The 57,003-nt window shown below is 60.3% G+C and carries 51 protein-coding genes and 1 pseudogene (1 of these 52 only partly in view); 21 read left to right on the top strand and 31 right to left on the bottom strand.

Going from position 1 to position 57,003, the window contains the following annotated elements; translation table 11 throughout:
- Window positions 1-271: the 5' portion of a glucosamine kinase nucleotide-binding domain-containing protein gene (locus AC0L3A_RS26905; protein ID WP_007601187.1), read on the bottom strand. 668 nt of this gene lie to the left of the window's left edge; the window shows 271 of its 939 coding nt (coding positions 1-271); the start codon lies at window positions 269-271; the stop codon falls past the left edge of the window.
- Between the two features lie 118 nt (window positions 272-389).
- Between AC0L3A_RS26905 and nagA the strand changes: the two genes are divergently transcribed.
- Window positions 390-1,565 (top strand): N-acetylglucosamine-6-phosphate deacetylase, encoded by a 1,176-nt coding sequence (gene nagA / locus AC0L3A_RS26900; protein WP_007601189.1) that lies wholly within the window; start codon window positions 390-392, stop codon window positions 1,563-1,565.
- Window positions 1,566-2,333: 768 nt separating this feature from the next.
- On the opposite strand, the gene AC0L3A_RS26895 is transcribed toward nagA, so the two are convergent.
- Window positions 2,334-2,633: a hypothetical protein gene (locus AC0L3A_RS26895; protein ID WP_473255456.1), complete on the bottom strand. Its 300-nt coding sequence runs from the start codon at window positions 2,631-2,633 to the stop codon at window positions 2,334-2,336.
- A 516-nt stretch (window positions 2,634-3,149) separates the two neighbouring features.
- On the opposite strand from AC0L3A_RS26895, the gene AC0L3A_RS26890 reads away from it, so the two are divergent.
- Window positions 3,150-3,356: a hypothetical protein gene (locus tag AC0L3A_RS26890; RefSeq protein ID WP_473255455.1), complete on the top strand. Its 207-nt coding sequence runs from the start codon at window positions 3,150-3,152 to the stop codon at window positions 3,354-3,356.
- A gap of 181 nt (window positions 3,357-3,537) precedes the next feature.
- Window positions 3,538-3,765: a hypothetical protein gene (locus AC0L3A_RS26885; protein ID WP_007601192.1), complete on the top strand. Its 228-nt coding sequence runs from the start codon at window positions 3,538-3,540 to the stop codon at window positions 3,763-3,765.
- 1,610 nt (window positions 3,766-5,375) lie between these two features.
- Here AC0L3A_RS26885 and AC0L3A_RS26880 read toward each other — a convergent pair.
- From AC0L3A_RS26880 to AC0L3A_RS26835, 10 genes are all read right to left on the bottom strand, one after another.
- Window positions 5,376-8,495 (bottom strand): efflux RND transporter permease subunit, encoded by a 3,120-nt coding sequence (locus AC0L3A_RS26880; RefSeq protein WP_473255454.1) that lies wholly within the window; start codon window positions 8,493-8,495, stop codon window positions 5,376-5,378.
- Window positions 8,492-9,736: an efflux RND transporter periplasmic adaptor subunit gene (locus AC0L3A_RS26875; protein ID WP_007601198.1), complete on the bottom strand. Its 1,245-nt coding sequence runs from the start codon at window positions 9,734-9,736 to the stop codon at window positions 8,492-8,494. Before AC0L3A_RS26875 ends, AC0L3A_RS26880 begins: the two co-directional genes overlap by 4 nt.
- Before the next feature lie 54 nt (window positions 9,737-9,790).
- A complete protein-coding gene (locus AC0L3A_RS26870; protein ID WP_007601199.1) occupies window positions 9,791-10,033 on the bottom strand; it encodes a hypothetical protein in 243 nt (80 codons plus the stop codon).
- Window positions 10,034-10,113: 80 nt separating this feature from the next.
- Window positions 10,114-10,386, bottom strand: coding sequence for a twin-arginine translocation signal domain-containing protein (locus tag AC0L3A_RS26865; RefSeq protein WP_354128989.1), 273 nt, complete (start codon window positions 10,384-10,386; stop codon window positions 10,114-10,116).
- Between the two features lie 18 nt (window positions 10,387-10,404).
- On the bottom strand, window positions 10,405-10,962 hold the full coding sequence (locus tag AC0L3A_RS26860) for an HdeD family acid-resistance protein (RefSeq protein WP_007601201.1): 558 nt from the start codon (window positions 10,960-10,962) through the stop codon (window positions 10,405-10,407).
- Between the two features lie 151 nt (window positions 10,963-11,113).
- Entirely contained in the window at window positions 11,114-11,599 is a 486-nt protein-coding gene (locus AC0L3A_RS26855; RefSeq protein WP_007601203.1) for a DUF992 domain-containing protein, read from the bottom strand.
- Window positions 11,600-12,199, bottom strand: a complete 600-nt coding sequence (locus tag AC0L3A_RS26850; protein WP_219683143.1) for a hypothetical protein — start codon at window positions 12,197-12,199, stop codon at window positions 11,600-11,602.
- A gap of 11 nt (window positions 12,200-12,210) precedes the next feature.
- On the bottom strand, window positions 12,211-13,335 hold the full coding sequence (locus AC0L3A_RS26845; RefSeq protein ID WP_007601206.1) for an AI-2E family transporter: 1,125 nt from the start codon (window positions 13,333-13,335) through the stop codon (window positions 12,211-12,213).
- 302 nt (window positions 13,336-13,637) lie between these two features.
- Window positions 13,638-15,077 (bottom strand): basic amino acid/polyamine antiporter, encoded by a 1,440-nt coding sequence (locus AC0L3A_RS26840; protein WP_007601209.1) that lies wholly within the window; start codon window positions 15,075-15,077, stop codon window positions 13,638-13,640.
- A 152-nt stretch (window positions 15,078-15,229) separates the two neighbouring features.
- The gene (locus tag AC0L3A_RS26835; protein WP_083869979.1) at window positions 15,230-15,454 is read right to left on the bottom strand and encodes a DUF6894 family protein; all 225 of its coding nucleotides are present in this window, start codon (window positions 15,452-15,454) and stop codon (window positions 15,230-15,232) included.
- Between the two features lie 240 nt (window positions 15,455-15,694).
- Here AC0L3A_RS26835 and AC0L3A_RS26830 point away from each other — a divergent pair, with 240 nt between their 5' ends.
- A complete protein-coding gene (locus tag AC0L3A_RS26830; protein ID WP_007601210.1) occupies window positions 15,695-16,408 on the top strand; it encodes a Bax inhibitor-1/YccA family protein in 714 nt (237 codons plus the stop codon).
- A 6-nt stretch (window positions 16,409-16,414) separates the two neighbouring features.
- Here the strand turns inward: AC0L3A_RS26830 and AC0L3A_RS26825 are convergent, their stop codons facing one another.
- The 5 genes and pseudogenes from AC0L3A_RS26825 to AC0L3A_RS26805 all read right to left on the bottom strand — a co-directional run bounded on the left by AC0L3A_RS26825 (window position 16,415) and on the right by AC0L3A_RS26805 (window position 18,856).
- Window positions 16,415-16,918: a DUF1269 domain-containing protein gene (locus tag AC0L3A_RS26825; protein ID WP_007601211.1), complete on the bottom strand. Its 504-nt coding sequence runs from the start codon at window positions 16,916-16,918 to the stop codon at window positions 16,415-16,417.
- 188 nt (window positions 16,919-17,106) lie between these two features.
- Window positions 17,107-17,829, bottom strand: a pseudogene (locus AC0L3A_RS26820) (proton-conducting transporter transmembrane domain-containing protein); the annotation flags it as partial.
- Between the two features lie 54 nt (window positions 17,830-17,883).
- On the bottom strand, window positions 17,884-18,144 hold the full coding sequence (locus tag AC0L3A_RS26815; protein WP_245286008.1) for a Na+/H+ antiporter subunit E: 261 nt from the start codon (window positions 18,142-18,144) through the stop codon (window positions 17,884-17,886).
- Entirely contained in the window at window positions 18,041-18,571 is a 531-nt protein-coding gene (locus AC0L3A_RS26810) for a Na+/H+ antiporter subunit E (RefSeq protein WP_245286009.1), read from the bottom strand. Before AC0L3A_RS26810 ends, AC0L3A_RS26815 begins: the two co-directional genes overlap by 104 nt.
- An 81-nt stretch (window positions 18,572-18,652) precedes the next feature.
- Window positions 18,653-18,856 (bottom strand): DUF3551 domain-containing protein, encoded by a 204-nt coding sequence (locus tag AC0L3A_RS26805; protein WP_007601212.1) that lies wholly within the window; start codon window positions 18,854-18,856, stop codon window positions 18,653-18,655.
- 333 nt (window positions 18,857-19,189) lie between these two features.
- Here AC0L3A_RS26805 and AC0L3A_RS26800 point away from each other — a divergent pair, with 333 nt between their 5' ends.
- The 8 genes from AC0L3A_RS26800 to AC0L3A_RS26765 all read left to right on the top strand — a co-directional run bounded on the left by AC0L3A_RS26800 (window position 19,190) and on the right by AC0L3A_RS26765 (window position 30,586).
- Window positions 19,190-20,293 carry an efflux RND transporter periplasmic adaptor subunit gene (locus AC0L3A_RS26800; protein WP_007601213.1) on the top strand — a complete coding sequence of 368 codons (1,104 nt, stop codon included), beginning with the start codon at window positions 19,190-19,192 and terminating at the stop codon, window positions 20,291-20,293.
- A complete protein-coding gene (locus tag AC0L3A_RS26795; protein ID WP_354128985.1) occupies window positions 20,290-23,352 on the top strand; it encodes an efflux RND transporter permease subunit in 3,063 nt (1,020 codons plus the stop codon). The genes AC0L3A_RS26800 and AC0L3A_RS26795 overlap by 4 nt, the downstream gene beginning before the upstream one ends.
- Before the next feature lie 143 nt (window positions 23,353-23,495).
- Window positions 23,496-24,929, top strand: a complete 1,434-nt coding sequence (locus AC0L3A_RS26790; RefSeq protein WP_007601215.1) for a basic amino acid/polyamine antiporter — start codon at window positions 23,496-23,498, stop codon at window positions 24,927-24,929.
- Window positions 24,930-24,954: 25 nt separating this feature from the next.
- Complete coding sequence (gene arcA, locus AC0L3A_RS26785) at window positions 24,955-26,217, top strand: arginine deiminase (protein WP_007601216.1); 1,263 nt, start codon at window positions 24,955-24,957, stop codon at window positions 26,215-26,217.
- A 202-nt stretch (window positions 26,218-26,419) separates the two neighbouring features.
- On the top strand, window positions 26,420-27,238 hold the full coding sequence (locus AC0L3A_RS26780) for an outer membrane beta-barrel protein (RefSeq protein ID WP_007601217.1): 819 nt from the start codon (window positions 26,420-26,422) through the stop codon (window positions 27,236-27,238).
- A 727-nt stretch (window positions 27,239-27,965) separates the two neighbouring features.
- Complete coding sequence (locus tag AC0L3A_RS26775) at window positions 27,966-29,102, top strand: sensor histidine kinase (RefSeq protein WP_473255453.1); 1,137 nt, start codon at window positions 27,966-27,968, stop codon at window positions 29,100-29,102.
- A gap of 65 nt (window positions 29,103-29,167) precedes the next feature.
- The gene (locus AC0L3A_RS26770) at window positions 29,168-29,794 is read left to right on the top strand and encodes a response regulator (RefSeq protein ID WP_007601219.1); all 627 of its coding nucleotides are present in this window, start codon (window positions 29,168-29,170) and stop codon (window positions 29,792-29,794) included.
- A 156-nt stretch (window positions 29,795-29,950) separates the two neighbouring features.
- Window positions 29,951-30,586, top strand: a complete 636-nt coding sequence (locus tag AC0L3A_RS26765) for a response regulator (protein ID WP_007601223.1) — start codon at window positions 29,951-29,953, stop codon at window positions 30,584-30,586.
- Between the two features lie 401 nt (window positions 30,587-30,987).
- On the opposite strand, the gene AC0L3A_RS26760 is transcribed toward AC0L3A_RS26765, so the two are convergent.
- Entirely contained in the window at window positions 30,988-32,724 is a 1,737-nt protein-coding gene (locus AC0L3A_RS26760) for a sensor histidine kinase (protein WP_007601225.1), read from the bottom strand.
- A gap of 313 nt (window positions 32,725-33,037) precedes the next feature.
- Here AC0L3A_RS26760 and AC0L3A_RS26755 point away from each other — a divergent pair, with 313 nt between their 5' ends.
- The gene (locus AC0L3A_RS26755) at window positions 33,038-33,298 is read left to right on the top strand and encodes a hypothetical protein (protein ID WP_051058478.1); all 261 of its coding nucleotides are present in this window, start codon (window positions 33,038-33,040) and stop codon (window positions 33,296-33,298) included.
- Between the two features lie 421 nt (window positions 33,299-33,719).
- Here AC0L3A_RS26755 and AC0L3A_RS26750 read toward each other — a convergent pair whose 3' ends face one another.
- The 3 genes from AC0L3A_RS26750 to AC0L3A_RS26740 all read right to left on the bottom strand — a co-directional run bounded on the left by AC0L3A_RS26750 (window position 33,720) and on the right by AC0L3A_RS26740 (window position 35,275).
- Window positions 33,720-34,037, bottom strand: a complete 318-nt coding sequence (locus AC0L3A_RS26750; RefSeq protein WP_007601226.1) for a hypothetical protein — start codon at window positions 34,035-34,037, stop codon at window positions 33,720-33,722.
- A 131-nt stretch (window positions 34,038-34,168) separates the two neighbouring features.
- A complete protein-coding gene (locus tag AC0L3A_RS26745; RefSeq protein WP_083869981.1) occupies window positions 34,169-34,642 on the bottom strand; it encodes a phospholipase effector Tle1 domain-containing protein in 474 nt (157 codons plus the stop codon).
- Between the two features lie 363 nt (window positions 34,643-35,005).
- Window positions 35,006-35,275 carry a hypothetical protein gene (locus AC0L3A_RS26740; RefSeq protein WP_219683126.1) on the bottom strand — a complete coding sequence of 90 codons (270 nt, stop codon included), beginning with the start codon at window positions 35,273-35,275 and terminating at the stop codon, window positions 35,006-35,008.
- 493 nt (window positions 35,276-35,768) lie between these two features.
- On the opposite strand from AC0L3A_RS26740, the gene AC0L3A_RS26735 reads away from it, so the two are divergent.
- The gene (locus AC0L3A_RS26735) at window positions 35,769-36,302 is read left to right on the top strand and encodes an HdeA/HdeB family chaperone (protein ID WP_007601232.1); all 534 of its coding nucleotides are present in this window, start codon (window positions 35,769-35,771) and stop codon (window positions 36,300-36,302) included.
- 211 nt (window positions 36,303-36,513) lie between these two features.
- On the opposite strand, the gene AC0L3A_RS26730 is transcribed toward AC0L3A_RS26735, so the two are convergent.
- From AC0L3A_RS26730 to AC0L3A_RS26710, 5 genes are all read right to left on the bottom strand, one after another.
- Window positions 36,514-37,563: a SphA family protein gene (locus AC0L3A_RS26730; protein WP_219683125.1), complete on the bottom strand. Its 1,050-nt coding sequence runs from the start codon at window positions 37,561-37,563 to the stop codon at window positions 36,514-36,516.
- 279 nt (window positions 37,564-37,842) lie between these two features.
- Window positions 37,843-38,607 carry an outer membrane protein gene (locus tag AC0L3A_RS26725; RefSeq protein ID WP_473255452.1) on the bottom strand — a complete coding sequence of 255 codons (765 nt, stop codon included), beginning with the start codon at window positions 38,605-38,607 and terminating at the stop codon, window positions 37,843-37,845.
- A gap of 950 nt (window positions 38,608-39,557) precedes the next feature.
- On the bottom strand, window positions 39,558-40,610 hold the full coding sequence (locus AC0L3A_RS26720; RefSeq protein ID WP_007601235.1) for an HlyD family secretion protein: 1,053 nt from the start codon (window positions 40,608-40,610) through the stop codon (window positions 39,558-39,560).
- Window positions 40,607-41,872: a glycosyltransferase family 2 protein gene (locus AC0L3A_RS26715; protein WP_007601236.1), complete on the bottom strand. Its 1,266-nt coding sequence runs from the start codon at window positions 41,870-41,872 to the stop codon at window positions 40,607-40,609. Before AC0L3A_RS26715 ends, AC0L3A_RS26720 begins: the two co-directional genes overlap by 4 nt.
- A 1,529-nt stretch (window positions 41,873-43,401) precedes the next feature.
- The gene (locus AC0L3A_RS26710) at window positions 43,402-43,935 is read right to left on the bottom strand and encodes a GNAT family N-acetyltransferase (RefSeq protein WP_473255451.1); all 534 of its coding nucleotides are present in this window, start codon (window positions 43,933-43,935) and stop codon (window positions 43,402-43,404) included.
- 266 nt (window positions 43,936-44,201) lie between these two features.
- On the opposite strand from AC0L3A_RS26710, the gene AC0L3A_RS26705 reads away from it, so the two are divergent.
- From AC0L3A_RS26705 to fabI, 4 genes are read left to right on the top strand one after another with little or no spacing between them, the layout of a single operon-like run.
- On the top strand, window positions 44,202-46,427 hold the full coding sequence (locus tag AC0L3A_RS26705; protein WP_007601239.1) for a DUF3141 domain-containing protein: 2,226 nt from the start codon (window positions 44,202-44,204) through the stop codon (window positions 46,425-46,427).
- Window positions 46,428-46,450: 23 nt separating this feature from the next.
- Window positions 46,451-47,413 (top strand): phosphate acetyltransferase, encoded by a 963-nt coding sequence (locus AC0L3A_RS26700; RefSeq protein WP_007601240.1) that lies wholly within the window; start codon window positions 46,451-46,453, stop codon window positions 47,411-47,413.
- A gap of 5 nt (window positions 47,414-47,418) precedes the next feature.
- Window positions 47,419-48,633, top strand: coding sequence for an acetate/propionate family kinase (locus tag AC0L3A_RS26695; RefSeq protein ID WP_007601241.1), 1,215 nt, complete (start codon window positions 47,419-47,421; stop codon window positions 48,631-48,633).
- Window positions 48,630-49,418, top strand: a complete 789-nt coding sequence (gene fabI, locus AC0L3A_RS26690) for an enoyl-ACP reductase FabI (RefSeq protein ID WP_007601242.1) — start codon at window positions 48,630-48,632, stop codon at window positions 49,416-49,418. Before AC0L3A_RS26695 ends, fabI begins: the two co-directional genes overlap by 4 nt.
- Window positions 49,419-49,435: 17 nt before the next feature.
- On the opposite strand, the gene AC0L3A_RS26685 is transcribed toward fabI, so the two are convergent.
- From AC0L3A_RS26685 to AC0L3A_RS26665, 5 genes are all read right to left on the bottom strand, one after another.
- Window positions 49,436-49,894, bottom strand: coding sequence for a MaoC family dehydratase (locus tag AC0L3A_RS26685; protein ID WP_007601243.1), 459 nt, complete (start codon window positions 49,892-49,894; stop codon window positions 49,436-49,438).
- Window positions 49,895-49,905: 11 nt separating this feature from the next.
- Window positions 49,906-50,556: a 3-oxoacid CoA-transferase subunit B gene (locus tag AC0L3A_RS26680; protein WP_007601244.1), complete on the bottom strand. Its 651-nt coding sequence runs from the start codon at window positions 50,554-50,556 to the stop codon at window positions 49,906-49,908.
- Window positions 50,557-50,560: 4 nt separating this feature from the next.
- Entirely contained in the window at window positions 50,561-51,208 is a 648-nt protein-coding gene (locus AC0L3A_RS26675) for a CoA transferase subunit A (protein ID WP_007601245.1), read from the bottom strand.
- A gap of 89 nt (window positions 51,209-51,297) precedes the next feature.
- The gene (locus AC0L3A_RS26670; protein ID WP_007601246.1) at window positions 51,298-51,891 is read right to left on the bottom strand and encodes a hypothetical protein; all 594 of its coding nucleotides are present in this window, start codon (window positions 51,889-51,891) and stop codon (window positions 51,298-51,300) included.
- On the bottom strand, window positions 51,888-52,814 hold the full coding sequence (locus AC0L3A_RS26665; protein WP_007601247.1) for an alpha/beta fold hydrolase: 927 nt from the start codon (window positions 52,812-52,814) through the stop codon (window positions 51,888-51,890). The genes AC0L3A_RS26670 and AC0L3A_RS26665 overlap by 4 nt, the downstream gene beginning before the upstream one ends.
- Before the next feature lie 133 nt (window positions 52,815-52,947).
- On the opposite strand from AC0L3A_RS26665, the gene AC0L3A_RS26660 reads away from it, so the two are divergent.
- Genes AC0L3A_RS26660 through AC0L3A_RS26650 form a run of 3 tightly spaced genes read left to right on the top strand, consistent with a single transcriptional unit; the run spans window position 52,948 to window position 56,696 of the window.
- Window positions 52,948-55,455 carry an alpha/beta hydrolase gene (locus tag AC0L3A_RS26660; RefSeq protein WP_007601248.1) on the top strand — a complete coding sequence of 836 codons (2,508 nt, stop codon included), beginning with the start codon at window positions 52,948-52,950 and terminating at the stop codon, window positions 55,453-55,455.
- Window positions 55,456-55,464: 9 nt separating this feature from the next.
- The gene (locus AC0L3A_RS26655; protein ID WP_007601249.1) at window positions 55,465-56,328 is read left to right on the top strand and encodes an alpha/beta fold hydrolase; all 864 of its coding nucleotides are present in this window, start codon (window positions 55,465-55,467) and stop codon (window positions 56,326-56,328) included.
- Window positions 56,329-56,345: 17 nt separating this feature from the next.
- On the top strand, window positions 56,346-56,696 hold the full coding sequence (locus AC0L3A_RS26650) for a phasin (RefSeq protein ID WP_007601250.1): 351 nt from the start codon (window positions 56,346-56,348) through the stop codon (window positions 56,694-56,696).
- Window positions 56,697-57,003 lie beyond the last annotated feature (307 nt).

The raw sequence follows: 57,003 nt of genomic DNA, 5'->3' as shown, positions 1-57,003 counted from the left end.
TGAACGCTGCTTCCGCGCCCCGGCGGCCAAGACCGGCAAGGCCAATTCCGGCGTGCATCCGCGCGAAATCCTCGCGCGTCAGTCCGGCCTGTGCGGCGGCCGCTTCAGTGGCTTCCATGATGGACCGCCAAGCATTGTCAAAGCCAATCCGCGTCGTGGCTGGCCCCGAGCTCGCTGCACCGAGCAGCGTGCCATTTTCGTCCTCGATCCGGGCGCGGCAGCGAGTTCCACCGCCGTCAATGCCGAGATACGTGGTACCTTTTGTTCCCATGGAAAGTTAACGCCAAGGTTTCGCTCCGGGTCCCGCCGAAGCTGCCTGGTGTACATTTGAGGGCCTTCCACGGGAGTCGCCTCACGAGCCCGTGACTGCCATTCTCGGATCAATACAGATGGGCAACGCTGGTTATTCCGCTCCCACGATTTCCGCGCAGCACATCTTTGATGGTGCCGACATGCGCGGGCCAGGGTCGGTCAGAATCTCGCAGGGGCGGATTGAAAACATCACCTTCGGCGAGGCGGAGGCGCGCGCCTCAATCCATCTTCCCGCAGACGCGATCCTTGCACCCGGATTCATCGACATTCAGGTCAACGGAGGCGGCGGCGTTCTTCTCAACGACCAGCCGACGGAGGCTGGCGTCCGACGCATCGTTGAGGCGCACCGCAAGGCGGGGACCACCGGCTGCTTGCCGACCCTCATCACCGATCGCAGCGAGGTCATCGAGCGATTGGCTGCGGTCGGCCAGGCTTGCCTGAAGATTCCCGGCGTTCTCGGCTTTCATCTGGAAGGACCGGCCCTCAACAGGTCTCGCAAGGGCATTCATCCGGAAGCCGAGATACGCGTGCCCGATCGGCGCGATCTCGCGGCAATCAAAAGTTTTGGGGGGTGCGGCCGCTCCATGGTGACCTTGGCTCCGGAATGTGTGCCCGAGTCCATGATCGATGAATTGATCGGCGCTGGATTGCGTATCGCGGCCGGCCACAGCGACGCCACCGCAGCCGAAATCGGGCAGGCGGTCGATCGCGGTGTCTTGGGCGTGACTCATCTGTTCAATGCCATGTCGCAGTTGAGCGCCCGGGAGCCGGGCCTGGTGGGCGCCGCGCTTTGGGATGACCGGCTGTTTGCAGGGATCATCTGCGACGGCATCCACGTTGATCGCGCCGGTTTGCGCGTTGCGTTCCGCTGCAAGGGACGTGATCGATTGATGCTTGTCACCGATGCCATGCCATTGGCGGGCACCGACGACCGGCAATTCATGCTGCAAGGAAGGCAGGTCACATTGCACGAAAATCGCCTGACGGGCCCCGATGGCACACTCGCTGGCGCTCACCTCACCATGATCGAGGCGGTGCGCAACGCTGTTGAGCTGCTCGAAATCTCCCTTGTCGATGCTCTCATCATGGCCTCTCGGACGCCCGCGGCATTTCTGGGCCTTGAGTCCGCGCTTGGACGGATCGCGCCCGGACACCGCGCGGACCTTGTCGCCTTCAATCCGAACTTTGAAATCGTCGGCACATGGATAGGCGGTGTCGGTTCGATGGGCAGAGAACTTCACGCTGAAGATTGAAGGAGAGGACGCAAGTCGGCGGCCCGGTTCATAGCGGACCACCGACTCGCAACCGCGACACTGAGGCGGGCGGTGTTGGCCATCTCTTCCCGCTGGTGCTTGGGAAAGCCTCCAAGAGACCCGTCAAGCAACAGTGGCTGCCGTTCTCTCAGAACTCCGCAACGAAATCGCAACGAATTGGGTGAAGGGACCGTGAACAAAGCGGGACGGAAACGCCTGTCATCTCAATAAAAATCAATAACTTAGGAGATGTTCACTGCGTTCGGGACGCCGGGTTCGCAGGACGATGCCGACCTTCCGCCCATATCCACAAACAATGTCGTCGCTGGCGGTTCGGTTCTCGTATTGCCGACGGATCGGCCGACCGATCCGCCCGTTCAGGCCACCTAGCGATTTGAGATGGTTGCGGGTCCGTGGTTGTGCTGTCCGGCCCCTCGTATCGAGTGCTTGAAACCGGCCCTACCGAAGAATGTGGAGCCGAAAAGCGGTGGAGTCCAAAGAATGTGGCCCTCGATTCCATTGCCTCAGCGACGGCTCGGCATTTGGGGAAACCGTGGTAGAGCTTTTCACGTAGGGCGTGATCGCGTCCCTGATATTAGGATGACGACTACTTCTCGGTCAGCGTTTCGCTCAGGAATAGCGCGATCGCGCTTTCAAGATCCGTGGTGCTTCCATCTTCTTGCGTAACGGGCGACGTTCGGGGATAGAAATGCGTGGCGCCGGGCAAGTGCACGATCCGATGTGCAGGGACATGGCAGCATCTTGCCATTACGCTGACGGCATTTTGTTGAGCAGCGGTGGTCGCCTGGTCGATGCCGTGTCCGCGGCAGCGGAAAACTGCCCTCGCTCGACGTGGGCATCGGCGACGAGGTGCGCCGCGATCAGGTGATCGCCCGGGTCGTGCAGACCGAGACCGAGCAGCGCCTTCAGCAGGCGAGGGATGTTCTTCGCGAGCGCGAGCATGTCGAGCTCACCGGGGCGATTTCGCGCGAGATCGATGCCATGCTCCTTGTCTTTGGAGCCCCTGGCCAGCTTATCGCTGGCGGGGCAGGAGCACGGCCGGACCATCCCATTAGCGGACTTCCCTCCGTTCACCGACTCGACCGGCGGCAACAAAGTGACGGCCGACTCGCGAGAGAACAACGAAAGTTGCTTGGACTGGAAATTCCGCGATCCGAAGCACATATCATCGGCATGGTGACAATTGTGCAATGCACTTGCGGTGCTGAGTACAGACGCACCGAAGAGAAGTTCCTGGTACCGCATACAGGTGACGCGGTCTGCGCAATCTGCGGAGCTGCTCTGGAATCGTGGCAGGAAAGCACCCACGTTCCCAGTTACCAACTTATTGAACGTCCGAAGACGAAGACGGAGTGACAGAATGAAGCGGACTCCAGATGAAACCGATCTCAAGCAGCGATCGGCGTGAGGTCCCTTATTGGCCCGAATCTGAGAAACTCGACACTTACCTCTGGCTTGGCTGACAGGGATAACCGGACCTCGTCCGCGCCGGCCGCCAACTCCGTGTCTGCCCCGCCAAAAAAGGGGTAAAGTGCTCCAGGGTCACATCTGAGGAGTAACAACATGACCCTACTCCCCAAGTTAATTCGTGCGATCGACCGGCGTGCCTTCGCGATCATGGGCAACACGATGCCGCCCCAAGATCCTGATGATGACGAAGAGGAAGACGACGAAGAGGAAGAGGAAGAGGAAGAGGAAGAGGAAGAGGAAGAGGAAGAGGAAGACAAAACCGACGAACCGCCGGTCGTGCGCGAGCCGGATGAAGACTAAGCAGGGTCCTTATACGTAGCCTGAGCTTCGGAGAGCGTGATCCCCAGCCTGCGTGCCGGCGCGCTCGTGCGTCCGGCGGCTTTCAAGGTCGGTCTAATTCCGAGAGAGCAGCGGACAGGCGCTGAATGGACCACGGGTTCTCGGCGCACACTCTCGGCGTTCGCGGGTAGAGGAGGCGAGCATGACCCTCATATGGCTTGGTGTGCTCCTTGTTTTCGGCGGCGTGCTCCAAATGGCGTTTCAGCCCATTTGGCGAGGCCGACTCAGCGGTGGAAGGCGGCTTCGCTCCGGGCGTGATACGCTGGAGCCTGAAAGACCGGGTAGCGGCTTCGGCATCAAATCGAACTGGCCTGGACTTGTGATGGTCGCGCTTGGCGGCGCTTTTTTGCTGGCCGGTGCTGCCATCTGAGTTGAAACGAATGTCTCAGGCGTTGCCCGTTATCTGGCCAGGCCAATGTGCCAGAGCCATGTCTCCTCCTGGCCCGTGGCTGCCTTGATCCCACGCTGCCAAATGTCGGCTGATAGGGACAGACCGGAAATTTGCGGATGAGAATTGGCACTTTTGACGAAGCGGATATTGAAGGCGCCTAGTTCGCGCATCATCCCTCCGGCACGTCGGCTAGGCAGCTCTGCATTTGGGGTTTATCCGACGTTCCGCCGTCTTCATGAAGGATGGCTTCCCTGGTGGGCGAGGACCTACGCCGATTTGACCTACCGTTTAAGCGGAAGATCGGAGGAAATATCGCAGATTTGCGCCATGTGAGGAAAAGCGGTAGCGGTCTCCCGCTACCATGTATCCCCCACTATTGTGGTGGGCCTGAGGAAAGACCTCGCCGCCTATCAGGCCTAGGCACCGACAAAGCGCGGCGAGGCTGCCATCGCGAACGCGGTTTATCACGCGATTGGCAAACGAGTTCGCAGCCTCCCCATTCCTATCGAGAGCATTATCGACCAAGGCATGGGCAAGCCCAGGTTAGGCTAAGTCAACGGACACCAACTTCGGCAAACCAAGCTAAGGTGCAGAAAAGGGATACCACCTGATACCCGTTGAAGCCCTTCCATTCTCGAATGGCTGCTTCTGGCGCAAAGTGGTCGATGGGATATACGAACTTAGATTTCGATAGCGATCACTGGATGGACTAGCTCAAACTTCGCCATGATGGATTGGATCGAGAGTTCAAGCTTTACAAGCGGTTAGAAGGCCACGTGTGCACGATGTGTGCACCGGGAGATCAAGAAATATCTCATTAAAAGCTATGTGGGCCTCTCCTGACGAGCCTCGCACGTTGACGCAACCGCAGACATCGAAATACCGGCGCGTAGGCGAGCGCTGACGAGCAGCCTCAGAGTGCGGAGGCGGGATGCGTCACAGCCATTCTGAGCATTGGCGCAACCCCCAGTACCATCGCGAGTGCGACTTGCACGAGACTAGTCGAGGTGGGCACGTCACGTTTTGTTGGCTTTATCTTCCGGTCTCTTTTGGTGCGCACAGCCTCGTCGTGTGGCTTACACCGATCTCTGTTGCGCATCGCATGCTCCAGAGCTTGTCGGACCGGTAAACCTTACCGCGGACGATTGCATTCCAACGCCAACTACATTGGTTGCCGGCCGCGCGACGCCGCGGATACCACAATCGAGGACAGCTGCGCGGGCACCGCGTAGCCGCAGCCCCAAGTGGCAGCAGGCGGCGGTACACCGGTTTCTCTCACGAGGTCGAGCCCTTTCGGAACTCGCTTGGATCCAACGCGACCGGAATCCTTTTTGTGCCTTCAAAATCGATAACACATCCCGTCGGCAGTGCCAGCAGCACCGGCATCCTAGGAGTGCAAGGAAACCATCACGGGTTCGCACGTTCATTATCGTCTTCCTTTGCTTGCGCGATCTCCGGATGGATTTGGATGCGTGCCATGGACTGAATGATGCTGGATGCGAACAGAACCGTGCCCTTGAAGTAGCCAGGATGAGGAGCCCGGTACCAGCTGCATGGGGATCCGCGCTTCTGGAGTTTGCTGCGGCATGTCAATGGCCAAGGGCGCCCGTCTTCACGCGCTCGCGCAGGCGCTGGAACGTCACGTAGAGCATCGGCACCAGGAAGATCCCAACAGAGCTCGCTGCAAGCATGCCTGCGAACACGGCTGTGCCGACGGCCCTGCGGCTGAGCTCGGCGGCGCCGGTCGCAATCACAAGCGGCAGGAGACCAAGGATGAAGGCAACGGAAGTCATCATCACTGCGCGGAAACGCATATATGCGCCCTGGATCGCGGCTTGCTCGAGCGCCACGCCCGCCTCACGCTGCTCCTTCGCAAACTCGACGATCAGGATGCCGTTTTTGGCGGCGAGTGCGATCAGCACCACGAGTCCGATCTGACCGTACAGATCGAGATTGACGCCAGCGACCTTGATGCCGACATAGGAGCCGAGCACGCCGACCAGGACCGACAACAGGACCGGGATCGGGATAATCGTGCTCTCATAGAGCGCGACCAGGAACAAATACGCGAACAGCACGGCAAGCGTGAGCACAATGCCGGTCTGGCCAGCGGCCTGTTGCTCCTGATAGGCGGTACCGGTCCACTCAAAACTGTAGCCCGCAGGCAGTACGGCATGAGAAACGTCGGCCATCGCTGTGAGCGCGGTGCCTGATGAGACACCGGGCGCCGGGCTACCGTTCACCGTCACTGAGCGATAATTGTTGTAGCGGGTGATCACCTGAGGTCCGGTCACGATCTTGATCCCGGCGAGCGATCTGATCGGCACCATTTGGCCGTTGGCGTTGCGCACGAAGATTTGCCAGATGTCCGAAATATCGGCGCGATCGAGCGCTTCGCCCTGAACGTTGACCTGCCAGGTGCGGCCAAACCGATTGAAGTTGTTGACGTAGATGCCGCCGAGCGTCGCTTGTAGGGCCGTGAAGATGTCGCTGATTGTCACTCCGAGCGCCTGAGACTTGCGGCGGTCGATATCGAGATAGATCGACGGATTGGTTGCAGTGAAGGTCGAAAAGACGCGCGAGAGCCGTGGGTCGGCGTTGGCGGCGCCGATCAGCGCACCCGTGACACTGGAGATTTCGGCCGGGTTCTGTCCTTCCAATGCTTGGAGTTGGTATTCGAACCCGCCGCCGGTGGAGAGCCCGATGATCGGCGGCAGATTGAACGGCAGGACATTGCCTTGGCGGATCTGCGCGCCAGCGGCGAAGGTTTGGCCGATCAGCGCTCGCGCAGAATCTGTTGCTGCCTTGCGATCGGCAAACGGCTTCAGGCGCGTGACCACCAGCGCGCTGTTCGGTTCGGATGCGCCGTCGAGCAGGGAAAAGCCGATGATGGCAAGAACATGATCGACCGCGGGCATCTGCTTCAGGATGCGTTCGACCTGTTGGGTGATTTCGCTGGTTCGTGCCACCGACGCGCCGTCCGGCAGTTGTACCGAGGTGAAGAAGGCTCCCTGATCTTCCTCGGGCAAGAAACCCGTCGGCGTGATCAGCGACATGCCGAAGATGCCGGCGCCGAATAGGGCAATCAGCAGGAGCGAGAGCCCCGCCTTCCGCACCAAGCGGCGCACGCCGCTGCTGTAGCGGTCCCGCAACCAGTCGATGCCGCCAAGCACACGACCGATCAGGCCACGCCGCGGCCCGGTGTGGCGCAGGAACAGCGCGCATAGCGCCGGCGACATCGTCAGTGCATTCAGTGCCGAAATCATCATCGCGGCGCTGATTGTCACTGCAAACTGGCGAAACAGCGTGCCGGATATGCCGGGAATGAAAGCGATCGGCACGAAGACGGAGAGCAGTACCAGCGTGATCGCGATGATCGGCGCCGTGATCTGTACCATAGCCTTCTTGCTGGCCTCGGCGGGAGAAAGCGAGGGCTCCTCCTCCATGATCCGCTCAACATTCTCAACGACGACGATGGCGTCATCGACCACGATGCCGATGGCGAGCACCATGGCGAGCAGGGACACCGTGTTGGCCGAATATCCGAGCACCAGCAGCACGGCGAAGGTGCCGATCAGGCTCACCGGAACGGCAACGGCCGGGATCACGGTGGCCCGGAGATTGCCGAGGAACAGGTACACCACGATCACGACCAGCAGGAAGGCCTCGCCTAGCGTCTGTAACACTTCCGCGATGGTGGCACGCACGAAGCTCGTTGAGTCGTATTGGACGAGGTAGCTCAGCCCGGTGGGAAAATGCTGCGACAGCCGCTGCATCGTCGCTGTCACCGCCTGTGCGGTGGTCACCGCATTGGCACCTGGTGACAGATAGATCGCGATCGGCACGGCCGCACGTCCGTCGATCCGCGCTTCGCTGTCGAGATTTTGCGCGCCCATCTCGACGCGGGCAACGTCGCCCACGAGCAGCGATGAACCGTCCGGATTGGCGCGCAGCACGATTTGGGTGAATTGATCGACGGTGGCGAGCCTGCCCAGGGTCTGCACATTGAACTGGAACTGCTGGTCGTCGCTGATCGGGCGCGCGCCGATGCGGCCGACCGGGGCCTGGACGCTTTGCGTACGGATCGCGGCAATGACGTCCGACGGCGTGAGATTGAGGCTGGTGAGCCGCTGCGTGTCAAACCAGATCCGCATCGAGTAGTTCATCTTCGCGAACAGGTTCGCCTGGCCGACCCCCGGCGTGCTGGCGATCGCATCAAGCACGTTGATGATTGCATAGTTGGTGATGAAGAGCGGGTCCTGTTGGCCATTTCCGCTGTAGAGTACGAGGAACTGCAGGATCGACGAGGAGCGCTTGTGCACCGTCACGCCCTGCTGCTGTACTTCGGTGGGCAATTGCGACAGAGCACTCTGCACGCGGTTGTTGACGTTGACGGTGTTGATGTCGGGGTTGGTACCGAGCGCGAACGAAACCGTCAGTGTGTAGCTGCCGTCATTGGCGCTAGTCGACTTCATGTAGAGTGCGCGGTCGCTTCCAATGATCTGCGCCTCCAGCGGCTGGGCGACACTGCTCTCTACAACCTCGGCGGACGCGCCAGGGAAGATGCCGGCGACCGTGACCTGTGGCGGCACGATGTCTGGAAATTGTGCCACCGGGATTTGCGCCAGCGCCAGTGCGCCGGCAATCGTGATGATGAATGCGATCACCATCGAAAGCCGCGGACGATCGATGAAGAGGGCGGACATCATGGTTTGTTATCCGCCGGACCAGCCTTGCCGGAGGGGCCGTGATCCGTTTGCGGAGCCGTGCCATCTGCGGCGGCTTTCATGCTCGACAGGATCCGCGCGCTGGCTGGTCCTGGCGACACGGTCTGGCCGGGACGAACCCGCTGCAGGCCTTCGACAATCACCTTGTCGCCGGCCGCAAGTCCGGCGATCACCGCCGCGACAGTCGGGGTCGATTGCCCGAGCTGGATGCGACGCTGTTCGGCTTCGTTGTCGGCGCCGACAGCGAGAACATAGTTGCCCTGCTGATCGGAGAGCACGGCCGAGCGAGGGATCACCAGCACCTCGACCGGCTGAACGCCCTCAAGCACTACGGTCACGAACTCGCCATCGGTCAACTCGTGAACGGAGACGCCGGCCGCCGAGGGCGCCCGCAGGATCGGATTGGCGATCTCGCCACGCACGGTGATCGTATCAGTGCTCTGGGCGATGGTATTGTCGACAAAGTTCAGCTTGCCGGTTTTTCCGTACATTCGCCCGTTCGGCAGTCGCAGCCTGATGACCACGGCTTCCAGACCGCCTTGCGGCGCGTATCGTTCGCGCAGCTCCAGTCCCTGACGCACCGGCACGGGAAAGGTGACATACATCGGGTCTTGGCTGACGATGCTGGTCAGTACCCCCGAGCTTGGACTGACGACGTTGCCCACCGTCACCGCCGTTCGTCCGATCTTGCCGGCGATCGGCGCGCTGATCACTGTGTAATCGAGATTGATCTGAGAGGCCTGGACCCCGGCTTGCGCGGCTCGCACCTGGGCTTCGAGGCTGCGCTGGTTCGCGATTGCTGCGTCGTAGGTGGACTGTTGCCCGGCAGGGCCTCCGAGCAAGGTCCGCGCGCGTTCGGTCGTCAGCTTGGCATTCTCGAGTGTGGCCTCAAGCTGGGACACCTGCGCCTGTTTCGATGCGAGATCCGATTCGAAAGGGCCACGCTCGAGCCGATAGAGCTCATCGCCTTTGCTGATTTCGGCGCCTTCCTCGAACAGGCGCCGTTCCAGAAATGCAGTGACGCGAGCAACGAGGTTGACCCGATTAATCGCCTCGATCCGCCCGAGAAATTCACTGCTCTCGGTGATCGGCCGCTTGGCCGCTTCCACGATGCCGACCGCGGGTGGCGCGGCCGAAGTCGACTGGGTTTGGGCCGATCCGCCGGCGGTGACCATCAGGAGAGTGACCCCCAGCAGCCTGATCGAGACGCCAGCAAAGGTCATTGTCCGCTCCTTGCAACGGATCCGGAGCCGGGTCAGTGCTTCACCGGCGCCTCGCTACTCCCGCCGCATGCGATTGCTGCGCGCGGGTTCGTCGTAGCCCTTGCGGCGGCTGTGGAACATCAGCCCGATCAGTCCGCAGCCGGTGACCAGCATCAGGATTGCAGCGCCTCCCAGGATGACGTTGCGGTAAAGCGGCATGGACGGCGTTGCCTGCCATACCGCCACGCAATACCAGGTTGCCGCAACGAGAAGAGCTGCCAGGAAGGTCCCAACGACCCATCGTTTCGTGATGCGCAAGGCTGCCTCCTTCGTCTGATTGGGACTGGTGCCGGCTTCGCGGAGTATCTGTCGACCGCGGATTGCGCGAGGACGCGTTGTTAGCGCCACCGCCATCCGCAACGGCGACGACCGCGATGCCACCAGCACACCCAGCGACGCCGGCGCGGCCGGCCCCATCCCCGACGACGAGACGGCGGTCCCCATTGTGCTTGCGTCGGGAGGTCTGGTTGCTCGCTCGGCCGGCCGAGATCGTGAGCAATAGGCATTGCTTCCGCGGCCTCAATGAAACGAACCCCGATGGCGCCGATCGCCACGGCAGCGACGGCATTCTGAGCAAAGCCAAGGAAAGCCCGACGGCTCGGTGTGTCCATCATGTTTCTTCTCCTTTGTTAGGCGGTTCGCCGCGCCGCCTGAAGCGCGTAAAGCAGCCAGGCGAGGCCGTGCGAAATCAGGTCGACGCCAAGCAGAAATCCGAGGGCCCAGACGCTGATGGCCGGAAAGCCGAATAGAATCAGCACGCCGGCGAGCAGCCCAAAAATGCCCGAGATCAGCATCATCCATCCGTTCTGCCGCCAATGGGCGAAGCTCAGCACGCATCGAATGACGCCTGAGGCGAACAGCACCGCGCCGAGGAGGTAGGTGAGGATCAGGGCACCCGAGGCGGGCTGGGTAAGCAGCACAAGGCCGAAGGCGGCGTAGAGCGCGCCGAGCAGGATCTGCCATAGGAACCCACCCCATCCCTTGGTCCAGAATGCATGGATGATCTCGAACGCGCCGGCCGCGATGGCCATCAGCCCGATGAACTTGACGCTGATGATGGTTGCGAACGCCACGTCGCTGAGAGCTGCGAAACCGGCGGCGATCATCACGATTCCGAGAAGGGCACAGACCCACAGCGGAGGGCCGCCCAAAGCCTCGATATCGGAGCGGTCGTCATAAACTGTCATCCCATCCTCCTGGTCTGCGTGATGGTCGGCACGCTTGGGACGCTAGCGTCGAACCTCCGCTATCGACATCCGACGAAACCCTGAGCGATGGGGCGGGAATGTTCTCGTGGGCCACGAGCGGAGCGATTGTGTGCTCGATCGCCTTTGCAAGCTATCGCGGGCCGCGCGGACCCAGCGTCAGGTTAGTGACGCCGGCGGCCAGGTTGATCCCGATCGATCGCTCGATCGACAGGGGTTGCAACATCACGCTCCGTCGCGAGCCACCGATCAGGACGTTCGCGCCGAGCCCGGGGCCGAACGCAAAGCTGCCGCTCGCGCCGACATAGTTGCCGCGCAAGGTGGCGGATCCGATCCGCGAGTTTTTGGCGAGCACGGCCCAAGACAAGGTGCCTGCGCTGGTCACGCCGATATCAAGGCCGACACGCCGGATTCGTCCCTCATAGATGAACTGCCTCGGCGGATTTCTTGCAAAGAATGTGCAGCGCAACGACTGCACCGATCCGAGCACAAGCCCGACGCGCGGGTTGCTGAAGCACAGGAGCCGGCCGACCCTGAACGTTTCGGCGCGCGCCGGCAGGGCTGCGACGCATAGCAACGCGGACGTGCCGAAGACTGCCACAAACCGCATCATTCGCATTCAGGCCTCCACTTGACTGTTGGTATCGGAGAGCGCGCTCCTCGGTCGGCTGTCCTGGCGGAACCAGAATGTGATGCCGAGTCCGATCAGCAGCACTGCGCCCAGCAGGAAGAAAAAGACGGACTGCTTCAGCCAGGATATCGCCGGGACGGCAATGCCCATGGCAAGGCCGAGGAAAGAGATCTGCAGCGATAGAAGGTTGACGCCCGCGAGGAACGTGCCGAGCGCAAGCAAAGTCAGCAGGACAAGGCCGGTCGCCGGGGTCGGAAGCAATTGCTGAACGCCCGAGACCAGAATGATGTTCATCGTGACCAGCACGGCGACCCAGTGCAGCGCCTGGGTCCAGATCAAGCGGAGCCGGGCCTCCTTGCCTTGGGTTTCCGGCCATTTGGTGACGACGCACACGATGCAGATGGCAAGCGCCAGGAATTCCCAGTAGCCGACGAGAGGTTGGTGGGAAACGTTAGTATAGGCGACGCCCGCGATGGCAAGCACCAGCGCCACGACATAAGGAAGCTGCTGCCACAGGAATTGAGCCATTGTCGATTGAGGCGAGGGAGGATCGGTACCCTCCTGCCGTGGCGCCCCGCTCTGGTTCATGGGGTCCTCACTCACGATTCACCGCTGTTGAACGTCTGCTTGAACTCGTCGCCGAGGTAGTCCTCGACATAGAATCGGATGATTGCGACACGGCCGATCGCCACCAGCGGCATGGCGAGCGCGATGCCCAGGACGCCGAACAGCGCACCGAGCAGGACGATGGCGACCAACGTCCAGGCAGGAGGGATCTCGACGGCCTGGCGCTGGATCAGCGGACCGATCACATAGCCTTCGACAGACTGGATGATCGAGTAAATGAGGACGGCCCAGATCAGCAGGGAACTGCCGAGCGGCATTGCGACCAGCGCGATCGGTATTGCGGCTACGATTGGTCCGACATAGGGAATGAAATTCGACAGGCCCGCCTGCAGTCCGAGCACGAAGGGTCCAGGCAACCCAATGAGGTAGAGCGCGGCCCAGACCCACAACGTCATGAGTATGACGCGGATGAACTGCCCGACGAGCCACAGCCGCATGACATTGCCCATCTCGTCCATGACCGTTCTCGCCCGCTGGCGCTGGGAGGGCTTCACCAGCATGACCAGGCTTTCACGGTGGCTGGTTGGGTCTAGACCAAAGAGGATCCCGAGGAACAGGACCACTAGGACACCGGTCAGAAGGCTCGACGCTCCGCCAAGCAGGAACTGAGCATGGCTGAGAAACCGGCCTTGGTCCGAGAACAGCCACTGCGCAAAGTCGCGGCCCCATTCCGGACCGAGCAGATCCACGCCATATGACAGAAGATGCTCCTGCAGGATGTCGAGCTGGTTGTCCATGACCTTCAGCAAGAGGCGCGTCTGCTCCGGCAGCTTGCCCGCGCCCCAGATCAGTCCAAATCCCGACAGAGCGGAGAACAGCAACAGAACCAGCGTCAGCCGCGAGGCGCGATTGAGCGGGAGGACGGCCGCCAGGGCCCTTGCGCAAGCATCCAGAAACGCGGCGAATAACACGCCTGCAAAGATCAGCAGGAGACTCGAGACCGTCTGCCACACCAGAAACAGCAAGACGCAGGCAGCCACCAGGCCGAGCCCGGTTGCGAGAATGCCGCGTCGTGTGCCGTTCTCCGGCACGACGGCGGAGCCATCGCGTGGAGCGATCTCGCAGAGTCTCTCCGGTGCTGTCCTGGACTCGTTCATGGTATCGGTTCAATCGCCGTCGCCTGTGGTACCTAGGCCCGGACGCGCCGGCTGCCAAAGTGCGGATGCTTTCCTCCGCGATGACGCCAGTAGCGGTGCTTCGTCGGGTTCGTATTGGTGTTTGGAGCTGCTTTCTCCGGTGGCGACGCGCCGGCGCCGCTTTGGGCAGACACGCCGGTCTCAGTCGATTGGGCCAGCGACACGGTTGGAAAGGCGCAGACCGCCATCGATCCGTATATGATCAAGGCGCCACAGATGGCCCGTGTGCTCATATTCGCCTCCATGCAACTAGGGACAAAGATTCAAATCGATATGGCTCCGGTTGCGAGTGCGTAAACGCCGGCGCACGCGGCAATCGTGATCGCTGCAAAAAGCATAGCTTCGAATGGCCCGAAGATCGTTTCCTTGCGCTCGCGTTTCGCAAGCAGGAACAGCAGAGTGCCGGGTGCATAGAGGATGGACGACAGCAAGAGAAATTTCGGTCCGCCGGCGTAGATCATGCCAGCTGCATAGATCGTTGCGATAGCCGATCGGATCCAGTCGGTGGTGCGAGCGCGCTCGCCCGCGCGGTAGGTCTCGCCCGACCAGGCAAGCTTTAAGCCGTACGCCGCGACAATGAAATACGGGATCAGCGTCATCGCGCTCGTCATCTTCAACGCGAGTGTGAACGCGTACTCCGCAAACCAGGCGACCAGCAGAAAGATCTGGATGACGCAATTTGTGAGCCAGAGCGCGCCGGCAGGGACCTTGTGCGCATTCACCCTGGCAAGAAAGGAAGGCATGGTGCGGTGGATCGCCGCGGAATGCAGGATCTCGGCCGCCAGCAGTGACCAAGATAGGTAGTTGCCGAGAACCGAGATCAGGAGCGCCAGGCTGATGAATACGCCGCCCCAGCGGCCGACAATCGCTTCCATCACGCCAGCCATGGATGGCGTCGGAAGATCCGCCAGTTCAGCCCTCGGCAACACGCCGTAGGACAAGAGCGTCACGAGAACGAGCAGGCCGAGCACCGTCAGAAATCCGGCAATGGTTGCGAAGCCGATGTCGGCACGGCTCCGGGCGTAGCGGGAGTAGACGCTCGCGCCTTCAATTCCGACGAACACGAACACGGTTAGCAGCATCGTGCCGCGAACCTGAGAAGACACACTCGACGCATCCGACTGCTCCGTTCCGTGGAAATTAACGGCGAACAGATCGCCGTTAAAAGCAATGACGGCGGTGCCAATGAACAGCAAAATCGGGATGATCTTTGTGTAGGTCGCAATCGTATTGAGGGTGGCTGCGCTCTTGATGCCGCGCAGCAGCAAAATGTGCACTCCCCACAGCAGGACAGACGCCGAAGCGATCGCCACCGGAGTTGTCCCGTCGCCGAACACGGGAAAAAACTGCCCGAGCGTTGCCTTGATCAAGACGAGACAGGCGACGTCTGCAAGACAGCAACCGATCCAGTACCCGACGGCTGAAGCAAAGCCGATGTAGTCGCCAAATCCGGCTCTGGCATAGGCATAGATCCCGGCATCAAGGTCGGGCTTGCGGTGTGACAACGTCTGGAACACGAAAGCCAGCATCAGCATGCCGCTGCCCGCGATAGCCCAGGCGATCATTGCTCCAAGCGCACCCGTGGTTCGTCCGAACGCCGCAGGTAGTGCGAAAATGCCGGACCCCACCATCGAGCCGATCACGAGCGCGATGAGAGCATTCCGCGAGAGTTTCTGGTCGGCCGCATTCGGCGGGGGAGCCATGACGGGATGGCCTTCCAATCCGGGATGCGACGGGCATTGATGCCCGCCGCATTGGAGAGGACATTAGACGTGGCTTTCCCCTTCGCACATCCGGGATTCTCTGTAGGCAGCGAGGGCAGGAAATTGACGTACTGTAAGGTTGGGCATCGCCCTCAAGTTTTTGGGGGAGGGGCAGTCGCGATTTGACCGGGACCGGATGATGGCCCGGAAGCGGCCGCCAAAAGCACGACGCTGAAACGGCAGAACTCGCCGGCCTTCGCGAGCTCAGCCGCTATGCATCGGGCGTGCAGGGACGCTGCGTCCTGATTGGCGAGCTCGCATCCGGTCCCATCGGGCGAGAGACCGTATTTGTCGACGATATGAAAGTAGAAGCGCATACCGGCCGGATTAGGCCGGATCGCGGCCGTTTTCCCCAAACGCGTAATGCGTCTCCGCCCAAAGGAGGACACTTCCGGCGGTTTCGATTACCGGTTCGTAATCACCGTGCTCAGGTGCGCAGTAAAAAGCTGTGCGATAGGGTGATTGTCCTTGCCAACTCTCGGGTGATTGTCCGATGCCGTCTACTGATACCCAGAGATAGCATGACCTGATTAGCGAGCTCTGGCAGGAGACAGGCAATGTCGAACTATGATCCGAACGTGACGACGGCGGGAGCGGGCGGCGGCGAGGCAATCGCGGTCAATGCTGGACTGCGTAGCTACATGCTGCGCATCTACAACTATATGGCTGCCGGCATCGGCCTAACGGCCGTTGTTGCGTGGCTCACCTATCAGCTCACTAGTCCTGCACTGCTGCAGAGCCCGTTGATGTGGGTCTTCATACTGGCGCCGCTGGGTTTGGTCTTCTTCATCGGCTCGCGGATCAATACGCTGTCGGTGTCGACCGCGCGTCTGCTGTTCTTCATCTATGCGGCGCTGGTCGGCGTGTCGCTCTCGACGCTGCTCCACATCTACACCAGCGCCTCGATTTCGCGCGTCTTCTTCATCACCGCGGCGACGTTCGGGGCGCTCAGCGTCTTTGGCTATACCACAAGGCGCGACCTATCCGGTCTCGGCACCTTCCTGTTCATGGGCCTTATCGGGATCATCATCGCCACCCTGGTGAATCTGTTCCTGCAATCCAGCGGGCTTGACTGGCTGATCTCGATTGTGGGCGTCGGCGTGTTTGCCGGGCTGACGGCCTACGACACGCAACGGATCAAGGCGATGCATGACAGCCGGGACGACGAAACAACCAGAGACCGCAAGTCGGTGATTTCAGCGCTGTCGCTGTATCTCAACTTTATCAACCTGTTCATGATGCTGCTGCGTCTGGTCGGCAACCGCCGCTAAGTGGCTTCAGGCCGCCGGCCGCTCCGCGGCGCTTGCGAGTGCGTCGCGCAGAGCCTGTTCTTTGGCGTCGTCCAGGGACGTCTTCAGCACGGTCCCTCCGGCGTCCTTGATCTCCTTCAAGACCTTGTCCGCAGTCATATTCTTGATCAGCACGAACAAGGCGGCGTTGCCCGTGTGAAGTGATACTGATAATTCCTTCATGAAGGAGTCGTCGATGCCGAAATCGGACAGTGCGCCGCCAAGTGCGCCGGAAGCTGCTCCGACGGCGACACCGAGGATCGGATTGAGGAAGATCATGCCGATCAGAAGTCCCCAGAAACCGCCGGTCACCGCCCCCATCGACGTCGTGTTGACGAGCTGATTGAGCTTGATGCCGCCGGAATCCGTCTTCACGGCGATCACTGCGTCGCTGATTGTGATCAGATATTCCTTCTGCAGCTTGAGCAGCCGCTGACGCACTTCCTCGGCCTTCGCCTCGGATGGATACACGATCGCTACTAGATCGGACATGCAAACCTCCTGCTGGATCAAGCTCCGCCGCGACCAAGACGATGCGCCGACCGGTGCAACCGTGCCACTGGCGGAACGCGCTGTCGAACACTAGCTTTCGATCGGTCGGCTTGGGATCGGAGAAAACCCTGAGGCGTGGGGATGAATGTTCCTGATCGTTGTTGCTGGAGGGTCGCCTGAGGCTGACCTTATCCCGGCCGAGAGGTATGCGCCCCAGCCATCAGCGCGCCAAACAGCAGCGCCAGGATGAGGAGGAACATGCTGGCCGCAGGCCACTGGCAGAGAACGCGATTGGCCTTCTCTAGGCAGCCAACGGACCTATGGCAGCTGCGTTGAAAAAGACCGAGTATGCTGGCGACCATTTTCCAGCGCGTCGAATAGGCATCCGGATGCGGCCAGGGAGCGACCAGGATCGCCAGCACAACGCCACCCAGGACGGAGGAGAGTGTTTTGGTGAGAGTCTCGACCGCAAAGAAACCGGACACCGAACCGTGCGAGACGGCTAGATAGGAATCCCAAGGCAACAGGCCGAGCGATAGCGAGCACAGGGCCAGCACAAGCGCCGCGATGTTCCGGACGTGTAGTGCAGGACCGGTCGATGCAATCCGCTCGACCGTAGGCACCAGCGCGTGAGCCAGGACCAAGATAACGTAGGCCGCTGTAAGCATTCCGCCCGCCTCGAGCACGACCGCCCACCACCACTGCCCCCTTTCGGCTGCGGCACGAAGCAACAGCTCTTTTGCCAGCGACGCACCGCTCGGCTGTACGTCTACCAACGCGATGCCGGCGAGAGCAAAAGCTAAGACGCTCAATGGCATCGTTCTCACCAGACCACGCAAGTCTGTGAGGCGATCATGACCCAGCCTCGCATAGATCGATCCGGCAGCCATGAACATTGCTGCTTTGGCCGTGGCATGGGAGACGGCAGCATCGCCAGGATGAAGCCGACTGCGGCCGTCAGGAACTCAGTCATTGTACAGCGCTCGGACCAGAGCAGCCTCCTCTTCGGCAAGCTCGGCGACCGCGGGATTTTCGATATTCAGACAGTGATAGAGGATATGCGCGTCATCCTCTGCGGCCGGCACGGTGCCTGGTAGCAGGCTCGTCAGCGTTGCAAACACGTTACGACGAAAGCCGCGGGGAAGACGGGTTGAATATGCGATAAACCCCGAGTGCAGCGGCAGCCGGGGGGTCGAGTGCCCGCCTCGCGACGTCCACTCCGGCAACAATGGAGTGATATAAGAAGAGCAATGTCAGTCGCGAGATGGCGCCAGGTGAGCGCCGCGATCTGCCAGGTTCCAGCCAATGCAAGCTCGTCCACGTTGCCGCCGCGACGGCGACTGCCGCGGCAGGAACGTCATCGAGAGCGGCGCCGGAAAGTACCAACCAGAGGCAGAGGAACGAAGCCGCGCGGGACGTCGCGCTCCACCAGGACGCGCCGGCTGTGGCGCCCGTGAGCGCATCTGGCTTTCCCGCGGACCCTCTCACAGGCGATTCCTCGATTGGCGACGGATGGCGCCGTCCCGTGCGGTGCTTCGAAAATCCGGCATCGTGTATTGACTGGCGGGTGTCCGGCGGCACGACTGTCGGTGTCTGCAGCCGGGTATCCTTCGACGTGCGGATGCGTGAGTTGGCGTAGCGATACAGCAGCATCCACACCGGCTCGAATGGCGTCCACGAGCGGATCGTTCGACGCCATCGTTTTGGATGGCCCTTCGCTGCCCTGCTACGCAACTAGCGCGACGCCTGCCGGGGGAAGCAGGTGCCGCCCCTCCCGCTTCGGGACGCCTGGCACTGATCTTGGGTGGAGTACCTGCAGTTCACATGCCCCTTGAACTTGGAGCACCATTGGTTTTGCTCGGTCTGCGCTGATGCAGTCTGTGGCATGATGGCCAGCATTCCCGAGACCGCCATTGCAACTAGGATAAATCTCCGCATTCGAAAATCCTCCGGGTTCATCGGTCTGACAGGCCCGATCGCTTTAGCTGACCCTGACGATGCGCTCTTGATACGACCTGCGATATTGGGTCTTTGCCCGATTAGGCGGCAGGAATTCCCCGGAGCGCTCCATGAGGCGCCGTTTCATATATCGCCGGCGTTTCGCCTGCGACTGCGGCCCGCGGTCGCGATTGCATCCGGACGCACCAAGTAGATTTGCCGATGTGTGTGGCCCCTCCTTTGGGCAAGAATACCAGGGACGATACCGTAGATCGCGAGATGTGAAAGGGCGACCTGCCTGATCTAACGTCTGGAATCGAGGAGGGCATGGCGATGCGCGGTAGGCGAACCACATCTCGGCAAGTCTTCGCAGTGACGTTGATCGCCTCCGTGTTCGCACCGTTTCTGGTAGCCTGCGGCCGCCAAGCGGAAACGAAGGAGCTGCCCCCGCGTCCGGTTCGGACCACGACCATCGAGAAGCGCGATAGCCTGGTGCCGTTGATTTTTACAGGCCGCATCGAGGCCGAGGACGAAGTGGCCGTCGCCTTTCGGATATCCGGACGCTTGCGGGCGAGCCATGCGAAACTCGGAGACAGGGTCGAGGCCGGACAGTTGCTGGCACAACTGGAGTCCCAGAACGAGCTGAGCACATTGCGGCAGGCAAAAGCGGCTCTTTCCGCTGCGCAGGGCCAGTTGACGCAGGCACGCAACCACTACGAACGTCAGGAAACGCTGTTGGCGCAGGGGTGGACCACGCGTGCCAATTTCGAGGCGGCGACGCAGGCACGACAGGCCGCGCAGTCGCAGGTCGAGGCGGCGGAGGCGCAAGTCGACTCCGCGCACGACCTCGTCAGCTTTACGGAGCTGCGGGCCGATGCGCCCGGCAAAATCACCGCGACAGGTCCCTCTGATGGCGAGGTCGTTCAGGCCGGGCAAATGATCGCGAGGATCGCGAGGCAGGACGGCCGTGACGCAGTCTTCGACGTTCCGGCTCAAATGATCAGATCGACGCCGGCCGACGTGCAGGTCATGGTCAGCCTGACAGATGACGCGAAGATCACGGCACAGGGCCGCGTCCGCCAGGTCGCGGCGCAGGCCGACCCCGTCACCCGCACGTTCGAGGTCAAGGTCGGTCTAACGGATCCGCCACCAGCCATGCGGCTCGGCGCCACCGTAAACGGCCGCGTCGAGTTGGGTTCCGGACCGGTGATCGATGTACCCGCTACCGCCTTAACAAGAATAAATCAGCAGCCGGCCGTCTGGATCCTCGATCCCCAGACGAACATCATATCGGCGCGTAATGTCGACATCCTGCGTTTCGACCAGACCGACGTCATCGTCTCGCAGGGACTGAATGCCGGCGACATCGTTGTCACCGCGGGCGTCCAAGCGCTCCATCCGGGCCAGAAGGTGCGCGTGCTCGGATCAGAGCCATGACCGGGTTTAACCTCTCCGGATGGGCGCTCAGGCACCGCTCGCTCGTCGTCTATGTGATGATCGTTGCCGCGATCGCAGGTTATCTCGCGTTTTTCCGCCTTGGCCGGAGCGAGGATCCTTCGTTTACGATCAAGACGATGGTCGTGCAGGCTGCCTGGCCGGGGGCAACGGCCGAAGAGACGATGAAACAGGTGACCGAGCGACTCGAGCGGCGATTGCAGGAAACGCCCCATCTTGAGTTCCTGCGCAGCTTCACTCGCGCCGGTCTCGTCACTATCTTCGTCAACCTGAAGGGAAGCGCGAACAGCAGGGAGGTCGCCGATACCTGGTATGAGGTGAGGAAGAACATCGGCGACATGCGCCACACGCTTCCCGCTGGCGTTGTCGGCCCCGGCTTCAACGACGATTTTGGTGACACGTTCGGGATCGTCTACGGCTTTAGCAGCGACGGCTTCACGCAGCGAGAGTTGCGAGATTACGTCGAGAATGTCCGTGCGCGCTTGCTTCAGGTTCCTGACGTGTCGAAGATCGAGCTACTGGGTGCCCAGGACGAGGTGATCTTCGTCGAGTTCTCCAAGCAGGACCTTGCGACCTTGCAGGTCGATCGGGCGGCTCTGCTCGGTGCGCTGCAAGCTCAGAATATTGTCCGGCCGGCGGGGACAATCCAGACGGGCAAGGAAACCATTTCCGTTCGAGTGTCCGGCGGCTTTGGGTCGGAGCAGGACATCGCCGGTGTCAATTTCGTCGCAGGCGGTCGCACGATCCGGCTGAGCGACATTGCGAAAGTGCGGCGTGGCTACGTGGATCCGCCGCAGCCGATGTTCCGGGTCAACGGCCAGCCGGCAATCGGGCTTGCTATCGCAATGCGTGATGGCGGCGACATTCTTGCGCTTGGCAGAAATATCAAGGCGGCGATGGCCCAGATGACCGCCAATCTCCCGATTGGAATCGAGCCCGCGCTCGTCGCCGACCAGGCTACGGTGGTCGATAGTGCGATCAGCGAATTCATGACCTCGCTACTACAGGCCGTCGCAATCATTCTAGTGGTGAGTTTCATCAGCCTCGGAATTCGTCCAGGCCTCATCATCGCGCTTGCCATTCCGCTGACCCTAACCGTCGTGTTCCCGATCATGGAGATCGCCCGCATCGACATGCAACGAATATCGTTGGGCGCGCTGATCATCGCGCTCGCACTCTTGGTCGATGATGCGATGACGACCACGGACGCCACCCTCAACCGGCTGGCCCAAGGCGACAGCAAAATCGATGCAGCGACCTTCGCCTACCGCAGCCACGCCTTTGCTATGCTTGCAGGGACTCTGGTGACGATCGCAGGCTTCATCCCGGTTGGCTTCGCCGCGAGTTCGGCCGGCGAGTATACATTTTCGCTGTTTGCGGTAGTCGCGATCGCTCTCCTGGTGTCATGGCTCGTTGCTGTGATCTTTACGCCATTGCTGGGTGTGATCATTCTCGTTCCGCCGGGACAGGAGAGCTCGGACGCGCCAGGCAGGATATTCCGCTTCTATCGCACGTTTCTTACGCTGGCGATGCGCGCCAAGTGGCTCACGATCGCCACCTCGCTGGTGCTCTTTATCGCGTCGGTTCTTGCGCTTCCGCTGATTCCGCAGCAGTTCTTCCCATCGTCAGATCGACCTGAACTGCTGGTGGACCTCAGTTTGCCCCAGAATGCATCGATCCATGCGAGCGAGCTGGCAGCCAGGCGCTTGGATGCCGCATTGACCGGCGATCCGGACGTCGATCATTGGAGTACCAACGTGGGGCGCGGTGCCATCCGTTTCTATCTTCCGCTCAATGTCGAGCTTCCAAACGATTCGTTCACGCAGGCGGTTGTCGTGGCGAAGGACGTCGCGGCGCGCGAGCGTCTGCGCGTGAGGCTGGAACGTTTGCTCGCGGAGGAAGTTCCCGCCGCCGTCTCGTCGGTTTCGCCGCTCGGTCTTGGCCCACCTGTGGGATGGCCGCTGCAATATCGCGTCAGCGGACCGGATGTCGAACGGGTACGTGAGATTGCGCTCAAGCTTGGGCAAATCATTGCCTCCGAGCCCAGGGCCAAGGGCGTCAATTTCGATTGGATGGAGCCGGAACGCCAGCTCCGCATCCAGGTCGATCAGGACGAAGCGCGACGTCTCGGACTGAGCTCGCAAGCGATATCGAGCGTGCTGAACACGGTGATATCCGGCGCAATCGTCACGCAGGTCCGCGACGACATCTATCTGGTCAATGTGGTGGCCCGGGCGGTCGATGAGCAGCGCATCTCGCTGTCCAACCTGCGTACGCTTCAGGTGCCTTTGCCCAGCGGCAGGACGGTATCTCTCAGTCAGTTTGCGACATTCGCGTATCACCAGGAGCATCCGCTGATCTGGCGGCGCGACCGCATTCCAACGCTGACGGTGCGCGCCGATATTGGCGGCGGATCACTGCCGGCTGCGCTGGTGGACGCTCTGTCGCCCGCAATAGGCGAGTTGAGGAAGACGCTACCGGCGTCCTACGAGGTGGCCGTGGGCGGAACCGTTGAAGAGAGCCGGAACTCGCAGGCGTCGGTGCTTGCTGTGGTGCCGATGATGCTGTTCGTCATGCTCACGGTCCTGATGATCCAGTTGCAGAGCTTTCCGAGACTGCTGATGGTCATAAGCGTGGCGCCACTCGGGATGATCGGTGTTGTCGCCGCACTGTTGCTTTCCGGCAGACCGATGGGCTTTGTCACTATCCTCGGAATTCTCGCGTTGCTCGGCATGATCAGCAAGAACGCGGTGATTCTGATCAGCCAGATCGACGCCGAACGGGCACAGGGCAAGAGCCCGTGGGACGCAGCGGTCGATGCCAGCAGCTCCCGGTTTCGTCCCATCATGTTGACGGCGGTGTCGACCGTGCTCGGCATGATCCCGATCGCTCCCACCGTATTCTGGGGCCCGATGGCCGTCGCAATCATGGGCGGTCTGCTGGTTGCAACCGTTTTGACGCTGGTCTTGCTGCCGACATTGTATGTGAGCTGGTTCGGAGAGAAGGGGCGGGTAGGGACTTCCGCTCAATCGGTCGGCTAAGCCGCTGGTTTCCGGCGAGGGGAATCCTGTCTCGGGATTAGGAGTTCACCTGATATTCCGGGCGCCGCCCGAGGTGCATGGTGAAGTGCCGGCAAGTCGATCGGCCAGGATGTTGCGCACCCGCGCTATCGCGAGGTCTTCACATGACTGGGACGCCGTCAGTCCAGAAGCTCTCCCTGTTCGCGTTGACCGCGATGGTGGTCGGATCGATGGTCGGCTCGGGCATCTTCTCGCTCCCGAGAACATTCGGCATCGCCACTGGTCCGTTCGGAGCGGTCTTCGCCTGGTGTATAGCCGGCGGCGGCATGTACGCGCTCGCCCGGGTGTTCCAAACGCTGGCTGAACGAAAGCCAGAGCTCGATGCTGGTGTCTACGCCTATGCGAAGGAGGGATTTGGTGATTATCCTGGTTTTCTATCGGCGTTCGGGTACTGGATCGGCAGCTGCATCGGCAACGTATCCTATTGGGTCCTTATCAAGTCGACCTTGGGCGCCTTCTTTCCTGTCTTTGGAGACGGGAACACGGTCACAGCCATCATCGTCGCCTCGATAGGAATCTGGCTGTTTCACTTCATGATTCTTCGCGGCGTGCAGCAGGCCGCGGCGATCAACACCATCGTCACGATTGCGAAGATCGTGCCGATCCTGGTCTTCATTGCTATCCTGATTTTTGCGTTCAAAGCCGATCTTTTCCGCGCCAATTTCTGGGGCGGCGAGGGGATGCCGGACAAGAGTCTGTTCGACCAGATTCGCGCGACCATGCTGGTGACGGTGTTTGTCTTTCTCGGCATCGAGGGCGCCAGCGTCTATTCGCGCTATGCCAAGGAACGGGCGCATGTCGGCGCGGCGACCATTTTGGGGTTTGCGATCGTTACGACCCTGATGGTGCTCGTGACCATGCTGCCATATGCCGCGTTGCCCCGCGCCGAGATCGCCGGCATGCGACAGCCGTCCATGGCAACGGTATTGGAGGCGGTGGTCGGGCATTGGGGCGCGATCTTCGTCAGCATCGGACTCCTGGTTTCGGTATTGGGGGCCTATCTCGCCTGGTCGCTAATCTGCGCTGAGGTGCTCTCCGCCGCCGGACGAACGAAGGATATGCCAGCTTTGTTCGGCACCGAAAATGCGAACAAGGTGCCGGCTGCGGCGCTCTGGCTCACCAATGTGATCGTTCAGCTCTTCGTCATCAGCACCTATTGGTCGCAGGATGCATTCGCGCTGATGCTCAATCTCACGAGCGTGATGTCACTCATTCCGTTCTTCCTCGTCGCAGCCTACGGGCTCCTGCTCGTCCGTCGCGGCGAGACCTATGAGAAAAGCAGCCGTGATCGCAAGCGCGACATGATCTTTGCCGGCGTCGCCTTGGTCTATACGCTGTTCCTGATCTATGCCGCCGGGATGAAGTTCCTGCTGCTGTCCTTGATCCTCTACGCGCCAGGCACTGCACTCTATTTCTGGGCGCGCCTGGAACAGAAGGCGCGGGTCTTTACAGCCATCGAGTGGGGCCTCTTCATTGCAGCCGCCCTCGGCGCTGCTGTTGGAATACACGGACTGGCCACCGGCTACATCACCATCTAGGCAGGCAACTCCCGGGAGAACTCCCATGGCAAAGCAGACATCGGACACCTCGGCTCCCTTCGGCGTCCATTCAGAGGTCGGCCAGCTGAGGAAGGTGATGGTCTGCTCGCCAGGGCGGGCTCATCAGCGCCTTACGCCCTCCAATTGCGATACTCTGTTGTTCGATGACGTGCTGTGGGTGGACAATGCCAAGCGCGACCATTTCGACTTTGTTCAAAAAATGCGTGACCGCGGGATCGAAGTCGTCGAGATGCACAATCTGCTCGCCGAGACGGTCGCGATCCCCGAGGCCAGGAAGTGGATCCTGGACAACCAGGTTGTTGCCGATCAGGTCGGTCTCGGTCTGATCGACGAGCTGCGCGGTTATTTGGAAGGTCTCAATCCGCGCGAGTTGGCGGAAACGCTGATCGGCGGAGTATCGACTCACGACTTTCCGGATGCCCATGGCGGCGAGATGCTCAAGCTGGTGCGCGAAGCAGCCGGGATGACCGAGTATTTGCTACCGCCGCTTCCCAACACCTTGTACACGCGGGACACCACATGCTGGATCTACGGCGGCGTCACGCTGAATTCGCTCTACTGGCCAGCGCGGCACGAAGAGCCGATCCTCGCCACAGCCATCTACAAGTTCCATCCGGATTTCGCCGGCAAGGTCAACGTCTGGTGGGGCGATCCGACGCGCGATCACGGCCTCGCGACGCTGGAAGGCGGCGACGTGATGCCGATCGGCAAGGGCAACGTTCTGATCGGATTGAGTGAGCGCACCTCGCGGCAGGCGATCAGCCAGGTTGCCGCAGCCTTGTTCAAGAGAAAAGCGGCCGAACGTGTGATTGTGGCGGCTATGCCGAAGCTGCGCGCGGCGATGCATCTCGATACTGTCTTCACGTTCGCAGATCGGGATTGTGTCCTGCTCTATCCGGACATCGTCAACAACATCGCGGCCTTTTCCTACCGGCCGGCCGACAATTCCGCCGGCCTCGATCTACGCAGGGATGAAAAGCCGTTCGTGGATGTCGTGGCCGAAGCGCTCGGCCTGAAGAAGTTGCGCGTGATTGAGACCGGCGGCAACGCGTATATGCGCGAGCGGACCCAGTGGGATAGCGGCGCGAACCTGGTCTGCGCCTCTCCGGGCGTGGTGTTCGCTTATGACCGCAACACATACACCAACACCTTGCTGCGCAAGGAGGGGATCGAGGTGATCACCATTGTCGGTGCAGAGCTGGGACGCGGCCGGGGAGGCGGTCATTGCATGACCTGCCCGATCACTAGGGACGCGGTGGATTATTAGCCGACCTGCGGGCGCTCCGGCCCTGAAGGAGGGCGTTCACGGCCGCGTGGCATTCGGCCGTTGCTGGGTAGCATCCGGGGAGTTCCAGCCAGACGGCGTCTGCCGCCTCAATCACAGATTTAATTCCTGACCATTAACACGCCATAATCAGCACCCACGCTCAGCTGATTCCAGGTGTACGCAGAAGCCATCGGGGGACACCATGCGCGCGCTGACGATTCTTTGGCTGGTCGTTGGATGGTTTGGAGCAGACACCGCTTGGGCGGCGGATGTTGATCTCACCGAACTGAAGGCGAGCGGTCCTGTGCCGTATTATTCCGCTCCGTCATGGAGTGTCGTTGGCTCCGTCGCGCCAACCTTCACTGACAATGCTTTGTTCAGCCGGAACAACCGCAGGTCGGATTTTTATTATGAGCCCGACGTCAGTCTCAGGTTGGATGGGAACCTCACAAGCGACCTGTCGTACCGGCTCTATGCTCGCGCCCAATACGAGGCCTTTGCGACCGAGAAGGACGGCAACGCCGCAGTGGCGCGAATGGGAGCGCGCTTGACCGAGAATTGGGACGGCTGGCGCTTCTCCGCTATTTACGAGAACCGGTACGATTTCGACGGTGTCTATCGCGATCTTGCTTTCACGTCCCACGACGTGATGGGCTCGGTAGCGCGCGACTTCCGCGTGAACAATGTCACGCTGTCGCCACTGTTGCTCCTGACCTACCGGTTTTCCGATCTTGCGGAAGCCCGCCGCTGGCGCTTTGACGCGGTGCTGGGTATCGAAGTCAAGCTGGACCCGAAATGGTCGATTGTGAGCACGCCATTGTTAGAAGCCTTTTGGTTCACGGACGGGCTGAACAGGGGCCGACAGGATCAGATCTACTCAGCGGACGTCGGGCTGAGGTATAGTTTCGCCAGCAACGTGTCGATCACGACCAGCGTATTGTACGAGGCGCGAACATCGAACGTTCCGGAGCGGCGATACAGGGATCTCAGGGTTGGTCCCCGACTTGATTTCGCGTTTTGAAGGGCTTGGAAGATGACGAGATGCGGGTGTGTATTGGTGGGAATCATCGTTGGTCTAACGGCCGCCTCCGTGGCTTCTGCGGATCCCCGCGATTCTGCTGACCGGAGCCAGCGCCTGGATACCGATGCACTGAGGGATGATGTCGGCGTTAACCGCCTCCAGGTGCCGTCTCATCCGCTGGTGCTTTCGCCGCCTCAACAACCCGCTCCGAGCGCGAAGGCAGGAAAGAAAAAGAAATCCAGCGCGAGCGGAGTTGGAGCCCGGTAGCGCACGGACGCAGGTGCGGCCGGATTGCCGTGGCGGTACCCGAGAACGACTTCACGAGTCTCGGAAGCCGCTGATTGCGCATTGGGGAGCTGTTGTCGACACAAGCAGCTCGTGAAGGCTTTCTACGATACTTTAGCATCTGTTGCATTTCATTTGAATCCAGTGCTGCCCAGTCTGGCACAAGTTGCATACTGCACCCCTTATTGAGATCCACGCACGGATTCGCGATTTCAATCTGAGGAGAATACTACTTGTGGTGCTATCAACCAGACAGTGTATAATTGGAAGACCCTTAGGGCATCCGCACTCTGAACCAGCAATGGAACTCGCCCGAAGGGCAGGACGGCGACTCCCGATATTGATCTTCAATGTCGGAGGCCCCGCAGCAGAGTGAGCGCGTACCGTGAAGCCCCATAGTTTTCCCGCCTCCGACTCAGTTCGAACCAGCGGCACGGGGTGGTTGCAGCTAGGTTTCGAAGAAGCCAGCGACCGCCTTTACTGGATGTGCTCAGCCGAGTTTCTCTTCGTGGTGCGCGCTTCGCTTGGCGGACGCTTCGTCTATGAGACGGTTAATCCGGCTTTCGAGTCGCGTCTCGGCATCTCGGCCGACGCTATCCGGGAGCTGGATGTCTCTGATTGCTTGAGCAGCGACGACATCGAACCCGTCTGCCAAGCCCTACGCGCCTGTCTCGCCGAAGAGAAGGAGGTCAGGGTTCGCCATCGTCTGGCGTTTGGTGGCCAACGTCAGAATATGGAGACGACGATCGTTCCCGTCATGGACCCCGCGGCCGGTCGTGCGGTCCGGCTAGTCGGCAGCCATCGTATGGCCCACACTGGTCCGTTCGAGGAAGCGTCTAGACCGCTGGACGATACCCACGCCCACGTCGACTTGGCATCCATTCAGGAGGAAATCCAGCAGCGGATTGCGTCTGATCTCCATGATTCGACGTGTCAGCATTTGATTGCGGCGAGCCTCGGCCTCATGCGGATCCGACGCAGCATGAGCGACCCGCCCAGCGCCGAGCGGCTCTGCGATGAGATCGATGCGTCGATTGACGAGGCGCTTAGGGAAATTCGTGCCTTTTCCTATCTGCTGCATCCCCGCAATCTGACGCACGATAAGCTCAAAGCCGCAATTGAGAATTACGCGGATGGATTTGCGGCTCGCACTTCGTTGCACGTAGCGACGAGGATCGTGCCCGAGGTCGATCTGCTGCCTTACGAGAAGCAGCGCACCTTGCTCCGGATCGTCCAGGAAGCGCTCACGAACGTATTTCGTCATGCGCAAGCGACCAAAGTCAGCATCGTCATTGACGCGACCGACAGCCAGTTTCGGCTCACGGTCAACGACAATGGGCGGGGGCTCCGCGCTGACTATGGCAAACATCGTGCAAAGGCAACATCGATCGGCGTTGGAATTCCGGCGATGAGGGCAAGGCTCGAGCAGATTGGAGGAGCGCTGGACATCAGCTCCGATCAGGCAACATGGCCCTCGGGCACCATCCTGCGCGCAGTGCTTCCGCGTGGGCTGGCGAAGAGCGCGCGCAGCCGGCGTAAGGTGACGACCTCCGTGAGGCCCCCAGCAGGCACCCACTGAGGAAGAAGAAGAAGAGGTTACCGGTGGCGGGTGGCTGCCGCGTAACGATATTGGAGTGCTCTGCCATGAAACACATTCTTATCGCGGATGATCACGAAGCGGTGCGATCGGGCCTGCGAGCGGTCCTCGAACAGCGGGCGGATTGGGAAGTCGTTGCCGAGGCGAACGACGGCAGCAAGGCACTTACGGCGGCAATCGAAAGCCGGCCGCATGTGGCTATCATCGACTTCTCCATGCCGCGGATGACCGGCGTGGAGGTCGCGCGGCAGATCAGGGATTATCCGTTGCAGACGGAGGTGTTGATCTTCACGGTGCACAAGTCGGGTCTGCTGGCGCAGCAGGCGTTTGAGGCAGGCGCCCGCGCGTTTCTGGCGAAATCGGATGCTAACAGATTGCTGTTGGCGGCCGTCGACGCACTTCTGGCGCACAAGCGGTTCTGCAGCGAAAGCTGTCGAGACGAGCTCGATCACGGCGGCGAGGGCGCAGATGGGCGCCGGAGGCTTACGCCACGCGAGCAGCTTGTGGTCAAATTGGTGGCGGAGGGTTACAGCAACAAAGGCATTGGCGCGATCCTGAACCTCAGCGTCAAGACGACTGAAGCTCATCGAGCGGCCGCGATGCGCAAGCTGGAGGTGAACTCAACCGCAGGTTTGGTTCGGTACGCTGTTCGTTCGCATCTGGTCGAGGCATGACAGCATATGATGTTCTTGAGGACCGCCACGTCGGTACATTCGCGGTGGCAGGCTCAGGGTTTTGCAGGATGGCGCTTAGAACCATGAGTGGCATGATCGTCTGACCTTGCCGCACTGAGCGTCTCCAGGGGTGCGGCCGGAATCGAGAACGGCGCCATGAAACGCATCTTGATTGCGGATGATCATGCGGTCGTACGTTCGGGACTTCGCGCGATCGTCGAAACGCAGTCCAACTGGATCGTCGCCGGCGAAGCGATCAATGGTGAACAAGCCATCGGATTGGCTCTGGAAACGAGGTCGGACGTCGTCATCGTCGACTACTCGATGCCCCTGATGAACGGGTTGGAGGTCAGCCGTCGGCTAAAGGCACTTGATCAGCATACGGAAGTACTGATCCTGACGATGCATGAAGACGAGGAACTGCTGAGGGACGCTATTCTGGCGGGTGTCCGCGGCTTCCTGTTCAAGTCGGATGCCAAGAAGCATCTGATTTCGGCGATCGAGGCGCTGCTCGACGGCAGGCCTTATTTCACCAGCGCCTTGATAGAGAAGCTGCTGAGTGATTACCAGCTCAACAAGCAGGGCAGGTCGGAGATGCTGCTGACGTCACGCGAGCAGAGCGTCGTCCAGCTGATTGCGGAGGGGCATACCAACAGATCGATATGTAATCTCTTGAACTTGAGTGTGAAGACGGTGGAGACCCATCGGGCGTCGGCCATGCGCAAGCTCGGGATGTCATCCACCGCCGAACTGGTCCGCTATGCCATTCGGAAGAAGCTCGTGGCGCCCTGAGGGATTCCGCCGTTGTCCTGAATGCCCGAGCGGTGGGTGGCTGTCGGCTTGGGCTGCCTTGTGCTGTTCCATTCGCGGGCTAATCCAATGTGAGCCGGCCAGCGGCCGTGGCCTGAGCACGGCGCCTGCGCGGGCAACGCAACCTGCTGGATATCAACTTACTGGCAGTACACGCCCCGCCTTTGCTGGCGTGGGATTGAATGCGAGACCCGCAAGCTCCAACAGGACGCCAGTGGCAATCCCGGCAACTGTCGCTGACTTGATCCAAAGACGCTTCCTCGGATGCATGGCGAACCTCCTCGGCGCTGCCGATAACGGGAGCCGCATCAGGCGCAGCTGAACAATTGCATGAGCCTCGTGGACCGCTGACGTTGACTTCAGATCGGGGAAGATCCTGCCCATTAAACAAGAGGAAGTCTGATCGTGAACGTTGCGCCGCCGTGATCTCGATTTTTTGCGGCTATCGTCCCTTGGTGCGCTTCAACAATAGTGTGGGCGATGGACAGGCCCATGCCCATGCCTTCCGCTTTGCTAGTAAAGAAGGGTTCGAAGACTTCCTTTAATTGGTCTTTTGGAATGCCCGATCCGCAATCCGACACGGACAGCTCGGCAGAGCCCTCGGCGCGCGAGGTCTGGATGCTGATGATGCGGCTTTCGCTCGGAGTGTCCTTCATCGCCTCGATCGCGTTCACGACAAGGTTCAGAATGACTTGTTGAAGTTGGATGCGGTCGCCCAGGATCGGAAGCGCCTCCGGCATGATCTGTTCAATCAGCTCCACTTTTCGTCCAACGGCCAGCATCGAAAGAAATTCGATGGTCTCACGAACAAGATCATTGAGATCCAGTTTTTTCAGCTCGAAAGGTGCCTTCTTAAGGAGGCTCCTCATCCTCCGGATGACTTCGCTGGCGCGCCGGTCATCCCGCAAGATATCGTCAACAATCTCGGCCAGCCCCGCAATGTCAGGGTTCTGAGATTTTAAGATTAACTGCGCGGTCTCGGCATTAGTCAGAATGGACCCGAGCGGCTGGTTGATTTCATGCGCGATTGTTGCGGTCAGTTCGCCAGCTGTCGAGAAGCGATTAACATGGGCCAGTTCGGCCATGCGTTGCCGGGACTGCACTTCCGCCAAATGACGTCGATGATGCTCCCGAAGCAGGGTCGATATCAGCCCGCCTTGCAAAAGTATAACGCCGGTGATCAACGAGATCTGCCACCAATACCGTTCCCACACTGACGGCTCGCGGAAGTAGATGGTGCTGCCAGGCGGCAGACGGCTCTCGGAAATTCCCCAGCGCTGCATTTGTCGCCAGTCGAACATGGGCGCTGCCGGGACGACGAATGTCGGCTTAATGTCGCCGGCCCTTTCGCCGTCAAGAATGCGCAGGGCGACCTCCGCGGCCTTCTTGCCCTGTCCGGCAATGACCTGCATTGGACCGCCGACGATGCCTCTACCGAAAAAGGTCGCGTCGTGGAAAAAGATCGGTGCATTGGCCGCGTCAAAAAGCCGTGAGAACGCGCTGTTGCCTTCATGGGTCACTCCCGCCGCATCGACGGTCAATCCAAGCCAAAAAATGGCGCTGTGTGGCGGGAGGTTGGCCGCGTCTTTGAGCATATCCTCAAAGGAAAGCTCATCGTACCACCGAAACTGCACGCGGTCGGCAAACAGCGCGGTGGATTTGGCCAATTCGTTCCGCCAAAATGTTTCGCCCGGCGAAGCTCCCACAACAATGGCGATAGTCTTTGTTTGGGGCAGGACGCGCACGACGTTATCAAAAAAAGCGACGTCATTGTTGGCAACCGCCACCACCGTGTCGTATTCGGTCAGTTTGTCGAGGTCCACCCGGCGACGCTCTACCAACGTGAAGAGCATAGGGGTTGTTGGAAAAAGGTCCTTCCGGTGCGCCTGCACGAAATTCGCGGCGGGCGAGCCGATAGCGATGATAAGGTCGGGCTGCTGATCATGGTTGAGCGCACGAAGGTAGTCGACAAATGCTGCGTCTGATTTGTCGCTGGCCGCCCGGGCATTCAGAAGCGAATGGTCCTGAAAGGTCACGAAAGGACGTTGGCTTATTCCGGCGCGAAGGGCCTCGGAATAGTCGGTCCACGGTTGGAAGCGAAGACCGTATGAATGCAGCATCAGAATCCGTTTCGGCGTTGGACCAGCCGCTTGACTTTGACACGGGGTCGCCAGCAACCATGCAATGGCCAGCGCAGCGGTGAATATCCGCGCAAAAAAAGGTCGCCATGGTACCGCCAAGCGCATAGTGCTCCGTTCTCCGACTGAACAGGAACCGTAACGGCTCGACCAGACGATTGACAGACGAAAGAGCGCTACCAGAAAGTCGGATCTGGAAAAGCACTGGAGCGGCTTCGAAGCGCAGATCAAGGCCCATTTCGCGAGCGCCGGCAAGCAGATCCAGCAGCAGCAGGCTACGCGTAAGGACACCGCAGTGGCGCAGGGCGAGGCGTGGCGCGTGGCCGCGGATCGGATCCGTGAGGCGGCCGGCAAAGTGGCGGGAGCGCGGACCACCGATCTCGATGCCGTGCTCAAGCAACTGAAGTCGGACGGCGTCCCAAGCTGGAGCACGCCTCCAGAAGCGGAAGCTGGCGGGCAGCGAGTCCTCGTCTTGTCTGCGATTAACCAGCGATTCTCAGGTGCCGATCGGCCAGTGTGGGCCGAAGGTGCGCAGGCGTGGTTGTCGGCACTGTGAGCATGGACCGTATTAGCCGGAGCTAGCTCAAACTTGCCCATGATGGATTGGACCGATTGATCAGCCAGCATAGAAGCTCGAATGTTCAACGCGGCGAACTCTAGATTGATCATTGTGCAACCGGCAGGCCTACGCTTCTGTCGGAATCGACCGTTGATTGCGCGTGCGCATCTTTCGGCGCGGAAGCACCTCGAATTCCAAAATGCTGAACCCACCCTCGAATGACGCGAACGATAGCGGGGTGATGCGCCACCCCAAGCGCACTCGCGGTTGGGGTTTTCGCTGTAAGCCGTTGATCTGCAATGATCGGATATTGGGCCAGTTGGAAAAATTCGCTTGAGAAACCAATGGCGGTAGCGTGTCTCTTAATCAGCGGGTCCCAGGTTCGAGCCCTGGTGCGCCCACCATTTAAATCAAGACCTTAGCGAGAGAAACCGTTTGAGAAGGCCGAACTAAAACGGTTTTTCAAACGGTGTTTTTTGACGGCCGGGCGGCGACTCTCGGCATTGTGATGTGCTCTCCTCGTCTCCGCGGAGGCCAAAGGCGTCTCGAAGGCCGCCCGACAGAACTGCTCCATCAATGTTGCATCTGGGTCAGAGCCGCCCGAGACATGGGCGGCATCTTCCCACTTCCTTTCAATGTCATCGGCGGCGCATTGGGGCAGCTGCGCCGCGCTCCCATCGAAGTAGTGGTTGAAGTCGACGTGCACCCTCATGTTGTCCGGGCGGTAGGCCGCCATGCGATCGTAGAGAAGAACGGACGCTGCTCCGAACGCCGATAGACCGATTTGTGCATCGGTGATCTCGAGTCTTCCGTCTCCGGGTCGATCGGCAGGTCACGAACCCGGCCTTGAGGAAGCCTCCCGCCTGCTCATTGTGCACCCGCCGGATTGGGCGACAGCCGTAGCATACTGCCGTCGCGTTTCAGGCCGCCAGGGATGAGCGAAGCTCCGGCGAGCAACCAGTTGAGCGCGACGTCTGAGAGCCGAGCCTCGTTCTCGAGATAGCCGCCGCCGACATCGGCGTGCACGCCCGAAAACCAGACCTGTTCGAAGAAAAGGTTGTCGTGCACGTCTCGTTTGTCCTGCTTCTCGGCCGTGGGCGACCAGGTGACACGCTTGAAATCGGCGCGGCTCTCGTCGATCGAGATCGCATGTTTAGCGTAGCCCACCCTCGGATTGAGGGTCGTGTCGTAGAATTTGTGATTCGGCGGAGCGAAATGCACCGTCTGCAGGCGCTTCCAGAATCCATAACCGGGCAAGATGGCGCGATCTTCAGATAGTTCATGAAAAAAGCAATCAGCGCTGTGGCGATGCCGAGGTAGCTCAGAATCCAGGCCGACCATGGAAAGACCGGCTGAAGGAAGCCACCTAGCCAGTGCAACCCGATCAGTAGCGCAATGCCGGAGGTCACGAGCGCCGCGCCCAGATATTTGTGGCCGAGGGCGGCGGGATCAACTTGGCGCCTTCCGCGGGCGTCAAGGCGAAGCTGCTTGGCAGCAACTGGATCGGTCGCTTTGAGTACCAGCACTACGACTTCGGTAGCGCACACCTCCAGTTCACTGCCATCTCCATCAGCCCTCCTAGTTCGGCGGACAGGGGCGGAAGTCAGACACTGGATGTGGTACGCGCCCGTCTATCGTACAAATTTGGTGGGGATGCGGTCGTCGCTCGTTATTGAGGCGCAGTGCGGGCCAGCGAGGCAGCCTTCACTTGGCTTCGTCCTTGACGATGTCTGTCAGGCTCTCAAGCTGGTGGGCCAGCGCTGTCCAGCTACGGGCGACATTCATTAGTACCGAGCACCGGCGGGCAGAAATCCGCCCCTCCTTTGCTTTGGCGTTGCATTCGGCAGCATACTCTCGGCACTTTTCTGCGCTTGGCACTGCTGTTGCTCCTGTCAAGAAGCTTAGCTTACGTCCGATAGCCAGAAGAGAATTGAAGCAGATCAAGCAGGCAGCTCGCAAATCGATTTTTGCCATTACCGGCTACATTAGGCCAGTTACCGCCGGCGAATGAGAACAGATCGCAATTGTCGTCGCATCGCGAGAAAAGCCGCTCCCTGGGCGGTGGACAGAGCCACCGCGCACGGACAAACGCGGCCTAACGCGGCATGCTTATGTTTAGCAAAGCCCCTTGCAAAACCGATCGCCAAGTCAATGTCCGATCGGCAAATATCAATGAGCGACCTGCACATGCCGCGGGGACCCGCTGGCACGGAGCACACCGAAGCACAGCATTGCAACGTGTTTGGCAAGACGTTATTCCACGTGACATCAGTCACAACGGTGACACGATTTGCAGTTTATCGCGTCCCGCGCAGCGGGCTGACTCTCCTCCTTACCTGGTGGGTTGATCTAGATCAAATCGGGCACTTGCCACTATGGGTGATTACTCTTTGGAGCCGCGGGATGCAGGTCCTGTGACAGCAAATCGCGATTAGTCTGTCGGTCACTCGTTACGGGAGTCATCACAATGAGGTGCAGGTTCAGTATCGTTACGTTCGTCCTAATCGCCCCAACGTTCGCCAGTGAGGCGCTTGGCACAACGACGGACATTCGCAGCATCACCTGTAGCGAATATCTCGCCATGCCGGCTACACCGTCGGGCAAATTTTCGGCTTGGATGACCGGCTGGTTTAGTTATGAAAGTCGGAGGACGTTTGTTGATTTTGACCTGCATCGGGCAAATGTCACAAACGTAAGAGGGTGGTGCCAGTCCAACCCGAATGCCAGTGTGATGGTAGGGCTGGAAAAATCGATAGGCGTAACTGCGGTGCCTAACGCTACGCTGGATTTTAACAAGATCACCTGCGGAACTTGGTTGGCATACGGTCCAGCGGATCAAGATTTTGTAAGATACTTCATGAGCGGCTACTACAACGCAGCAGCAAGCAACAGTGTATTGGACTACGAGCGCCTGCAGAGGAACTCCAGTGCGGTCGTCGCATACTGCAAGAAGAACAAATCCCGCACTTTACCAACGGCCATTCAGAATAGAGCTAGTTAGCTGGACCAGTCTCCCGCCGCTTGCGAGCAACAGAGCGCGCCCTGTATTAGTTTGACTCCTGTTGATGGCCGTCAGCCAAGTAGCGGCGCATTTCATCGAGGTTCGCTCAGTGACGCATGTCGGACAAGATTTGCGAAGCTTGGAGTTGTTCGCAGTTTGACTCATTTGAGACCTCGGCCGACCGCAGCCGACCTTCCAGTTCGGAACCGATTTATTTCACAACCAAATGTTTCCTGGCGGCTACGGCGGCGGGAGCGGACGGGGAAATAGTGAACGTTAGCCAGGTGTTCCATCCCGACGGACGGTTCGCTGCACCAAATTCGCCGTATCCCCTCAGACCAAGGAAGCCCTGCATGTCTGCGACCGGGAAGCTGTACCCGATTTGCGGACCGACACCGAAAACGCGTGACCTGAAACTACCGAGGATCGGGTTCTGGCCGGAATCGTCGGTGACTTGCTGGTAGGCGTATCCGACAATGCCGACGAAAAGCTGCTTAGTGAGGGAGTGCGATGCGCCCCAGTCGAAGTGGAAATCGATGCCGCTCCGGTACTGGGTGTCGGGATTCCTGAAATTGTAGGTCAGGCCGGCGACGCCCGAGATTTCGTTTCCTGCCGCCGGGTCGAAATAGGTGTAGCCGCCCCCAATGTCGATCGCGCCGTGCCCGAGCCCGATATTGGGAATCCGCGTCGGATCATAGTCGCCGACGGGAACATTGCCCGTGACGTAAGCCATGTAATTGTCGACGCCAAGGTTCCATAGTAGTTGCGCGAAGGGCGCGAGGTCGCCGTAGGAGGTAAGCGAGCCTTCGAGCATTCCGGTACGCGTCACCACAATCGGTCCGGCTATCGCTGTCAGTGTTCCGGCGATACTAGTGGCGGCTCTGCCGTACTGGCCCGATATACCTACGACCAACTGACCGCCAAGCTCCGCCGTAGCGAAAGTATACGATGGCGTAAGGGCGACCAGATCGGCCCGCCCGTTCAGACGCAGATTCAAATTAACGTTGACGTTCGCGGGGATTTTGCCGGCCAGGATCTCTTTGGCCGCAGCAGCACTCCCCGCGGCGGCGACGCTGGAATGGTAATCGATGACACTGAGCGCCCAGCCCGGTGTCTGCTGCACCGCGGAGAGACTTGCAAACTGACCCGGAAACCAGAATGAGCTACCGCCCTGGTCGGCATGCGAAACATCAGCGCAAAGCACGAGAGCGGCCACCGCCAGATAGTCGATGACGCAGCTTCTCTGTTTGTTTGATCCCATTTGCAAACCTCTGGGCAGTACTTGCAGCAAGCGCTGTTACAGCAAAGCGCTCCGCGAACTGCAGGACCCAGGTTACGACGGCCTTCACTACTAGGCACAAGCAACGTCCAAATGCGTCACAGAATGGTAACAGCTCGAGACAATTGTCTTGGGCGATGACGCAGTTGCAGCCCTCAAGGTGCTTGCGCTGGAGATGCTCGGCTTCTCGAGCGCCAAGAATTCATAAGCACAAAAAAAGCCCCGGCATGCCGGGGCTTTGGTTTGTAAAAGTTGGTGCGATCAATATCTTGCCGCGACCGGTGCGCCGTATCCACCGAAGCGGTAGTTCAACCGAAGCGTGACCATATCCACATCTTGGCTGACGCCGCTGCCGGTGAGGACGAACCCTCCGGGAGTGACTACGCCTGCGAAGCCGGCATTATCACGGCCCATCCAGAGATGGTCGTATTCGATACCGAACGACCAATTGGGCGTGAAGCCGTACTCCCAGCCCACGCCAAGGGCGCCGCCCCAGCGCGTGTGGCCCGCCAATGCCAGGCCGACCCCGGTGACGTTGTTGAATATATCGAATCGGTTGCGCGTCACGGCGCCGCCGCCCTTCACGTAAAACAGCGAGGCATTCCACGCCCAGCCGAGCTGCGCCGTGAAGAGCCCGATGGCGTCAATCTTACCGGTTGTCGAAATCAGCGGGTCGATCAGACTGACGCGCGTATTCTTGATTTCTGCCCAATCTCCCTGCGCTTCCAGGCCGAGCACAAACTGATTGGTTTGCCAGCGGTACCCGATCTGTCCGCCAGCGAGGCCGCCGGAGCGATCGGCGCAACCACCTGCGACCGTCCCTGCTGGCGTCACGAAATCCACACAGCCGTGGCTTTGTCCCCAACCGCCGTTGGCGCCGATGTAGAACCCGGTCCAATCATAGATCGGCGCGATCACCGGGGGCGGGGCCTTGACATAAGGTTTAGCAGCCAGATCAGCCGCTGACGCGGGTGCCGCCATGCTCACGGCCAGCAAGGCCATGCCACTCAACCAAATCTTCTTCATTCTTTTTGCTCCATCCACGTTTCACCCTAACGATGCCGGCTCTTTTCTTGGCAGTCCCGCATTCCAGCTCGAAGCTAGCTGAGCCGCCTGGAATTCGGTGTGCTTACGTGGCAACAGTTGGGAAAATTGAGCAACTTGCGCGTTTGAGTTGTGTCAGGAATGTTGACCAGTCAACTGGCCGCCTGGAATTTTCCGCGATGGGGGGCAAGGGCGCTTGGTCTCATCCCCGCACCCTTATGCTGAGATCCTAGGCTCCGCGCCAGACGTGCAACACGCCTTCGCGGAAGCCGCCGACGAACTGATCAGATGCGTCCGCTGGCAGAATCTCGCTGAGATCATCAAACGACCCGCTCACCATGGTTCAAGCTCGTGCGCCGAAGCATGCTCTGCCCAGCGGCGACCCAACTCCAAACCTCGTTGCCGATCTGCCTCTGTGTCCATAGTCCAGGACCATCCCGGCGTCCGTGGCCCCGGCGAAGCTGATGCCGCGCCAGGGCCTGTACGATCTCGCCAATCCTGGAAGCTTGGGGGCTGGAAAGAATCGGCAAGGCGCACTCTAGACAAGCAGATGCGCAGTGCTTGGCCAGTGCACTTTGTGCCAATGGGTGAATGCCCCGGCCGGAAATAGCTTTTCGGGCTGCCGGCATACAAGACGGACCGCTGACCCTTACGCGCTAGCCGGCACACTCTGGCGCCATGACCATCTCACCCCGACATCGGGTGCAGCGCGCGCTAGTCCCCACGATCTCGCAAGCTGGGTCAGCTGGCACAATGCCCCGGCAGCACTTCGGGCACGTATATCCCGCGATGTTTGGCGTGAAGTCATACTCCGGACCAACATAGGCGCACATCATGTGGTGGAATACTGGAAACAATTCTAGCGTGGAGGAGCCGCAAGCCGGGCAACCCGTTTGGTTCGCTTCGACCTGCATGCTGCACCTCGCTCACTCTCACAGCTCGTCGAGCCCGAATAATCTCACCAGCACTGAAGCGATCCGCGCGCTCAGTTGTGTGTAGTGCATGTGAACGTCGACGGCCGAGTTCAGCGCCGGGCGATGAGCGCCTGGGTTGAACCGAATTCGCGCGATTTGCGAGGCGGTACGCTCGCGCGCCGCCGACGAACCCGCCCCGGGGTACACATCTGACACCGGGAGGATTTCCGCGATCTTGCCCAGAATTCGTCGGTTGCCGAACAGCACAAAGACTTCGTTGCCGACTTTTGGATCGGACAGGCGTTCGTTAGGAACGTACCAGTCGACAAAGACATCCGTGGGGTCGAGAATTTCTGCAATCGGAGTGCCCGCCACCAGGGATTGGCCGGCGCGCGCAGGATTGTTCGCGACTATGCCAGCTATGGGCGCGAAGACTCTCCCGTCTGCAAAGCTGCTTTCAACCTTTTCGAGGCGATCACCGAGTTGCCGGCTGAATTCGTCGAGAGCGGCCAATTGAGTGCTGGCTTCGGCGGCTTCCGCCTCCTGCGAGACCACGGCTTTGTTCGCCAAGGCGCGCTCCCGGGACATGTCTATGCGGTAATTCAGGCTCGCGGCCGATGAGTTTGCGATAAGTTCGACAGCTTCCTCAGCAAGCCGCAGATGTGAGCGCGCCGCGTCGAGAGATTCGCGCGCAACCCGGGCCTTAACACGCAGTTCCGCTTTGCGACCGGCGATGTCCGCGAGCGAGCGCATATAGGTGGCGACAATCTCATCGTGCTGCGGAGACCGAACCCTTCCGATTTCGTCGCCGGCCTTGACCGATGCACCTCTCAGCACGGTGATGCTGTTGATCTGCACGATGTAAGGCAGTGAAACCAAATATCTCGGTGAGGACACGCTGCCCGGGCCGCCGAGATAAAGAATTGGCCTCCCGAAATAGACGACAAAGAATGCGAGTATGCCGAATACGATTGTCGCATAGGCGGCGCGGACGGCCCGTCCGGCCGCACGCCGACGGCTCTCGATGGGATCGGGGATATGGGGATCGAGTCGTGTTAGGGTGACGGTCATTTGGCCACTTCCTTCGTCCGATCGCCGAATAGTGCACGGCGAACGCGCGGCGGCACGAAATCATCGTTCCGCGACGAGGCAAAGATGATTTCCGAAGAGTAGGAAAAGAAGCGCGCGCACTTCAGATAGACACCCTGGTAAAAGGGAAAGATCAGAGCCATCTTCCAGCCAAACGTTCCGACGGACCGATGGAACAGGGCGAACACAAGTGCCATATTGAAGACCGAGATCCAGAGCAACAACAGGTAGACCGCCGACAGAAACAGCACGGCATCCGAGCCGAACAACAGCACAATGTAGGCCAAGTAGAACGGTAGGCTGAGCGTCGGGACGAGATCAAAGACGATGAAGTCAAGCCGTTGGATCGTGTCCGGTAAACGCTCCAGCGGATGGCGAAAACTCAGCTCGCCATACATCATGAAGCGGATGCGCAGAGCATCGCGATCCCAGCGCGCGCGCTGTCGCAATAGACTTACGCCGCTTGCGGGGCCGGCTGTTTCCGCCCAGGCGTCGGACACGAACCGAATGACATAGCCGAGTCTGCGGAGCCGCAAGGTGTACTCCATATCCTCTCCCGGGCCGACGTCGAGCCCGCCCTGCTGCGCGAAAATATCCCGGCGATACATGGAACAGGCTCCGGACAGACACGCGATCGCATCCACCACGTCGAGGATCGACCGCCCCGCGGTGATCGACATCAGGTATTCGACGCTTTGAAGTCCTGTCCATATCGAGTCGCGCTCGTTACTGATCGCGATGTTGCAACTTGCGCCGGCGACGAGCGGATCGTCGAAGGCAGCCGCGAGTCGCTCAACCGCGTTCGGTTCGAAGACAGTGTCGGCATCTACGGTCAAAAGAAGATCGCCGCGGGCAAACCGTGCTGCAGCGTTGATGGCAGCGCTGCGGCCGCAGCGGGTCCCATGGCAGATGACCATGTCAACCAGGCCCTGCGCTTTCGCCCGCTCCGCGACCGCGCGTGTTGCGTCGGTGGAGCCGTCGTCGACGACGATGATTTCGACAGGTCGGAGGGTTTGCCGGCGCAGCGAGCTGATCGAAGGAGCAAGCCCGGAGCCGCCGTTGAATGTCGGGATAATCACGCTTACCGTCGCCTGGCAAACCGTCCCGCCGACGCTTCGCCGCTTCGAGCTGAACAGAGCAAGAGACACCAGCGACAAGGTGTAGCGGGGGATGTCGAATATCAGCAGCGAGAAGGCGAGTAGAAATAAACTCGTTCCGGCGAGCACTTCCATCATTTCGGACATGCCGGCCACCTCCGCTACGACAGGACCATTCCCAGCATCCGACCAAACAAGGCGCGCAAGGCAATTATCAGACGGGAAAATGAAGACCATCGCGTTGATGGTCGCGGGGTAAATTGCGTAAACTTTTGCTTTTTGTGTCTGCGCTATTCATCTGCATCGTCGGCTTCGTCGGTTGACGATGACCGGCTCTCGAAGGCTGATTGTTGGCGTGCCGGCATCAGCTTTGCGGTTGGAGTTGTTCCCGGTTCGATGAAACCCACAAGGTGACCGGTCCGTCCAACCTTTCAGGCGCAAGACGGCCCCAGTCTGGAAAGACTGAGGCCGGTGGGGGGCGTCGATGTACCGTTGGGGTCGGTACTCCCCAAATCTAATCACGATGAACCACTTTGCGTATTGTCCTTGAGGACAAGCAATCAGCACGTTGTCCCTCTCACACATCTGCGGACCGCCCGACGGGTTTGACGGACGGTCGTCCGTGCGACGCACACGCCATTGATACGTGTCCTACCGACGCCGCAGGCAGCAGCGACTTCCGTAATCAGGCTTTCGGGCTGTGCAATCGGGGCAGGCGTCATCGCCTGAGCCGATACTGCGAAGAAGAAGGCGAATGCGGCGATTCCGAGCGATTTGATCATATCGAGCTCCCTGGAAGCGCCCAACCGTCCGGCCGGCGCGGCGGAACGATGGACGCGACTCCCTCAAACTGATACCCGCTCCTGTCAGAGAATTGAGATAGATCAAAGCGACTTCAGTGACTTGCATGCGGCCATCGCTGCAGGCCGAGACGCGGGGTTAGGACTATGACCGCAAGAAGACTGCAGAGTCCAAATAGCAGCGCGCAAATATCGTCTGTAACTGCGCACCGCGAAGGAAGATTGTGTGGGGCGACAGACCACCCCGGCCTGAGATCCAACTCCGAACTGGAGCCGGGTACATCGAATAGATCATCCGTGTAGCTTCTCGATTTGTAATATGGCGTCCGCCGGCGCTGAGATCCCAAGCTGCGTGGAAAGCAAGGTTTGCCCTTTCTGTCACGCAAACTCTATCTGATGGGATCTTTGCTAATACGATCGTGCAGGCGGACGCGCAGAGGCCATCGATAATCACAGTCTGGCCAGTCTCATTCAACTCCTCATATCGATCAAGGTAACGTTGAATCAAGCCACCGCGGTCATTGGCAATTCTCACGACTGCGTGGCTATCGTCAGCGCATGCGAACATAGATGCTGAAGCGAGCAGCAGAGTAAAGGGTTTCATAATGTGCCTCTTCGACTGCGACATCAGCAAGGTTCATGACGGCTCGTGCGCGAGAGAACTCGCGGCTTGGCGATGCGCGAGAGCGTGTTCTCTGGTGGTAAGTCCGGCATTCTCGGATCGGCCTTACAGCAACACGTTGCTCGTACGTGCGGCCCACGCTTTCCGTAACGCCGACGGATACACCTCGCGGCATAATCCTGCTGGAGTTCTTGTGGTCAATGAACCAGCGTTGAGTTTGAGCGCGCGGGCCCGAACCATTTACCGCTCATTGATCACCGCCCCTCATTGTCCAGGCGTAGCGCCAAATGCATCGTGTGGGGGTCGCGGTTCCCGTCCCGCCTGAAGCCAAACTTGCCGAGCACCGCCAGCATTGACTTGTTTTCGGGCAGGACCTCCGCAGTCAGCTCACGCAATCCGTTATTGGAGGCGATCTCGCCAAGGTGGCGCATCAAGATGGAGCCGATGCCTCGGCCCTGCCAAGCGTCGATGACGACGAACGCCAACTCGGCTCGTCCGGGCTCAAACACGACATATCGAGCGCCTCCGACAATCATTGTACGCTCGGATTGCCCGACCTCGCACACCAGCGCGACGTGATTCATGAAGTCGACATCCATGAAGAACGCGCGCTCCTTGTCCGAGAAATGACGCTTGATCCCAAAAAAACGGCGCTGCAACGACTGCTTGCTGGTCTGATCCAGCGCGTCGAGGACGGCCGTCTCGTCGGCCGGCCGCAGCGCTCGGATTTCGGACGTGCTGCCGTCCCGCAAGGGTTCCGTCACGCTGTATTTGGCGATGTCCGGCATGCGAGGTCTCGGCTCAGGCGGCCGGAAAACACGTCGGCCTGAGGCTCGTCTATGAATGGGGCGGTCGGCTGCCCGTTTGATTTGTATCAAGGGACCTCGCAAAAAAGCGGGCGGCCTGAATCTCGGCAGTCAGCTCGACACATTCCGGCGGGAGGACCGACGTGACACGACTGGGTCGGCGTACTCGCCGTCCAGCATTGACCTATATCAAAGGCCTGCAGTTGCGGCGGGCTTTGGATGCATTCATACGACATTGAGGTCGGAGCATGCAGATGGAAGTGCCTGGAACGCCCGGCGGTTCGATGTCCGGTCTCGTCGCCTCGGCCGTTGAATACATGGTCGATGCGGGGCAACGGAGCATACTCTTTCTCGATGTGATGCGCCGGCGCGGCGACCAATATCGGGAGCACGTCGCCCAAACCGCGCCACACGTTCTGCAATATGCGGCCGAACTGATCATTGATGGCCGCAAGTTGGACGAACCCGTCAATTACGCGCTTGTCCGCATTATCCCGCCAGCCGGCGTCGAGATCGATTCCACACGGCGGCCGTTCATCGTGATTGATCCACGCGCCGGGCACGGTCCAGGGATCGGCGGGTTCAAGGCCGACAGCGAGATCGGCGTCGCGATGAAGGCGGGACATCCCTGCTACTTCATCGGCTTCCTGCCGGAGCCGGTGCCGGGCCAGACGATCGAGCGTATCGCGCGTGCCGAGGCACTGTTCATCGAAAAGGTGATCAGTCTCCATCCGGACGCTGACGGGAAACCCTGCGTCATAGGCAATTGCCAAGCCGGATGGGCGGTCATGATCCTGGCTTCGGTTCGGCCGGATCTGTTCGGTCCACTGATCATCGCCGGAGCCCCGCTCGCGTACTGGGCCGGCGTGCATGGTAAAAATCCGATGCGATATTCGGGCGGCCTGCTGGGCGGAAGCTGGCTAACTGCGCTCGTTAGCGATCTCGGCGGTGGGAAGTTCGATGGTGCCTGGCTGGTCCAGAACTTCGAAGGCCAAAACCCGTCGAACACGCTCTGGACCAAGCAGTACAATGTCTATTCGAAGGTGGATACCGAAGCCGATCGCTACCTCGAGTTCGAGCGCTGGTGGGGTGGGCACGTCAATCTCAACGCCGAGGAGATTCAGTTCATTGTCGACGAACTCTTCGTTGGCAACAACTTGGCCGCTGGCAATATCACCCTATCCGACGGGCAGAAGGTAGACCTGCGCAACATCAGTTCGCCGATCGTGGTGTTCTGCTCCAAGGGCGACAACATCACTCCGCCGCAGCAGGCGCTGGGTTGGATCCTCGAATGCTACGCCGACGTGGATGACATCAGGGCCTATGGGCAAACGATCGTCTATACCGTTCACGAGAGCGTCGGCCATCTCGGCATCTTCGTCTCGGGCGGCGTCGCCAAGAAGGAGCACGCTGAATTTTCCAGCAACATCGATCTGATCGATGTACTACCGCCCGGCCTTTACGAAGCGACGTTCGAAGCCAAGGACGAGGAAACCACCAGTTCCGATCTCGTTGTTGGCCAATGGGTGATGCGCTGCGAGGCCCGAACGCTCGAGGATATTCGTGCCATGGGCGGCAATTCGCCTGAGGACGAGCGGCGCTTTGCCGCGGCCAAACGCGTCTCGGAGCTTAATCTTGCCGCCTATCGCAAGTTCGTGCAGCCCTGGATCAAGGGCATGGTGGCGCCGCAGACGGCAGATTTGATGCGTAACCTGCACCCGCTGCGGACGCAGTATGAGGCCTTCAGCAGTCAGAATCCATGGATGACGGCGGTGAAATCGGCAGCGGAAGGGCTAGAAGAGAACCGCAAGCCGGTTTCGAACGACAATCCGTTCCTGGCATTTCAGGAGCAGGTCTCTAAGCAGATCGTTCATGCGCTGGACAGCTGGCGCGATTCGCAGGAAGCGATGAGCGAGGCCATCTTCCTCAACGTCTACGGCTCCCCGGCGCTACAGGCGGCGGTCGGCATAGATCCGAAAGCTGAACCGTCGCGCGGGCGCGAGATGCCGGCCGAACACCGTGCCATGCTCGACAAACGGATCGCCGAGCTCCGATCCAGGATTGGCGAAGGCGGGCTTCGCGAGGCGGCCATCCGTGCCCTGCTTTATATCGGCTCGGCGAGAGGAATGGTGGATGAACGCAGCATCGAGGCGTTGCGTCAGGCTCGTCACGACAACAGCGGAGCGCGATTAGCGCTTGCCGAATTTAAGATGCTGGTTCGCGAGCAGTTCTTCATGCTGCTGCTCGATCGCGAGGCGGCGCTGGCCGTTATCCCGAAGTTGCTTCCCGACGATGTCAATCAGCGCCGCGCGGCTTTCACGACGATGAGCGAGGTGCTGTCGGCCAGCGAGGACATCACAGGCGAGCGCGCCAGCCGCCTGCAGCGTGTCGCGCAGCTGTTCGGTCTCGACGCCGAAACGTCGGGGAGGGCGTCGAACGTTGCCCCTTTCGACCCCAAGGCGAAGGCATCGTAACGCTGTCTGGAAGGAACCGGCTCATGTCAGCCGACACATCGCAGGCACAGTCCCCGAGCAAGTACGACCGTCTGATAGCGGCCGCGCAGGCCGTGCCGCCGGCCCCAACCATCGTCGTGCATCCCTGCGATGAAAGCTCATTGCGCGGCGCTGTCGATAGTGCACAGGCCGGCATCATCCGGCCGCTCCTGGTCGGACCTGAAAGGAAGATCCGGGATACGGCCGCCAGGCATGGTCTCGACATCGCGGCCTTCGAGCTCGTTGACGCAGCGCATAGCGATGAAGCCGCTGCAAAGGCGGTAGAGCTGATCCACGCCGGCCGAGGTGAGCTGTTGATGAAAGGCAGCTTGCACACCGACGAATTGATGCGCGCGGTCACCGCGAAGGCCGGAGGCCTGCGCACCGACCGCCGTATCAGCCACGTCTTCGTGATGGACGTGCCGGCCTATGCCGAGACCATCTTCGTGACGGACGCGGCCATCAACATCTTCCCTGATCTGGACGCCAAACGCGACATCATCCAGAACGCGATCGATCTTTACGTGGAAGCTGGATTCGGCAAGTCACCGCGCGTGGCAATCCTGTCAGCGGTTGAAACCGTGACCTCGAAAATTCCGTCTACGATCGAGGCGGCAGCACTCTGCAAGATGGCGGATCGCGGGCAGATCACCGGAGGGATCCTCGACGGACCGCTGGCTTTCGACAACGCCATCGACCTGGAGGCGGCGCGCATCAAGGGGATCAAGTCCGAGGTCGCCGGTCGCGCGCAGATCCTCGTCGTTCCCGACCTGGAGGCCGGCAACATGCTGGCAAAGAACCTCGCCTATTTCGCCAAGGCGGACGGCGCGGGCATCGTGCTCGGAGCCCGGGTCCCGGTCGTCCTGACCTCACGCGCGGATTCGGCGCGTGCGCGGATGGCCTCGTGCGCGGTCGCAGCGCTGTATGCCCATGCCCGGCGCCGGCGTGCTCCAACGATTGCCGCGTGAACGCCATGGACACCATCCTTGTGGTCAATGCCGGCTCCTCCAGCGTCAAGTTCCAGGTCTACTCGATCGAGGGGGACGGAATATTGCGGCGACAGCTGAAAGGGCAGATGGATGGGATCGGCAGCCGCCCGCGTTTGCGCGCGAGTGGCTCCACCGGCGATCCGGTTGCGGATCGCGCCTATCCGATCGAGGCGGTGCCGGATGTTCCGGCCGCGATGGACATTGCCGGCGCCTGGTTGCGGGACGAGCAACGCATTCACCCGATCGCGGTCGGTCATCGCGTCGTTCACGGTGGCCCGGACTACGATCGGCCGATCCAGCTCGATCATGGTGTCGTGACCCGGCTGGAGCGGTACATCGCGCTCGCGCCGCTGCATCAACCCCATAATCTGGCGCCGATCCGCTCGATTCTCGGCAATTTCCCGGAGCTTCCGCAGGTCGCCTGTTTCGATACCGCATTTCATCGCACACATAGCGCGGTGGCCGATCATTATGCGATTCCACATCATCTTTATGCCGAGGGCGTGCGCCGCTACGGCTTTCACGGTCTCTCTTACGAGTACATTGCGAAGACCTTACCAAAGGTCGCGCCGAAAGTTGCGAATGGGCGGATTATCGTCGCTCACCTCGGAAGCGGCGCCTCGATGTGCGCTCTCAGCGTGGGACGAAGCGTCGAAAGCACTATGGGCTTCACCGCTCTCGACGGGCTTCCGATGGGAACCCGCCCTGGTCAGATCGACCCTGGGGTGGTCCTCTATCTCATTTCCGAGAAGGGGATGTCTGCCTCCAACATCCAGAACTTCCTTTACCGCGATTGCGGCTTGAAGGGGTTATCCGGCGTCAGCAACGATATGCGCGTGCTGGAGAGCAGTGACGATCCGAGAGCCAGACTGGCCGTCGAATATTTCTGCTATCGCATAGGCCTCAGTGCCGGCATGCTTGCCGCAGCGCTGCAGGGGCTGGACGCCTTTGTGTTTACGGCTGGTATCGGCGAAAACTCCGCAACAATTCGCGCGCATGTCGCTGGCCAGCTTGCGTGGCTGGGCGTCACCCTCAATCAAGCCGAGAATACGCGCCACTCACAGCTGATCTCGGGTCCCGACAGTCGCATTCCAGTCTATGTGGTGCCGACCGACGAGGAGCTGATGATCGCGCAGCACACTCTCTCAGTGCTGATGAACAGAACATCGACCAATCAAAGACAGGAGAGGGCATCATGATTCCCGTATTTCCGGATACCAAGATTGCCCTGAAGGGGAAAAAAGGCCTCGTCGTGGGCATCGCCAACGACCAGTCGATCGCATGGGGATGCGCCAAGGCCTTTCGTGCGCTTGGTGCCGATCTAGCCGTCACTTACCTGAACGACCGCGCGAAGAAGCACGTCGAGCCTCTTGCCCAGGCACTTGAGGCGTCTATTTTCATGCCACTCGATGTAATGACGGAGGGGCAGACCGAAGAAGTATTTGCCCGGGTCGAGAGGGACTGGGGCCAGCTCGATTTCCTGCTGCACTCGATCGCATTCTCACCGAAGGAAGCCTTGCACGGACGTGTGGTGGACGTCGGTCGCGACGGCTTCCTGAAGACGATGGAGGTCTCCTGCTGGTCCTTCATGCGCATGGCGCATTTGGCCGAGCCGCTGATGAAGAACGGCGGCACCATGTTCACGATGACCTATTACGGCAGCCAGATGGTGGTCGAAAACTACAATGTGATGGGTGTGGCCAAGGCGGCGCTCGAAGCCTCCGTCCGCTACATCGCCGCCGAGCTTGGGCCGAAGGGCATCCGCGTGCACGCGATTTCGCCCGGGCCGCTGGCTACGCGAGCGGCATCAGGCATTCCAGAGTTCGACGAACTGATGGACAAGGCGCAATCCAAGGCCCCGTCGCGCAGCCTGGTCAGCATTGAAGACGTCGGCAACGCCACGGCATTTCTCGCGCTCGACGGCGCCAAGCTCATTACAGGAAGCGTTCTTTATATTGATGGTGGTTATCACATCATCGACTGAAGGGGACGGGATGCGACTCAGCGATAGTGCAGGGCGATTAGCTCGGCCACGCAGGCCGGTCGATTGCCGCCTTCGATCTCGATGACCAGATGATAGTTCACGCGCAGCCCGTCGGGAGGGACATCCTCCGTCTCAGCAACGCTGACGCGGCCACGCAGCTTTGAGCCCGCCGGGACCGGCGAAAGGTACCTGATCCTGTCGGCGCCGTAGTTTAGGGTGTTTCGGAGGCCTTTTAACCCCATCACCGAGCGGATGAACATCGGTGCCAGCGCCAGGGACAGCATGCCATGGGCGATGGTGGTGCCGCCGGGCATTTCTTTCCTCGCGCGCTCCTGGTCGACATGGATCCACTGTTCATCGCAGGTCGCTTCCGCAAACTTGTTGATCCGGTCCTGCGTTACCTCGATCCAGTCGCTAGCGCCGATTTCGGTACCGACCGCAGATCTTATCTCATCAAAATTGCCGAATATCCGCATGTCCTTCACCTTCAGATCATCATCTCCGGGACATGGTCGCCGACGAGAAGGTCGGCTTCAGTCGCAGCCATCACTTCGCCGATCGTGACGCCCGGCGCGGTCTCAAGAAGCGTCGCCGTGCCATCGGCAAAGCCGATCACAGCCATGTCGGTGACGACTAGATTCACTGGCCGCGCCGAGGTGAGCGGCAAGCTGCATTTCGCAACAATCTTCGACTTGCCCTTTGCTGCGTGCTGCATGGCGACGATGACCCGCTTCGCGCCGCTCACGAGATCCATGGCGCCGCCCATGCCGGGAACCATCTTGCCCGGGATCATCCAGTTGGCGAGATGGCCATGGGCATCGACTTGAAGGCCGCCAAGCACCGTGACGTCGACATGGCCGCCGCGGATCAGTCCGAACGACATCGCGCTGTCGAAGGTCGAGGCCCCGGGCAGCGCGCTAATCGGGCGCCCCCCTGCGTCCGTTAGCGTCGGATGCGCCAGGCCTTGCTCGGGGATAGGCCCCGTTCCGATCAGGCCGTTTTCCGACTGGAAGAATACCTTCAGGTCCGTTGGAACGTAGTTCGCGACGAGCGTCGGGATACCGATGCCGAGATTGACGAGGTCGCCGCTCCGAAGCTCCTTGGCGACGCGCCGGGCGATGATGATCTGCGGATCCATGTCGTCACCCGTTTGTAATGAGGTAGTCGACGAGCGGCGCCGGGGTCACGACGTGGTCGGGCGCGATCACGCCGATTGGCACAATGTTCTCCGCGGTGACGATCACGGTGTCGGCGGCCATCGCCATGACTGGATTGAAGTTGCGCGAGGTCAGTGCGTACGCCAAGTTGCCGAGGTAGTCGGCAAGGAAGGCGTGCACTAGCGCAAACTGTGCACGCAAGGCTGTCTCCAGCAGAAAAGGCTTTCCGTCGACTTCGATCTCGCGCTTGCCCTGCGCAACCAGCGTGCCGACGCCGGTTGGCGTCAGAACTCCACCTAGCCCGCATCCACCCGCACGAATGCGCTCGACGAAGGTTCCCTGGGGTACCAGATCGACGGTGATCTGGTTTGCCAGCATCTGCTGCTGTGCCTTCGCATTGAGACCGATATGCGTTGCGGTCAATCGCGCGACCAGCGCAGCATCGAACAGCTTGCCGACGCCCTTGCCGGGGATCGCCGCATCATTGCAGATCAGCGACAGACCGCCCTTCTTCTGCCGCACCACCTCGTCGAGCAGGCGCTCCGGTGTTCCGACACCCATGAATCCGCCGACCATGACACTCGCGCCGACCGGGATCATTGCGACGGCTTCTTCGAGGGAGATGGCCTTCATGAGGGAGAACTCCGGTCGGCGCGTGCAGGGCGTCGATGAATGCTGGAGGGCGGAAATCGCGCTGCTTTGATCTGCGTCAAGGCTCCGCATCATTCGCGGACGATTCCCACGCTCGCGAGCGCGTCGTGCCAGAGCTTGCGCAGTTCGGTGTGTCGGCTTTCCAGGACTGTGCTGACGGTGCCACGGAAGGGTAACAGGTCGGGACCTTTCAGGAACAGGATTTGCGCCTGCAACAGACGTCCGCTCTCGAACTCGATGCGGCGTAGCGCCATCACGAAGGGGTCATTCGGGTTTGCCTCAAGCGGTAGTAACGCCGCTGGCCGGATCCCGGCGTGGACGGCATGCGCGAGCGTGGCGAGGTGGACTGCTTGCCAAAGAATGCGATCGGCAATGCCTTCGTTCGGCGTCGGAAGCCAGGCGGCCTCCCAGGATATGGCCATATAGCCAAGGGCGAGGTCCGGCACCCATGTGGTTGCGCGCATCAGAAGCGACACGATCTCGCTCTCTCGGTAGAACTGAGCGTTCAATTCTGTCTGCCAGCCGGCCTCGAACTTCGCCGGCAGGGCGAGGGCGAATTGCCTTGCGAGAGCGCCATGGGCCGAGATCAGGAAAGCGGCGACGCGAGTCTGCTGGCTGTGCGGCACTCGGCCTTCGGAGTCGAGTGGTCCGAGAAGTCCGCTCATGCCCGGGTCCTCTGGACGGGGATGGCACGCAGATGGTCGTAGCTGGCGGGAAATGGAGTGAGCTCACCACCAGGGTCTTCGGGCGCAATCCAGACCGCTTTGTTACCTTGCCAGCGTCCGGCCAGCACGTCATCGGCGAAGCGCGCGAGCAGGTCGGCTGTGAGCGCACCCTTTTCCAACGTGAAAGCGTGATAGGCGCCCGGGATGATCACGAGCGCGCTGTTGGGGATTCCGACTCGCAGCGTCTCGTGGAGGGCACGCGGCGTCAGGAAGTCGAACTCTCCGTTCAGGATCATGGTTGGGACGGCGATCGAGGCGAGTTGCGGCGTCAGCGGCTGGAAGTCGAGGAACGACTCCATCAGGTTCTGCAGCGCGTAGAGGTCATTGACCAGCCAGCCCTGCCGCTTGACACCGTCGAGCTTATCCAACAGCGGCTTCAACCATTCATCGGACAGATTCATCGGCAGCAGCAGATCCTGGAGATAGCCGGTTCCACCCAGAATTAGGCCGGTGCGTAGTGCGTTGCCGATCAGGAGAAGTTGAGGCGAAAGCTCGGCAAAGCAACTCATTGGCACCAGACCCGAGAGGCGCCTCCAATGCTCGATCGCGTAGCGCAGCGCGATCAGGCCACCGAAGCTGATTCCACTGAGGAAGACCGGACCTTCACCGAGCATTTCGATCAGGCGATGCAGCGCAAGGACATGGTCGTCCTGATTGATGAAGAGCGTCGGCTTGTCGGAGGCGCCCTGGCCGAGCAGATCGAATGTCGCAACGCGAAATCCCCGTGCGATGAGCGCGTCTCGGTAAGCGGTCCACAGTTCGGAGTATTGAGTCAGTCCATTGACCAGCACGTAGGCCGGCGCCGTCACAGGACCGTCGAGCTCATACCGGATCCGGTAGGAGCCGTGCGTGAGGAAAGGCATTGCGGCGTCCGGCATGTAATTCGGTGCCAAGACACTCGCGCGGGCAGTGCGAATTCCCTTGCGCTAGATCAAGGGTCGCGCCGCGTCCTCTCCTAGCGTTTGGCAAAATCAAAGCCTGCCGGAGGAATTCGCCATGGTCGGGAGACATGTCATGCGGCGATATCTCATCAGCCTGCTGTTGCTGTTGATCGGGACATCGCTCGCGGTTGCGCAGCCCTTCACGCGCCGCTCGTCGCAGATGCAGCATGACGGGCTGAAGAAGACCTACGAGATCGCGAATTTTCGACTTGGGGGCAAGTACGATCTGGCCGATCCCTCGAAGTGGGAGAATGGCGGCGAGGGCGGCGTCACGCTCGAATCTTTGGGCGTCGGGAAATTGCACACCGCCTATATCGCGGTCGGTACGCCGCGGCGCAACGCCGCCGGTGAGATCACCAATGCCGTCGTCATCAACTCATATTATTCCGGCGATGCCACCGACATGTACGAGCAGTGGGTCAAAGGAGCAGCCTTGTCAGGCACCGTGCCAATTATTGGTCCCGGCCGTCCCATCGATACGGATCGTTATTATGTCATCATGGTCGATCCGCTCGGAACCTGGGGCGCCAGCAAACCTTCGGACGGTCTCGGCGTAAAGTTTCCGCAGTACAGCTACTATGACATGGTCCAGGCCAATTATCGCATGCTGCGCGACGGGCTGAAGGTCGCGCGCGTGGCCCTAGTGTCCGGCGTTTCCATGGGCGGCACGCAGACCTATGTCTGGGGCGTGATGCATCCCGAATATATCGGCGCAATGATGCCGATCGGTGGCACCACGCAGTCGGATGGGGAAGATCCTGTCGGCAACTGGACATTCCAGATGATGACCGCGGCGATCGAATCCGATCCGGTGTGGCAGGAAACGAATGGTGATTATTACAAGCTGCCCAAAGAGAAGCATCCGATGCCGGGCGTGGCGTTCGGCTGGTCGATCCTCGGCATGACCGGCTATGACTTTGCGTTCCGTACGACCCAGAATTGGGGCGCCGTCCAGCCCGAAATTTTTTATTGGGACCCCCCGAACGAAAAGGCGGCTTTGAACGTCGTCAACCGTGCCAAGCTTTACGATGCGGTCGACCTGGTCTGGCGCAACCGTGTCGGCGAGACCCACAACATCAATGCTTATCTCGGCCGGATCCAGGCGCGCACGTTGGTGATGCACATTACCAACGACCTGTGGCTGAACTTCAAGTTGGCTCAGAAGGCTGTCGACCGTGTACCCGGTGCGGACCTTATCGCTCAGGAAAGCCCGGTCGCACATTATGGTGTGTTTCCGATCATCAACCAGCGCAAGAACGACCCGAAGTTCGTTGCCTTCATGGATGATGTGGCGAGCCTCGACCGCGCGCAGAAATTCGTTGACAAGAATTATCGCGTGCCCGGCGTCGCCGAGAACATCGACCCCAAAAAGTCGTTCTGGAAAGAGTTCGTGACCTATCCCTATCCGGTCAAATACGCCAATGCCAAAGACAAGGGCGGAAATTCCTGGCAGATCGGCTACATGGATGAATACGCCGGCACGGAGAAGGATCCGAAGATCCTTGTGATCGTCCATGGCAAAGGCGCGTTCGGCGGGCACTACGGCAACATCATGCAGTATGCGCTGCGTAGCGGCTTGCGCGTGATCGTGCCCGACCTGCCGCATTACGGTATGTCCGGACCCGGCAATCTCGACAAGAGTCCGGCGCGCACCATGCAGGACATGCGCGAGGTCATCTACGATCTCGTCGTCAACCAGCTCGGCGTCAAGAAGGCGTATTATCTCGGCCATTCGCTCGGCGGTCAGTTCGTGATGGGTTATGCCCTGACCTGGCCGGATGCAGTGCAGGGTCTCGCGCTGGAGGCGCCATCAGGTCTCGAGGAATATCCTCGCGAGATCACCATCGCCAAGGGCAAAAAGGCGCCGCTGTTCGACCCGGCCTTCGATCATGACTTCGACAAGTGGAGGGCGACCTGGGACCAGACCGGCATTCTGGCCGCCGAGAAGGCGCGTGACGAGCAGAACATCCGCGACTTCTTCTATTTCAAGAAACGCGATCCGGAGACTGGCGCGGTGTCTGCGGCGAAGAGCGGCTATTTCTTCAGCGACAGCGAATATGCCCGCTTCCACACCGAGCAGCGCGTTGGGCTGACTAAAGGCAATCCGAAGGAGCTCGAGCAGTGGTGCAACGTGTTCATCTACGACGTCTACACGATCGGAGCGGAGCTCCAGCAGGATGATCCGAAAAACCTGTACGAGCGGCTCACGCAGATCAAGGCTCCGATCTTTCTCGTCTTCGGCGACAAGGAGCCGTTCATCCCGACGCCGGCGTTCAATGGACTGACGGATCTCGGACGCGATGCCATCACGCCCTTCATGACACGCATGACCAATGCGGGCAACCGGCCGATCCTCAAGATTTATCCGGAGACCGGGCACTTCATCCACACGGACAACCCGGTTGAATACCCGGTAGATGTAGTGGATTTCGTGACGCGCGGAAGCGTCGACACGTCGTCGCCGGTTGGAACCGATCGTATGATCAAGGGCTCGGTGGCTTCTGCTTTGCCGGTGGCACCGACGCCGGCCGGCGCCGCGCCCACCGCCGGCCTGAACAAGTAGGACCGGTCCATGCCGATGGTGCAAGCGGGCGAAGTCCAGCTGGGCTGGCGAGAGTGGGGCAAAGGCGACATTACCGTCGTCTTCATCCACGGCAATCTCGCCAGCAAGGACTGGATCGAACTCGCTGCGCCGCTGTTTCCTTCTGGTCTTCGCGTCATCGGCATTGACTGGCGCGGCTGCGGCGACAGCGACCGGCCGAAACCTGCGGTTGACTACACCAACTACACGATGCAGCAGCACGCAAAGGACATGCTGGCTGCGCTCGATACCCTGGACATCAACTACTGCCATCTTGCAACGCATTCAACCGGCGGCATCATCGCGGCCCGCATGCTCCTGATGCAGCCACGGCGATTCGGGCGGGTATTTGCGCTTGATCCGGTCACGCCGCTCGGCATGGCTTTTAATGCCGACCAGATCGGGCTGTTCCGCGCCATGATGGCGAGCAAGGAGGTGACCCGGTCGGTGATGGCGACCGCGGCCTCATCGCTGTTCGTGCCGGAAAGCATGGCGCCGAATAAGGTCCCGCAATTCCGTCCAGGGGGCGCGGACATCCAGGCGCTGTTCGACCGGATCATCGAACAAACCTTCGGCGTCTCCGAAGGGATCTGGATCGGGACGCCCGTCAATCTCACGCGCGAGCGGGAGAGTCGGGAATTGGAGAGCCGCATGCCGGAGATCGGGCATTCGCACCTGGTATTGTGGGGCGAACGGGACGGCTGGATCCCTCCCGCGGATCTTCATGCGATGGCCGCGGCAATGCCGGACTGCCGCCTCGTCGTCGTGCCCGGTATCGGACATTCGATGAATCTCGAAATGCCCGCGCTCTACGCCGGCTATTTTGGTGCGTGGTTCGGGGGACTTGCGGCATAACAAGGAGGAATGACACCATGGCCGATATCAATCCATCCGCAGCGGATATCCGCACCATGCTCGCCGAGACGCTTCTTCGCCTGCGTAAGGCCAACGCGGAGTATTTCGAGCAGCTGGAAATGGGACTGAACGCCTCGAAGCTGCCGATAGCAAACCACGCCAAGGAGTTCTGCGGCTACATGCAACGCAACGTCACGGCGACGTTCGGCCTCGGCGACAAACTCATGCAGGCCAAGGACATGCAGGACGCGCTCGAGATTCAATCTGATTTTTTCCAGGCGCAAATGCGATTGCTCACCGAGCAAAGCAAAAGCATGAGCGAGTCTGCCATGAAGGCGGCGACCGAAGCGTTTGCACCAAAGAATTGAGCCACGCTCGTCGCGGACGCTGTCGCTTGCAAAGCTGGGAATCGTTTATTGAGCAACTAGGATCAATGAGTGACGTGATGAAACCCCACCAGGCAGCTCTGCATTTGGGGTTTTCCGAGGTTCCGCCGTCTCATGACGGAAGGCCTTGCCCGTGCGCGAGCACCTACCCTGATCTAACCCACCGTTTAGGCGGACGATCGGAGGAAATATCGCAGATTGGCGTCATGTGGTGAGCGACCCGAGACATAGGTGACAGTTCGTACCGGACACATGGGTTACACTTTCCGCTTTTGTTCTGCGGGAGGTG

The sequence above is a fragment of the Bradyrhizobium sp. MI1.3 genome, assembly GCF_055811695.1.
This window is presented reverse-complemented; position numbering and strand designations above follow the sequence as displayed.

What these genes read in the sequence shown, in the direction of transcription:
- AC0L3A_RS26830 (WP_007601210.1), top strand. Translation starts at nt 15,695, where the DNA reads ATGTCGAACTATGATCCGAACGTGACGACGGCGGGAGCGGGCGGCGGC.
- AC0L3A_RS26675 (WP_007601245.1), bottom strand. Translation starts at nt 51,208, where the DNA reads ATGAAGGCCATCTCCCTCGAAGAAGCCGTCGCAATGATCCCGGTCGGC.
- AC0L3A_RS26710 (WP_473255451.1), bottom strand. Translation starts at nt 43,935, where the DNA reads ATGCCGGACATCGCCAAATACAGCGTGACGGAACCCTTGCGGGACGGC.
- AC0L3A_RS26860 (WP_007601201.1), bottom strand. Translation starts at nt 10,962, where the DNA reads ATGACAGTTTATGACGACCGCTCCGATATCGAGGCTTTGGGCGGCCCT.
- AC0L3A_RS26700 (WP_007601240.1), top strand. Translation starts at nt 46,451, where the DNA reads ATGTCAGCCGACACATCGCAGGCACAGTCCCCGAGCAAGTACGACCGT.
- AC0L3A_RS26720 (WP_007601235.1), bottom strand. Translation starts at nt 40,610, where the DNA reads ATGACCGTCACCCTAACACGACTCGATCCCCATATCCCCGATCCCATC.
- AC0L3A_RS26705 (WP_007601239.1), top strand. Translation starts at nt 44,202, where the DNA reads ATGCAGATGGAAGTGCCTGGAACGCCCGGCGGTTCGATGTCCGGTCTC.
- AC0L3A_RS26730 (WP_219683125.1), bottom strand. Translation starts at nt 37,563, where the DNA reads ATGGGATCAAACAAACAGAGAAGCTGCGTCATCGACTATCTGGCGGTG.
- AC0L3A_RS26750 (WP_007601226.1), bottom strand. Translation starts at nt 34,037, where the DNA reads ATGGCGGCCTACCGCCCGGACAACATGAGGGTGCACGTCGACTTCAAC.
- AC0L3A_RS26810 (WP_245286009.1), bottom strand. Translation starts at nt 18,571, where the DNA reads ATGCTGCTGTATCGCTACGCCAACTCACGCATCCGCACGTCGAAGGAT.
- AC0L3A_RS26770 (WP_007601219.1), top strand. Translation starts at nt 29,168, where the DNA reads ATGAAACACATTCTTATCGCGGATGATCACGAAGCGGTGCGATCGGGC.
- AC0L3A_RS26855 (WP_007601203.1), bottom strand. Translation starts at nt 11,599, where the DNA reads ATGCGAATGATGCGGTTTGTGGCAGTCTTCGGCACGTCCGCGTTGCTA.
- AC0L3A_RS26800 (WP_007601213.1), top strand. Translation starts at nt 19,190, where the DNA reads ATGCGCGGTAGGCGAACCACATCTCGGCAAGTCTTCGCAGTGACGTTG.
- AC0L3A_RS26845 (WP_007601206.1), bottom strand. Translation starts at nt 13,335, where the DNA reads ATGAACGAGTCCAGGACAGCACCGGAGAGACTCTGCGAGATCGCTCCA.
- AC0L3A_RS26850 (WP_219683143.1), bottom strand. Translation starts at nt 12,199, where the DNA reads ATGAACCAGAGCGGGGCGCCACGGCAGGAGGGTACCGATCCTCCCTCG.
- AC0L3A_RS26880 (WP_473255454.1), bottom strand. Translation starts at nt 8,495, where the DNA reads ATGATGTCCGCCCTCTTCATCGATCGTCCGCGGCTTTCGATGGTGATC.
- AC0L3A_RS26650 (WP_007601250.1), top strand. Translation starts at nt 56,346, where the DNA reads ATGGCCGATATCAATCCATCCGCAGCGGATATCCGCACCATGCTCGCC.
- arcA (WP_007601216.1), top strand. Translation starts at nt 24,955, where the DNA reads ATGGCAAAGCAGACATCGGACACCTCGGCTCCCTTCGGCGTCCATTCA.
- fabI (WP_007601242.1), top strand. Translation starts at nt 48,630, where the DNA reads ATGATTCCCGTATTTCCGGATACCAAGATTGCCCTGAAGGGGAAAAAA.
- AC0L3A_RS26655 (WP_007601249.1), top strand. Translation starts at nt 55,465, where the DNA reads ATGCCGATGGTGCAAGCGGGCGAAGTCCAGCTGGGCTGGCGAGAGTGG.
- AC0L3A_RS26680 (WP_007601244.1), bottom strand. Translation starts at nt 50,556, where the DNA reads ATGGATCCGCAGATCATCATCGCCCGGCGCGTCGCCAAGGAGCTTCGG.
- AC0L3A_RS26760 (WP_007601225.1), bottom strand. Translation starts at nt 32,724, where the DNA reads ATGCTGCATTCATACGGTCTTCGCTTCCAACCGTGGACCGACTATTCC.
- AC0L3A_RS26745 (WP_083869981.1), bottom strand. Translation starts at nt 34,642, where the DNA reads ATGGTCGGCCTGGATTCTGAGCTACCTCGGCATCGCCACAGCGCTGAT.
- AC0L3A_RS26890 (WP_473255455.1), top strand. Translation starts at nt 3,150, where the DNA reads ATGACCCTACTCCCCAAGTTAATTCGTGCGATCGACCGGCGTGCCTTC.
- AC0L3A_RS26715 (WP_007601236.1), bottom strand. Translation starts at nt 41,872, where the DNA reads ATGTCCGAAATGATGGAAGTGCTCGCCGGAACGAGTTTATTTCTACTC.
- AC0L3A_RS26885 (WP_007601192.1), top strand. Translation starts at nt 3,538, where the DNA reads ATGACCCTCATATGGCTTGGTGTGCTCCTTGTTTTCGGCGGCGTGCTC.
- AC0L3A_RS26695 (WP_007601241.1), top strand. Translation starts at nt 47,419, where the DNA reads ATGGACACCATCCTTGTGGTCAATGCCGGCTCCTCCAGCGTCAAGTTC.
- AC0L3A_RS26840 (WP_007601209.1), bottom strand. Translation starts at nt 15,077, where the DNA reads ATGGCTCCCCCGCCGAATGCGGCCGACCAGAAACTCTCGCGGAATGCT.
- AC0L3A_RS26795 (WP_354128985.1), top strand. Translation starts at nt 20,290, where the DNA reads ATGACCGGGTTTAACCTCTCCGGATGGGCGCTCAGGCACCGCTCGCTC.
- AC0L3A_RS26725 (WP_473255452.1), bottom strand. Translation starts at nt 38,607, where the DNA reads ATGAAGAAGATTTGGTTGAGTGGCATGGCCTTGCTGGCCGTGAGCATG.
- AC0L3A_RS26790 (WP_007601215.1), top strand. Translation starts at nt 23,496, where the DNA reads ATGACTGGGACGCCGTCAGTCCAGAAGCTCTCCCTGTTCGCGTTGACC.
- AC0L3A_RS26660 (WP_007601248.1), top strand. Translation starts at nt 52,948, where the DNA reads ATGGTCGGGAGACATGTCATGCGGCGATATCTCATCAGCCTGCTGTTG.
- AC0L3A_RS26665 (WP_007601247.1), bottom strand. Translation starts at nt 52,814, where the DNA reads ATGCCTTTCCTCACGCACGGCTCCTACCGGATCCGGTATGAGCTCGAC.
- AC0L3A_RS26780 (WP_007601217.1), top strand. Translation starts at nt 26,420, where the DNA reads ATGCGCGCGCTGACGATTCTTTGGCTGGTCGTTGGATGGTTTGGAGCA.
- AC0L3A_RS26805 (WP_007601212.1), bottom strand. Translation starts at nt 18,856, where the DNA reads ATGCGGAGATTTATCCTAGTTGCAATGGCGGTCTCGGGAATGCTGGCC.
- nagA (WP_007601189.1), top strand. Translation starts at nt 390, where the DNA reads ATGGGCAACGCTGGTTATTCCGCTCCCACGATTTCCGCGCAGCACATC.
- AC0L3A_RS26875 (WP_007601198.1), bottom strand. Translation starts at nt 9,736, where the DNA reads ATGACCTTTGCTGGCGTCTCGATCAGGCTGCTGGGGGTCACTCTCCTG.
- AC0L3A_RS26825 (WP_007601211.1), bottom strand. Translation starts at nt 16,918, where the DNA reads ATGTCCGATCTAGTAGCGATCGTGTATCCATCCGAGGCGAAGGCCGAG.
- AC0L3A_RS26895 (WP_473255456.1), bottom strand. Translation starts at nt 2,633, where the DNA reads ATGGTCCGGCCGTGCTCCTGCCCCGCCAGCGATAAGCTGGCCAGGGGC.
- AC0L3A_RS26735 (WP_007601232.1), top strand. Translation starts at nt 35,769, where the DNA reads ATGAGGTGCAGGTTCAGTATCGTTACGTTCGTCCTAATCGCCCCAACG.
- AC0L3A_RS26740 (WP_219683126.1), bottom strand. Translation starts at nt 35,275, where the DNA reads ATGGCAAAAATCGATTTGCGAGCTGCCTGCTTGATCTGCTTCAATTCT.
- AC0L3A_RS26670 (WP_007601246.1), bottom strand. Translation starts at nt 51,891, where the DNA reads ATGAGCGGACTTCTCGGACCACTCGACTCCGAAGGCCGAGTGCCGCAC.
- AC0L3A_RS26835 (WP_083869979.1), bottom strand. Translation starts at nt 15,454, where the DNA reads ATGCGCTTCTACTTTCATATCGTCGACAAATACGGTCTCTCGCCCGAT.
- AC0L3A_RS26765 (WP_007601223.1), top strand. Translation starts at nt 29,951, where the DNA reads ATGAAACGCATCTTGATTGCGGATGATCATGCGGTCGTACGTTCGGGA.
- AC0L3A_RS26685 (WP_007601243.1), bottom strand. Translation starts at nt 49,894, where the DNA reads ATGCGGATATTCGGCAATTTTGATGAGATAAGATCTGCGGTCGGTACC.
- AC0L3A_RS26865 (WP_354128989.1), bottom strand. Translation starts at nt 10,386, where the DNA reads ATGGACACACCGAGCCGTCGGGCTTTCCTTGGCTTTGCTCAGAATGCC.